Annotated in this window: 53 protein-coding genes (1 of these 53 cut by a window edge); 25 read left to right on the top strand and 28 right to left on the bottom strand. The window is 53.8% G+C overall.

All coding sequences use genetic code 11. The features are described 5' to 3' along the window. From ACT3T7_RS03045 to ACT3T7_RS03015, 7 genes are all read left to right on the top strand, one after another. On the top strand, positions 1–2,398 hold the 3' portion of the coding sequence (locus tag ACT3T7_RS03045; RefSeq protein ID WP_444630055.1) for a monovalent cation/H+ antiporter subunit A. The gene continues 434 nt to the left of window position 1, outside the view; the window shows 2,398 of its 2,832 coding nt (coding positions 435–2,832); its start codon lies beyond the left edge, outside the window; its stop codon occupies positions 2,396–2,398. After that, a complete protein-coding gene (locus ACT3T7_RS03040; RefSeq protein ID WP_087109531.1) occupies positions 2,398–2,730 on the top strand; it encodes a Na+/H+ antiporter subunit C in 333 nt (110 codons plus the stop codon). The genes ACT3T7_RS03045 and ACT3T7_RS03040 overlap by 1 nt, the downstream gene beginning before the upstream one ends. Beyond that, entirely contained in the window at positions 2,727–4,238 is a 1,512-nt protein-coding gene (locus ACT3T7_RS03035; RefSeq protein ID WP_192526296.1) for a monovalent cation/H+ antiporter subunit D, read from the top strand. Before ACT3T7_RS03040 ends, ACT3T7_RS03035 begins: the two co-directional genes overlap by 4 nt. After that, positions 4,235–4,732 carry a Na+/H+ antiporter subunit E gene (locus ACT3T7_RS03030; protein WP_172116262.1) on the top strand — a complete coding sequence of 166 codons (498 nt, stop codon included), beginning with the start codon at positions 4,235–4,237 and terminating at the stop codon, positions 4,730–4,732. Before ACT3T7_RS03035 ends, ACT3T7_RS03030 begins: the two co-directional genes overlap by 4 nt. Continuing rightward, the gene (locus ACT3T7_RS03025) at positions 4,726–4,995 is read left to right on the top strand and encodes a K+/H+ antiporter subunit F (RefSeq protein ID WP_087109537.1); all 270 of its coding nucleotides are present in this window, start codon (positions 4,726–4,728) and stop codon (positions 4,993–4,995) included. Before ACT3T7_RS03030 ends, ACT3T7_RS03025 begins: the two co-directional genes overlap by 7 nt. Positions 4,996–5,032: 37 nt before the next feature. Then, positions 5,033–5,419 carry a Na+/H+ antiporter subunit G gene (locus ACT3T7_RS03020; protein ID WP_192526295.1) on the top strand — a complete coding sequence of 129 codons (387 nt, stop codon included), beginning with the start codon at positions 5,033–5,035 and terminating at the stop codon, positions 5,417–5,419. Positions 5,420–5,591: 172 nt separating this feature from the next. Then, positions 5,592–6,425 carry a DUF6694 family lipoprotein gene (locus tag ACT3T7_RS03015; protein WP_444630054.1) on the top strand — a complete coding sequence of 278 codons (834 nt, stop codon included), beginning with the start codon at positions 5,592–5,594 and terminating at the stop codon, positions 6,423–6,425. A gap of 73 nt (positions 6,426–6,498) precedes the next feature. On the opposite strand, the gene serB is transcribed toward ACT3T7_RS03015, so the two are convergent. From serB to pgi, 4 genes are all read right to left on the bottom strand, one after another. Next, on the bottom strand, positions 6,499–7,704 hold the full coding sequence (serB, locus tag ACT3T7_RS03010; RefSeq protein WP_444630053.1) for a phosphoserine phosphatase SerB: 1,206 nt from the start codon (positions 7,702–7,704) through the stop codon (positions 6,499–6,501). Between the two features lie 3 nt (positions 7,705–7,707). After that, complete coding sequence (gene parC, locus ACT3T7_RS03005) at positions 7,708–9,960, bottom strand: DNA topoisomerase IV subunit A (RefSeq protein ID WP_172116259.1); 2,253 nt, start codon at positions 9,958–9,960, stop codon at positions 7,708–7,710. Positions 9,961–9,965: 5 nt separating this feature from the next. Continuing rightward, positions 9,966–11,861, bottom strand: coding sequence for a DNA topoisomerase IV subunit B (parE, locus tag ACT3T7_RS03000; RefSeq protein ID WP_444630052.1), 1,896 nt, complete (start codon positions 11,859–11,861; stop codon positions 9,966–9,968). A 157-nt stretch (positions 11,862–12,018) separates the two neighbouring features. Beyond that, a complete protein-coding gene (gene pgi / locus ACT3T7_RS02995) occupies positions 12,019–13,716 on the bottom strand; it encodes a glucose-6-phosphate isomerase (protein WP_444630051.1) in 1,698 nt (565 codons plus the stop codon). Between the two features lie 100 nt (positions 13,717–13,816). Here pgi and cmoA point away from each other — a divergent pair, with 100 nt between their 5' ends. After that, positions 13,817–14,560, top strand: coding sequence for a carboxy-S-adenosyl-L-methionine synthase CmoA (gene cmoA, locus ACT3T7_RS02990; protein WP_087109693.1), 744 nt, complete (start codon positions 13,817–13,819; stop codon positions 14,558–14,560). Continuing rightward, positions 14,561–15,553, top strand: coding sequence for a tRNA 5-methoxyuridine(34)/uridine 5-oxyacetic acid(34) synthase CmoB (gene cmoB / locus ACT3T7_RS02985; RefSeq protein ID WP_444630050.1), 993 nt, complete (start codon positions 14,561–14,563; stop codon positions 15,551–15,553). A gap of 42 nt (positions 15,554–15,595) precedes the next feature. Here cmoB and ACT3T7_RS02980 read toward each other — a convergent pair whose 3' ends face one another. From ACT3T7_RS02980 to ACT3T7_RS02940, 9 genes are all read right to left on the bottom strand, one after another. Further along, positions 15,596–16,270 (bottom strand): zinc metallopeptidase, encoded by a 675-nt coding sequence (locus ACT3T7_RS02980; RefSeq protein WP_087109551.1) that lies wholly within the window; start codon positions 16,268–16,270, stop codon positions 15,596–15,598. Positions 16,271–16,349: 79 nt separating this feature from the next. Continuing rightward, complete coding sequence (locus ACT3T7_RS02975; RefSeq protein ID WP_193053845.1) at positions 16,350–17,489, bottom strand: App1 family protein; 1,140 nt, start codon at positions 17,487–17,489, stop codon at positions 16,350–16,352. Next, on the bottom strand, positions 17,489–18,052 hold the full coding sequence (locus ACT3T7_RS02970) for a type 1 glutamine amidotransferase domain-containing protein (RefSeq protein ID WP_192526287.1): 564 nt from the start codon (positions 18,050–18,052) through the stop codon (positions 17,489–17,491). The genes ACT3T7_RS02975 and ACT3T7_RS02970 overlap by 1 nt, the downstream gene beginning before the upstream one ends. 193 nt (positions 18,053–18,245) lie before the next feature. Next, positions 18,246–19,673 (bottom strand): sulfate adenylyltransferase subunit CysN, encoded by a 1,428-nt coding sequence (cysN, locus tag ACT3T7_RS02965; RefSeq protein WP_193056265.1) that lies wholly within the window; start codon positions 19,671–19,673, stop codon positions 18,246–18,248. After that, positions 19,673–20,635: a sulfate adenylyltransferase subunit CysD gene (gene cysD, locus ACT3T7_RS02960; RefSeq protein WP_444630049.1), complete on the bottom strand. Its 963-nt coding sequence runs from the start codon at positions 20,633–20,635 to the stop codon at positions 19,673–19,675. The genes cysN and cysD overlap by 1 nt, the downstream gene beginning before the upstream one ends. A 174-nt stretch (positions 20,636–20,809) precedes the next feature. Beyond that, the gene (locus ACT3T7_RS02955) at positions 20,810–21,544 is read right to left on the bottom strand and encodes a metallophosphoesterase (RefSeq protein WP_444630048.1); all 735 of its coding nucleotides are present in this window, start codon (positions 21,542–21,544) and stop codon (positions 20,810–20,812) included. Then, complete coding sequence (locus tag ACT3T7_RS02950; RefSeq protein WP_444630047.1) at positions 21,544–21,990, bottom strand: DUF1249 domain-containing protein; 447 nt, start codon at positions 21,988–21,990, stop codon at positions 21,544–21,546. The genes ACT3T7_RS02955 and ACT3T7_RS02950 overlap by 1 nt, the downstream gene beginning before the upstream one ends. Positions 21,991–22,013: 23 nt before the next feature. After that, positions 22,014–22,667 carry an NUDIX domain-containing protein gene (locus ACT3T7_RS02945; protein ID WP_193053848.1) on the bottom strand — a complete coding sequence of 218 codons (654 nt, stop codon included), beginning with the start codon at positions 22,665–22,667 and terminating at the stop codon, positions 22,014–22,016. Positions 22,668–22,742: 75 nt separating this feature from the next. After that, on the bottom strand, positions 22,743–23,387 hold the full coding sequence (locus ACT3T7_RS02940) for a tetratricopeptide repeat protein (RefSeq protein ID WP_172116248.1): 645 nt from the start codon (positions 23,385–23,387) through the stop codon (positions 22,743–22,745). A 196-nt stretch (positions 23,388–23,583) separates the two neighbouring features. Between ACT3T7_RS02940 and greB the strand changes: the two genes are divergently transcribed. Beyond that, positions 23,584–24,117: a transcription elongation factor GreB gene (gene greB / locus ACT3T7_RS02935; RefSeq protein WP_172116247.1), complete on the top strand. Its 534-nt coding sequence runs from the start codon at positions 23,584–23,586 to the stop codon at positions 24,115–24,117. A 13-nt stretch (positions 24,118–24,130) separates the two neighbouring features. On the opposite strand, the gene ACT3T7_RS02930 is transcribed toward greB, so the two are convergent. The 9 genes from ACT3T7_RS02930 to ACT3T7_RS02890 form a co-directional block, all read right to left on the bottom strand. Next, positions 24,131–24,859 (bottom strand): SIMPL domain-containing protein, encoded by a 729-nt coding sequence (locus tag ACT3T7_RS02930; protein WP_444630046.1) that lies wholly within the window; start codon positions 24,857–24,859, stop codon positions 24,131–24,133. 157 nt (positions 24,860–25,016) lie between these two features. Then, positions 25,017–26,300 (bottom strand): TRAP transporter large permease, encoded by a 1,284-nt coding sequence (locus ACT3T7_RS02925; protein WP_444630045.1) that lies wholly within the window; start codon positions 26,298–26,300, stop codon positions 25,017–25,019. Positions 26,301–26,311: 11 nt separating this feature from the next. Continuing rightward, complete coding sequence (locus tag ACT3T7_RS02920) at positions 26,312–26,785, bottom strand: TRAP transporter small permease (protein ID WP_444630044.1); 474 nt, start codon at positions 26,783–26,785, stop codon at positions 26,312–26,314. A 58-nt stretch (positions 26,786–26,843) separates the two neighbouring features. After that, positions 26,844–27,830, bottom strand: a complete 987-nt coding sequence (locus ACT3T7_RS02915; RefSeq protein ID WP_444630043.1) for a C4-dicarboxylate TRAP transporter substrate-binding protein — start codon at positions 27,828–27,830, stop codon at positions 26,844–26,846. Positions 27,831–27,878: 48 nt separating this feature from the next. Beyond that, entirely contained in the window at positions 27,879–29,021 is a 1,143-nt protein-coding gene (locus ACT3T7_RS02910; protein ID WP_444630042.1) for a mannitol dehydrogenase, read from the bottom strand. Then, positions 29,018–30,655, bottom strand: coding sequence for a UxaA family hydrolase (locus tag ACT3T7_RS02905; RefSeq protein ID WP_444630041.1), 1,638 nt, complete (start codon positions 30,653–30,655; stop codon positions 29,018–29,020). The genes ACT3T7_RS02910 and ACT3T7_RS02905 overlap by 4 nt, the downstream gene beginning before the upstream one ends. Then, the gene (locus ACT3T7_RS02900) at positions 30,652–31,689 is read right to left on the bottom strand and encodes a zinc-binding alcohol dehydrogenase family protein (protein ID WP_444630040.1); all 1,038 of its coding nucleotides are present in this window, start codon (positions 31,687–31,689) and stop codon (positions 30,652–30,654) included. The genes ACT3T7_RS02905 and ACT3T7_RS02900 overlap by 4 nt, the downstream gene beginning before the upstream one ends. A 206-nt stretch (positions 31,690–31,895) precedes the next feature. Next, on the bottom strand, positions 31,896–32,738 hold the full coding sequence (locus tag ACT3T7_RS02895; protein WP_444630039.1) for a fumarylacetoacetate hydrolase family protein: 843 nt from the start codon (positions 32,736–32,738) through the stop codon (positions 31,896–31,898). Positions 32,739–32,760: 22 nt separating this feature from the next. Continuing rightward, positions 32,761–33,501, bottom strand: a complete 741-nt coding sequence (locus tag ACT3T7_RS02890; protein WP_444630038.1) for an SDR family oxidoreductase — start codon at positions 33,499–33,501, stop codon at positions 32,761–32,763. Between the two features lie 226 nt (positions 33,502–33,727). Between ACT3T7_RS02890 and ACT3T7_RS02885 the strand changes: the two genes are divergently transcribed. Then, positions 33,728–34,483: a FadR/GntR family transcriptional regulator gene (locus ACT3T7_RS02885; RefSeq protein ID WP_444630037.1), complete on the top strand. Its 756-nt coding sequence runs from the start codon at positions 33,728–33,730 to the stop codon at positions 34,481–34,483. Between the two features lie 21 nt (positions 34,484–34,504). Here the strand turns inward: ACT3T7_RS02885 and ACT3T7_RS02880 are convergent, their stop codons facing one another. Genes ACT3T7_RS02880 through ACT3T7_RS02870 form a run of 3 tightly spaced genes read right to left on the bottom strand, consistent with a single transcriptional unit; the run spans position 34,505 to position 37,868 of the window. Next, positions 34,505–35,509, bottom strand: a complete 1,005-nt coding sequence (locus tag ACT3T7_RS02880; RefSeq protein ID WP_444630036.1) for a methyltransferase — start codon at positions 35,507–35,509, stop codon at positions 34,505–34,507. Further along, positions 35,506–36,315 (bottom strand): methyltransferase domain-containing protein, encoded by an 810-nt coding sequence (locus ACT3T7_RS02875; protein WP_444630035.1) that lies wholly within the window; start codon positions 36,313–36,315, stop codon positions 35,506–35,508. The genes ACT3T7_RS02880 and ACT3T7_RS02875 overlap by 4 nt, the downstream gene beginning before the upstream one ends. 44 nt (positions 36,316–36,359) lie before the next feature. Beyond that, complete coding sequence (locus tag ACT3T7_RS02870) at positions 36,360–37,868, bottom strand: amidase (protein ID WP_444630034.1); 1,509 nt, start codon at positions 37,866–37,868, stop codon at positions 36,360–36,362. 182 nt (positions 37,869–38,050) lie between these two features. Between ACT3T7_RS02870 and ACT3T7_RS02865 the strand changes: the two genes are divergently transcribed. From ACT3T7_RS02865 to ACT3T7_RS02820, 10 genes are all read left to right on the top strand, one after another. Next, positions 38,051–39,061 carry a LacI family DNA-binding transcriptional regulator gene (locus ACT3T7_RS02865; protein WP_444630033.1) on the top strand — a complete coding sequence of 337 codons (1,011 nt, stop codon included), beginning with the start codon at positions 38,051–38,053 and terminating at the stop codon, positions 39,059–39,061. A gap of 36 nt (positions 39,062–39,097) precedes the next feature. After that, entirely contained in the window at positions 39,098–40,066 is a 969-nt protein-coding gene (locus ACT3T7_RS02860) for a sugar kinase (protein ID WP_444628243.1), read from the top strand. Positions 40,067–40,101: 35 nt separating this feature from the next. Next, entirely contained in the window at positions 40,102–41,076 is a 975-nt protein-coding gene (locus ACT3T7_RS02855; RefSeq protein WP_444630032.1) for a 2-hydroxyacid dehydrogenase, read from the top strand. After that, the gene (locus tag ACT3T7_RS02850; RefSeq protein ID WP_444630031.1) at positions 41,073–41,768 is read left to right on the top strand and encodes an HAD family hydrolase; all 696 of its coding nucleotides are present in this window, start codon (positions 41,073–41,075) and stop codon (positions 41,766–41,768) included. Before ACT3T7_RS02855 ends, ACT3T7_RS02850 begins: the two co-directional genes overlap by 4 nt. Positions 41,769–42,025: 257 nt before the next feature. Beyond that, the gene (locus ACT3T7_RS02845; protein ID WP_087109587.1) at positions 42,026–43,024 is read left to right on the top strand and encodes a TRAP transporter substrate-binding protein; all 999 of its coding nucleotides are present in this window, start codon (positions 42,026–42,028) and stop codon (positions 43,022–43,024) included. Next, on the top strand, positions 43,024–43,566 hold the full coding sequence (locus tag ACT3T7_RS02840; protein WP_444630030.1) for a TRAP transporter small permease: 543 nt from the start codon (positions 43,024–43,026) through the stop codon (positions 43,564–43,566). Before ACT3T7_RS02845 ends, ACT3T7_RS02840 begins: the two co-directional genes overlap by 1 nt. Then, entirely contained in the window at positions 43,563–44,837 is a 1,275-nt protein-coding gene (locus ACT3T7_RS02835) for a TRAP transporter large permease (protein WP_444630029.1), read from the top strand. Before ACT3T7_RS02840 ends, ACT3T7_RS02835 begins: the two co-directional genes overlap by 4 nt. 33 nt (positions 44,838–44,870) lie before the next feature. Continuing rightward, entirely contained in the window at positions 44,871–45,701 is an 831-nt protein-coding gene (kduI, locus tag ACT3T7_RS02830; RefSeq protein ID WP_444630028.1) for a 5-dehydro-4-deoxy-D-glucuronate isomerase, read from the top strand. A 24-nt stretch (positions 45,702–45,725) separates the two neighbouring features. Further along, positions 45,726–46,478 (top strand): 2-dehydro-3-deoxy-D-gluconate 5-dehydrogenase KduD, encoded by a 753-nt coding sequence (gene kduD, locus ACT3T7_RS02825; protein ID WP_444630027.1) that lies wholly within the window; start codon positions 45,726–45,728, stop codon positions 46,476–46,478. A gap of 65 nt (positions 46,479–46,543) precedes the next feature. After that, on the top strand, positions 46,544–47,338 hold the full coding sequence (locus tag ACT3T7_RS02820; RefSeq protein WP_444630026.1) for an IclR family transcriptional regulator: 795 nt from the start codon (positions 46,544–46,546) through the stop codon (positions 47,336–47,338). Positions 47,339–47,541: 203 nt separating this feature from the next. Here ACT3T7_RS02820 and uxuA read toward each other — a convergent pair whose 3' ends face one another. From uxuA to uxaC, 3 genes are read right to left on the bottom strand one after another with little or no spacing between them, the layout of a single operon-like run. Further along, positions 47,542–48,720, bottom strand: a complete 1,179-nt coding sequence (uxuA, locus tag ACT3T7_RS02815; protein ID WP_444630025.1) for a mannonate dehydratase — start codon at positions 48,718–48,720, stop codon at positions 47,542–47,544. A 10-nt stretch (positions 48,721–48,730) separates the two neighbouring features. Further along, entirely contained in the window at positions 48,731–50,197 is a 1,467-nt protein-coding gene (locus tag ACT3T7_RS02810; protein WP_444630150.1) for a mannitol dehydrogenase family protein, read from the bottom strand. Between the two features lie 30 nt (positions 50,198–50,227). Next, positions 50,228–51,637 carry a glucuronate isomerase gene (gene uxaC, locus ACT3T7_RS02805; RefSeq protein ID WP_444630024.1) on the bottom strand — a complete coding sequence of 470 codons (1,410 nt, stop codon included), beginning with the start codon at positions 51,635–51,637 and terminating at the stop codon, positions 50,228–50,230. Positions 51,638–51,828: 191 nt separating this feature from the next. Between uxaC and ACT3T7_RS02800 the strand changes: the two genes are divergently transcribed. Genes ACT3T7_RS02800 through ACT3T7_RS02785 form a run of 4 tightly spaced genes read left to right on the top strand, consistent with a single transcriptional unit; the run spans position 51,829 to position 57,127 of the window. Continuing rightward, positions 51,829–52,881, top strand: a complete 1,053-nt coding sequence (locus ACT3T7_RS02800) for a TRAP transporter substrate-binding protein (protein WP_444630023.1) — start codon at positions 51,829–51,831, stop codon at positions 52,879–52,881. 4 nt (positions 52,882–52,885) lie between these two features. Then, on the top strand, positions 52,886–53,386 hold the full coding sequence (locus ACT3T7_RS02795; RefSeq protein ID WP_444630022.1) for a TRAP transporter small permease: 501 nt from the start codon (positions 52,886–52,888) through the stop codon (positions 53,384–53,386). Positions 53,387–53,409: 23 nt separating this feature from the next. After that, the gene (locus ACT3T7_RS02790) at positions 53,410–54,708 is read left to right on the top strand and encodes a TRAP transporter large permease (protein WP_444630021.1); all 1,299 of its coding nucleotides are present in this window, start codon (positions 53,410–53,412) and stop codon (positions 54,706–54,708) included. 19 nt (positions 54,709–54,727) lie between these two features. After that, the gene (locus tag ACT3T7_RS02785; RefSeq protein WP_444630020.1) at positions 54,728–57,127 is read left to right on the top strand and encodes a TIM-barrel domain-containing protein; all 2,400 of its coding nucleotides are present in this window, start codon (positions 54,728–54,730) and stop codon (positions 57,125–57,127) included. The last annotated feature ends 57 nt before the right edge of the window (positions 57,128–57,184 follow it).

Genomic DNA, 57,184 nt, shown 5'->3' with positions numbered 1-57,184 from the left:
ATTGATCGGTTTTTGGTCTTATCGTAACGATGCGCGCAAAGGCGCACGTATGGCGCTAACCGTGACAGGTGCAGGTGGTCTTGCCCTATTAGCGGGGCTATTACTGCTCGGCGATATGGCCGGCAGCTTCAATATGAGTGATGTGCTGGTCAGTGGTGCCACCATTGTGGCGGACCCACGCTACCCCATCATGTTGGCACTCATCCTATTAGGCGCTTTCACCAAATCAGCGCAGTTCCCGTTCCATTTCTGGTTGCCGCATGCAATGGCGGCGCCTACCCCGGTTTCCGCTTATCTGCATTCGGCCACCATGGTTAAGGCGGGTATCTTTTTAATGGCCCGGCTGCATCCAGCGATTGCCGGTAGCGAGCTTTGGAGCGTGGTAGTACCGCTTATCGGTTCAATCACGCTGCTATATGGCGCCTGGTTTGCTCTGTTCAAGACGGACCTAAAAGGTATTTTGGCGTTTTCTACCATCAGTCACCTGGGCCTGATTACAGTGCTATTGGGCATCGGCACGCCTATGGCCGTTTTGGCGGCGCTGTTTCATATCGTTAACCACGCCACTTTCAAAGCAGCGCTTTTCATGACCGCAGGCATCATCGACCATGAAACCGGCACACGTGAGCTTAAGCAGCTGGGTGCGCTGCGCAAAACCATGCCCATTACTGCCCTGCTGACGACACTGGCCGCTGCGGCGATGGCAGGTGTGCCCTTCTTTAATGGGTTTCTCTCCAAGGAGATGTTCTTTACTGAAACATTAGCCACGCCCGTACTGGGCGGGTTAAGTTGGTTAATCCCTGCGCTGGCCGCCATAGGTGGTATTCTTTCCGTTGCCTACTCGGTACGCTTGGTGTATGCGGTGTTCTATGCGCCTGCGAAGGAAGCGTCACCCAAGGCGCCTCATGAGCCACCACACCTGATGCGTTTTCCGGTCGAACTGCTGGTAGTGCTCTGCATGCTGGTAGGTTTATTCCCCACGCTGATGGTTAATAACCTGCTTGAGCTGGCGACGCAAGCGGTGCTCGGTGAACCGCTGGACTTCCACTTGGCTATTTGGCACGGCGTGAACCTGCCACTCATCATGAGTATGGTGGCATTTGTTGTGGGTGTTGTCCTTTACTGGCGCCATGCTGATCTACGTCGTTTCGCCCAATCGTTTGCCAGCGTCGATGCAAGCCGTGTGTTTGAGCGCGCAATGATCAGCCTTGAGCAACGTGCAGAAGCCCTCGTGGCCGCCTGGGACGGTCATTCGCTGCAGCGCTTTGTGGGCTGGCTTTTGCTGTCCACGCTGATCATGGGCGTTATCGGCTTATCACAAATTACCGAGCTTACCGGCCCCAAAGGCAATCAACCCATTGATGGCGTGCTGCTGCTAGGCGCTGGCATGTTGATTTTTGGCGGTATTGCCACGGCCGCCACTCACCGCTACCGGCTAATTTCACTACTCATGCTGTCGGTGGTGGGACTTTTTGTAGCCCTTACGTTTGCACGCTTCTCTGCACCGGATCTAGCGCTGACGCAGCTTTCGGTGGAAGTGGTAACGATGATTTTGCTGATGCTGGCGCTTTTTTTCCTGCCTCAAAAGACGCCCCCCGAATCCAGCCCCAAGCGCAATCTGCGCGACATGCTGTTAGCGGGTTCATTGGGACTTGTCATCGCCAGCATTAACTATGCGGTGATGACGCGAGATACGCTGTCGATCTCTAACTTCTTTATGACCAATAGCGTTCCTGGCGGCGGCGGCCATAATGTGGTCAACGTCATTCTGGTCGATTTCCGTGGCTTCGATACCTTGGGCGAGATTACGGTGCTGGCCTTGGCGGGCTTGGCGATTTTCAAATTGCTCAACCGCTTACGCCTGTTTATCCCGCATAGCGACGGAGAAGGCCGCGTTTGGTCCCCTGATCGTTATCCGGCCATTCTGACCTCTATTTCACTAGCTCTATTGCCGTTGGCGCTGCTGGTATCGGCGTTTATTTTCTTGCGCGGCCACAATGAGCCCGGCGGCGGCTTTATCGCTGGCTTGATCACCGCGGTTGCGCTGATTCTTCTGTATATGGCACGTGGTGTGGAGTGGACGCAACAGCGTTTGGACTTCCCCTTCCAACCCGTTGCCATTGCGGGGGTTGCGGTGGCAACGCTAACCGGCTTGGGTAGCTGGTTGTTCGGCTACCCCTTCCTGACCTCTGCCTTCAGCTACTTTAGCCTGCCGGTAGTCGGTAAGTTTGAGCTAGCCACTGCTCTGCTGTTTGATCTCGGCGTTTATCTCGCCGTCGTCGGCGCCACGCTGATGATCCTGGCCAACCTGGGCAAAGTCACCACGACTCACCGGCCAGTGGTTAATGAGCCCAAAGGCGATGAGGTCACGCCGCCACCCGCCAAGGAGCAAAGCTGATGGAATTACTTTACGCAATCACCACCGGCGTACTTAGCACCTGTGGCCTCTATTTAACGCTTCGGGGGCGTACTTTTCCCGTAGTGGTAGGTCTAACGCTGCTTTCTTACGCCGTGAACCTGTTTTTATTTTCGATGGGTGGGCTAACCACTGACGGTGCGGCCATTGTTCATGGCGAAGGCGTTTATGCCGACCCGCTGCCTCAAGCGTTAGTGCTTACCGCCATCGTTATTGGCTTCGCAATGACCGCTTTCGTCGTGATTCTCGCCATGCGCGCCCGCAGTGAAGTGGGCAACGATCATGTAGACGGTAAGAAGGAAGACCGCGAATGATGCAACACCTGATTGTTTTTCCTATCGTCCTGCCGCTGATCGCCGGCATTATGCTGCTCTACCAGCGCCAGGGACTGGTTCGCTACAAACGTATCGTGAGCGTTGTGGCCACCGTTCTATTACTGGCCGTGGCGATAGGCCTGATTAGCCAAGCCATGCGTGGCGAGATTCTTTACTACGCATTGGGCAACTGGCAAGCGCCTTTCGGCATCGTACTGGTGCTCGACCGTCTATCTGCCTTGATGCTGTTGATCACAGCCCTGCTTGCAGTGGGTGCCGTTATATTTGCCTGTGCAGGGGATGATGAAAAAGGCAGCAATTTTCACGGCCTTTTTCAGTGGCAACTCCTGGGCATCAATGGCGCGTTTCTAACCGGCGACTTGTTCAATCTGTTCGTCTTTTTTGAAGTGCTGCTTCTCGCCTCTTACGCGCTGCTGCTACACGGTGGCGGCAAAGCACGCATCCAGGCGAGCGTGCATTACGTGGTACTCAACCTGGCAGGCTCTTCACTGTTCCTGATAGCGGTAGGTACGCTTTATGGCGCTACGGGAACGCTTAACATGGCGGATATGGCGCTGCGCGTAGCCGAACTGCCTGCTGAACGCCAAGGCTTGGTGACTGCCGGCGCGTTAATGTTATTGGTGGTATTTGGCTTGAAAGCCGCCATTTTGCCGCTCTATTTCTGGCTACCGCGCGCTTATTCCGCGGCGCCCGCCCCGGTGGCGGCTCTCTTTGCCATTATGACCAAGGTCGGTATCTACGCCATCCTGCGCGTTTATCTGCTGATTTTTGGCGAAAGCGCGGGCGCACTGACCGCACTGGAGCAGCCATGGGTATGGTGGCTCGGCTTGGCAACGCTCGTTGCCGCTGGGGTAGGCATTATGGCTGCCCGAGATCTGAAACTACTGGTCGCTTACCTGGTGCTGCTGTCGGTGGGCACGCTTTTGGTCGGTGTGGGCATGCGAACAGAGCAAGCGACTTCAGCGCTTCTTTACTATTTGGTTCATACCTCCTTGATTACGGGTGGTTTATTCCTGCTGGCTGAAATGATCGGATTACAGCGCGGCAAGGCAGGGACTCGGCTGGTGAAAAGCCGCCCCATGACCCAAGGCAAGGCGTTAGCGCTACTGTTTCTTGTAGGTGCTGTCGCCGTTGTGGGCGTTCCGCCACTTTCCGGCGCCTTGGGGAAAGCACTGGTGCTCAACGCCGCTGAAGGTGCTCAGCGATTATGGCTATGGCCTACTCTACTGCTGGTGAGTTTGGCAGCCTTGATCGCTCTGTCACGCGCAGGCTCCACGATCTTCTGGCGTAGCTATCGCGGTAGTTTAGGCGGCAATGCGTTGCCACGCCGCCAATGGTTTGCCGTCATCTGGCTGCTAAGCGCGGCCCCCTTAATGACCCTGTTTGCAGGGCCCATCAGCAGCTACACCCAGGCAACGGCCGAGCAGCTATCACAGCCACAAGTCTTGATCGACACGCTGCTACTTGATGCAGGAGATGCCCCATGATTACCCCGCGCTCCTGGCTGCCGACGCCAGTTTTATCGCTATTATTACTAGGCGTCTGGCTGCTGCTTGCACGCAGTTACGCCCCCGGGCAAATCGTACTGGGCGGCATACTGGCCATTATCATCCCACTGGTGACCTATCGGTTCTGGGACACGACTCTACGCATCAAAAAGCCCTGGGTGCTGCTGCGGTTTATCTTGAGGGTTTTAAAGGATATCGTCGTCGCCAATTTTGAGGTGGCTTATCTAGTGGCCAACCCTTGGCGCAGGCTAACGCCACATTTTATTGAATACCCTTTAATGCTGGAGGAGCGCTTCACCATTACGCTGCTGGCCAGCACCATTAGCCTGACGCCTGGCACGGTATCAGCCAACCTGCGCCTCGACGGTCAATCGCTATTAATCCATGCTCTGGATGTTGATGATGAAGAGGAACTGATCAGGCAGATCCGCGAGCGGTATGAGCGCCCTCTCAAGGAGATTTACGAATGCTAAGCATTGCTTTGTACATTACCCTAGCGCTTGTCGTCATGGCGCTGCTGATGAATCTCTTTAGGCTTACCGTGGGGCCAGACCTCCCGGACCGCGTACTGGCGCTGGATACCATGTACGTTAACTCCATCGCACTGATTGTTCTGCTGGGGCTATGGCTTAACAGCAAAACCTATTTCGAGTCGGCGCTGCTGATTGCCATGCTGGGCTTTATCAGCACCGTGGCCGTGTGCAAATACATTCTGCGCGGAGACATTATCGAATGAACGCACTTTCTGTCTCGTATCACCCGGAGGCGTCGCCATGTCGCTCTTTGTAGAAGCACTTATCTCCTTAATGCTTATCACCGGCGGCGTGTTCGTATTTATCGGCTCACTGGGGATGGCTCACCTGCGCGATTTTTATATGCGCCTGCATGGCCCTACCAAGGCCACTACGCTGGGTATTGGCTGCATGCTGATTGCCTCAATGGGTTATTTTTGGAGCGTCGATGGTCACATTGATATTCAGGAGCTGCTCATCACGCTATTTCTGTTTATTACCGCCCCTGTCAGCGCCCATTTGCTTGCCAAAACCGGCCTGCACTTGCGTTTGAGGCATGCCCAAAAAACGCAGGGCAAACCGATAGAGCTTCGCTCAGAGGAAGTCGGCGATAAACCCGTCCCTCATCCCGACAAAGGCCACGGTTAGCCGTCCGGCCATGGCCCTGTAGTGAGAAAAACAGTTTCTACACGGCCACGGCTTCCTAAATTTTCACAGCCCACAACCGATAAATAAAGTGCTTAACAATGACAGAGATAGTAGTGGTCGTTAGCGCTTTCCGGTAAGCTCCACAGCGTTTTTGACCATAATGAGGGAATGTATGTGGAGCCTCCTACGGCTGTCTGCCATTACGCTATCGCTATGTGTGTTAGCCGGTTGCTCAGACCCCAAAATAGATACCAGCTCCATGCCAGCGGCGGTTGTCTCAATTGAGAATGTACGTGAGGCGATGCCTGCTTATAAGCGTGATGAGTTTGATAAAGCGCTCGCTATCATGGCGATGCCAAACTTTGGCAGCATGGCCTTACTTAGCCCTAAACGAATGAATGCAGCCGAGATCGCTGAATCGGCCAACGTTCGCATGCATGGTCTAACGGGCGACCAGGTAATTAAACGCGCCGATGATATTCTACGTGAGAGGCGAGCCAGAGAACGTCAGCAAGCGCTCTCTACCCTTGCCCGGTTGACTGAAAAGCAAGCGCGGGCAGCTAAAGACCGCGAGCAACGGGAACGCTTTAGCATTGATAACGCACGCTATTATATAAGCCAAAGCCCATACGGCACGCCAGAACCGGCGCTGGATATTGAGGTGACCAATCATACGGAGCAGGCCGTCTCGCAAGTATTTTTAAGAGGTGTTGTGACCAGCGCTGACCGGTCCGCGCCCTGGATTGATGAAACGTTTTACTATGTGATTGCGGGCGGTCTTGAAGCAGGTGAAACGGCCATGTGGCGCTTGGCACCTAATCGTTTTAGCGCGTGGGGAAACACACAAATACCCAGCGATGTATCGCTCACGGTAACCGTCGAAGGCCTTGAAGATGCCCAAGGCAACCCGTTATGGGATTCGCCTGAACTTAGTAAGAGCGAGGTAGAAAGGCTTGAGCACTTGAACCACGAATATCAGGGCATCGCACTATCTACCACCCAGTAGTTGTCGGGTTTATAGAGCGCGTACTATTGAGTCGGTACGTTACGTACCGACTCAATAGCTGGCCGAAAAACACTTAATCCATTAGATCCGTTTGGCGATAACCAATCAGATACAGCACGGCATCAATGCCCAGTGTCGAGATCGCCTGACGCGCTTGAGCGCGCACTAACGGCTTGGCTCGAAACGCGATACCCAATCCCGCTTTAGCCAGCATTTTCAGGTCATTGGCGCCATCGCCCACCGCAATGGTCTGCTCCAACGTAAAGCCTTCGCGCAGCGCAATCTGCTCCAAAAGCTCTGCCTTTCGCTCAGCATCAACGATCGGCAACGTCACTTCACCAGTGACTTTACCGTTCTCGATCACCAGCTCATTAGCATGAATCTCATCAAAGCCGAGTTTTTCCTGTAAATGGCGGGCAAAATAGGTAAAGCCCCCGGATAGAATCACAGTGCGGTAACCGAAGCGCTTTAAATTAGCCATCAAACGCTCTACACCATCCATTAACGGCAGCTCTTCGGCAATCTTGATCAACACCGACTCATCCAGGCCTTTCAGCTTGCTCATGCGTTCGCGAAAGCTCTCCTGAAAATCCAGCTCGCCACGCATGGCCCGCTCGGTCACCTCGGCAACCTCATCACCCACCCCGTGGTGCCGGGCCAGCTCATCAATCACTTCAGCTTTGATCAGCGTGGAATCCATATCGAAGCACACAAGGCGGCGATGGCGCCGCCAGATTGAGTCTTCCTGAATGGCGATATCCACGCCATGTTCGCCCCCAAGTGCCAACGCCTTTTCGCGCAGCGCTTCGATATCCGCCTCGTCGCCACGTAACCAGCACTCAACGCAGGCACCGCCGGAAGGCGCGCTACCATCCAGCGATTCACGCCCAGAAAGCCGATGAATCAGCTCGACCGTTAACCCAAATTCTGCCGTTAAAATGCCAACTTCAGCCAATATGCCTGCCGGCAAATGCGGCGCCAGCAGCGTCAAAATAAGCCGAGGCTGACTTGCTTCGTTGCTCCAGCGCCGATAATCGTCGGCGTTAACCGTAATCACCTGCACATCCAACCCTAGCGCATCGCCCGCCTCGCTGAGCATCGCCTCCAACGCATTATCGTGTTCAAGCCCCACAAGGGCTTCCAGAGAGAGCATGCCAAACGTCACGCTTTGATTAATATCCAAAAGCTGGGCATTCGTGCGGGCCAACGCTTTCCCAAATCCCTCTAGCTGACCGGAGCGCGCCATACCGGTTGCACGAATTAAACAACGTTTTGTCATGAGTTACTCTCCCGCCTCTAACCGATCAACTTTTTGGAAGCCGCGTGGCAGCTTGCTGCCTCGTCGCCCTCTTTCGCCGCGATAATACGCTAAATCATCCGCTTTCAAGGTCAGCTTGCGCTTACCGGCGTGAACCAGCAGTGCGTCGCTTGCCGAGAGAACAGTAACGTCACGTACAAACTCCTCACGTCGGGCGGCTCTCGGGCCGGGAATATCGAGCATTTTGTTGCCTTTACCTTTGGTCATTTCAGGCAACTGCTCAAGCGGGAACAGCAGTAATCGGCCTTCGCTAGACACCGACGCCACCCACAGCTCTTCACCGTCAGGCACTTCGATGGGCGCCATCACGCTACAGCCTTTGGGTACGCTGAGTACCGCTTTGCCGGCTTTATTTTTACCGGTAAGCGCGTCCAAGCGGGCCATAAATCCATAACCACCGTCGCTTGCCAATACAAAGCGCCGTTCGGGTGGGGCAAGCATTAACCCGGCCATTTGTGCCCCTGCCGAGACATTAGCACGGCCGGTCACCGGTTCACCCTGGCCCCGTGCGCTGGGCAAGTTATGGGCGGCCAGGGTGTAAGCGCGTCCCGTGTCGTCCAGCAGCACCAGCGGCTGATTAGTCTTGCCCCGAGCGGCCAGATGAAAGCTATCACCGGCTTTATAGGACAGTCCTTCCGGATCAATATCGTGCCCTTTGGCAGCGCGAATCCAGCCTTTATCAGACAGCACTACGGTGACCGGATCAGCCCCCAGCAGCTCAACTTCTGAAAGTGCCTTGGCTTCACTGCGCTCTATCAACGGTGAGCGGCGCTCGTCGCCGTGCTCTTTGCCCGCCGCACGAATCTCTTTTTCGATCAGCGTGGTTAGTTTTGCTTCACTTCCCAGCAAGCCCGTAAGGTACTTACGCTCTTTTTCCAGCTCGTCCTGCTCGCCGCGAATTTTCATCTCTTCGAGCTTGGCAAGGTGACGCAGGCGCAGTTCGAGAATCGCTTCCGCTTGGCGTTCCGAGAGACTAAAAGTGGCGATTAGCGAGGCTTTCGGGTCATCTTCCTCACGAATAATCCGGATCACTTCGTCAAGATCCAGATAGGCTGTCAGCAAGCCTTCCAAAATGTGCAGGCGGTCTTCAACCTTGCCCAATCGGTGCTCCAACCGGCGGCGCACCGTGGTCCGGCGAAAGCGTAGCCACTCGCCCAGCATATCCGTTAGGGGCATGACCCGCGGGCGGCCGTCCAGGCCGATCACGTTCATATTTACCCGCACGTTCTTTTCCAGGTCCGTGGTGGCAAACAGGTGAGCCATCAGCGACTCGACATCCACGCGGCTGGAGCGCGGTTCAATCACTAGGCGCGTGGGTTCTTCATGAGTTGATTCATCACGAAGATCGGCCACCATGGGCAGTTTTTTCGCCTGCATCTGTGCGGCAATCTGCTCAAGTACCTTGGCACCGCTGACCTGGTACGGCACGGCGGTAATCACGATATTGGCGTCTTCGCGGGTATAGCGCGCACGCAGTTTTACCGAACCTCGGCCTGTCTCATAAAGCTTACGCAAGTCGGCTTGGGGCGTGATGATTTCCGCATCCGTTGGAAAATCAGGCGCAGGTACAAACGCCATCACGTCAGTTGTGGTCGCCTCAGGGTTACGCAACAGATGGCAGGTAGCCTCGACCACTTCGCTAACATTATGGGGCGGAATGTCGGTGGCCATGCCCACGGCAATTCCGGTACCGCCATTGAGCAGCACATGAGGCAACTTGGCAGGCAGCACAAGAGGCTCCTGCATGGTGCCGTCAAAGTTGGGTGCCCAGTCGACCGTGCCCTGGCCCAGTTCGCCCAGCAGCACTTCGGCAAACTTGGAGAGCTTGGCCTCGGTGTAGCGCATGGCGGCAAACGATTTGGGGTCATCCGGACTACCCCAGTTGCCTTGGCCATCCACCAGCGGGTAGCGATAGCTGAACGGCTGGGCCATCAGCACCATGGCTTCGTAACAGGCGCTGTCGCCGTGAGGGTGGAATTTACCCAGCACATCGCCCACGGTACGCGCTGATTTTTTGTACTTGGCATTGGCGTGTAGCGCCAATTCGCGCATGGCGTAAATAATCCGCCGCTGCACGGGCTTCATGCCATCGCCAATATTGGGCAGCGCACGGTCCAAGATGACGTACATCGAGTAGTCGAGGTACGCTTTTTCGGTATAGTCGCGCAAGGAGAGACGTTCGACGTCGCCTTCCGCTACCTGAATATCCATGGTCATCGGGGTTATACCTCAATGTCTGCGAGGTTGCCGTAATCTTCCAGCCATTTCTTGCGGTCGCTGGCGCGCTTCTTGGCGAGCAGCATATCCATCATTTCCATCGTGCCATCGCCCTCTTCCAGGGTGAGTTGCACTAGGCGACGGGTTTCGACCGCCATGGTGGTTTCACGCAGCTGTAAAGGACTCATTTCGCCCAGGCCCTTAAAGCGCTGTACGTTAGGTGTACCGCGTTTTTTCGCCAGTTGCTTGAGCACGGCGGCTTTTTCGCTCTCATCGAGGGCGTAGTGCACCTCTTTACCTAAATCGATGCGGTAAAGGGGCGGCATGGCGACAAATACATGGCCAGCATCGACCAGCGCCGGAAAATGGCGTACAAACAGCGCGCACAGCAGCGTGGCAATGTGCAAACCGTCGGAGTCGGCATCGGCGAGAATACATATTTTATGGTAACGCAGCTTTTCAAGGTCGGCGCTACCCGGGTCGGCACCAATCGCGACCGCAATATCATGAACTTCCTGAGAGCCGTAAATATCGTGCGTCTCGACTTCCCAGGTATTCAGAATCTTGCCGCGCAGGGGCAGGATTGCCTGAGTGTCGCGGTTACGCGCCTGCTTCGCACTGCCCCCGGCCGAGTCGCCCTCGACCAAGAACAGCTCGCTGAGTGACGGGTCCTGCCCAGAGCAGTCAGCAAGCTTGCCGGGAAGCGCCGGGCCTGATGTGACCTTTTTACGGGCGACCTTCTTGGCCTTTTTCTGGCGATGCTGAGCGGCGCTGATCACCAGCTCCGCCAACTGCTCGGCTTGATCAATATGATGATTGAGCCACAACGAGAAGGCATCCTTCACCACGCCGGAGACAAAGCCTGCGATGGTGCGTGATGACAGCCGCTCTTTGGTTTGCCCGGCAAACTGGGGGTCGAGCATTTTCACTGAAAGCACGAAAGAGGCGCGCTCCCAAAGATCCTCAGCGGTGAGTTTGATGCCGCGCGGCAGCAGGCTACGATATTCACAAAACTCGCGTAGTGCATCCAGCAGTCCTGATCGAAAACCGTTAACGTGAGTGCCGCCTTGCGGCGTGGGAATCAGGTTAACGTAACTTTCCAACAGCGACTCACCGCCTTCCGGTAGCCATTGAATGGCCCAATCCACACCGTGCTCGTCGTCACTGAAGTGGCCGACAAACGGTTCACCAGGCAGTACGTCATAGCCATCGGTAGCTTCGGCCAAATAGTCACGCAGACCATCAGCGTAGGCCCACTCTGTCGTCGTTCCGTCTGGCTCAATCAGGGTAACGGCAAGCCCCGGGCAGAGCACCGCTTTGGCGCGCAGTAGATGTTTAAGCTTTGAAACGGCCAATTTGGGGCTGTCGAAATAGCTTTCATCAGGCCAAAAACGCACCAGGGTTCCAGTAGCACGTTTAGCCGCCTTGCCGATTTCATGCAGGTTTTCGACTTTTTCGCCGTGCTCAAAGGCAATCGCATGGCGCGCACCGTCACGGGTCACTTCTACTTCCAGGCGCCGTGAAAGCGCGTTAACGACCGAGACGCCAACGCCGTGAAGGCCACCAGAAAACCGATAGCTTGAAGAGGAGAACTTACCGCCTGAGTGCAGTTTGGTAAGAATCAGCTCCACCCCTGAAACGCCGTGCTCGGGGTGAAGATCAATCGGCATACCTCGGCCGTCATCCTGAACCTCGATGCCCCCATCGCTGTGCAACGTGACACGAATAAAAGAGGCGTGGCCGGCCAGCGCTTCGTCGACGCTGTTATCAATCACTTCCTGGGCCAGGTGATTGGGCCGTGAGGTATCGGTGTACATACCGGGACGCTTACGTACCGGCTCGAGCCCTGACAGGACTTCGATAGAACTCGCGCCGTACTGAGAGGCATCAAACTGGGTCATGTAACGTCGGTTCCTGAAGGGTAAAGCTGGCAGCCGCCTGTAACTTGTATAGGCGGCCGACAAAGATCGCTAGAATAGCAAAAAGCTGTATATCCAGCCATATCTAATACATGGCAGGAAAACTGGGAGCACGCTTTTTCATAGACGCCCGAGGCAGTTATCCATCCTGCTCGGCGGCCCAAAACGCTTCAATCAAGCCGCGGCTAGAGGCATCCATGCGGGTAATGTCGCCCTGCCCATCGATGATGCCTTGGGTATCCGTGGCAATTTTTTTGCCCAGCTCCACCCCCCACTGATCGAACGGATTGATATCCCAGATAACGGCTTGAACAAACACCTTATGCTCATACAGGGCAATCAAAGCCCCCAGCGTAGCGGGCGTTAGTGTATCCAGCAGCACCGTGGTCGATGGCTGATTGCCGCGATAACGTTTGTGCTCTGGACGGGGGCCGTCATCGTCCAGCGCGTCATCGCCGAGCATCAGAACGCGGGACTGGGCAAAGCAGTTGGCAAGCGCTAGCCGGTGCTGCGCTTTGAGATGGCGGCGAGTATCCGGGTCTTCTACCTCATCATAACGCTTGAGCGGAGCGATAAAGTCACACACCACCGACTGAGTGCCCTGATGAAGCAGCTGATAAAACGCGTGCTGAGCATTGGGGCCCAACTGCCCCCACAGTACCGGGCAGGTCGAATAATTGACCGCCTGACCCTGGCGGGTAACCGATTTGCCGTTGGACTCCATTTCCAGCTGTTCAAGGTAGGCAGCAAAATATTCCAACCGGCCATCGTAAGGCAGGATTGAGTGGGCGCGGATATCCAGAAAATTAACGTTCCAGATACCGGCCAAGGCCAGCAGAACCGGCAGGTTATCTTCCATGGGCGCTTCACTGAAGTGGCGGTCCATGGCGTGGGCACCGGCCAGCAGCTCGCGAAAATGCGTCATGCCTACGGCCAGAGCAATCGGCAAACCAATCGTGCCCCATAGCGAATAGCGCCCGCCTACCCACTCCCAGAATTTAAGCTGGTGGTCGGGCGCAATGCCCCACTCGCTCATTTTCTCGGGACTGGCCGACACACCAATAAAGTGCTGGCGCACAATGAGTTCAGCGCTTACCGGTGGAGCACTGACAAAATCGCTATGCTGAGTTAAACGGCCCAACAGCCAGTCTCTGGCCGTATTGGCGTTGGAAAGAGTATCAATGGTGGTAAACGACTTGGAGGAGAGCACAAAGAGGGTCGTTTCCGGATTTAAGCGCCCTAAATAATCGGCCAGCTGCGAGCCATCCATGGTGGAGGCAAAATGCACCTCAACAGGATGAATATCATCAGGCCGATAATCGGCCAGTGCATGGGTCACCATCAACGGCCCTAAATCCGAGCCGCCGACGCCTAAATTCACCACATGGCGAATGGGCTTGCCCGTGGCTCCTCGCCACTGCCCAGCGTGCAAACGGCACACCAGACGCTCCATTTGCGCCAGGCTTTCCTGCACCCCGGCGACAATATCTTCCCCTTCAACGTTCAGCGTTGCCTCGGCCGGTAAACGCAGCGCTGTGTGCAAGGCTGGGCGGTTCTCACTAACGTTAACCCGCTTACCACTTAATAAAGCATCAATAGCGCTGGGCACACCCGCATCGTGCGCCAGCGCTAACAGATGCTCAAGCGTATCGTCGTCCCAGCGCTGCTTGGAAAGATCCAGCGTCAGACCTGCCTCATGGCGGGTAAAATGCGCCCATCGGCTGCTCTCCGAGCCAAATAGCGTTTTTAAATGGACGCCTTTGAGTTCATCGGCATGCTGTTTTAATGTCTGCCACGCGGGCAGTTTATCGGGGGTGGCGCGTGATGCTGAGGCCATTTGCCGTCTCCTGTGGCGTCGAACCATGCAGCTCGGGTCTGTTCTGGTCAAATCAGGGCGCGTAAACTACTCCCCCCTTTTGATGATTCCCGGCTTGCCAATGAGTAATGCATCTTACCGTGACGCTATCTTTTCGACACCCCTTGATCGAGTGGCGCGCTTCTCGTTCGATGAACAGGTAGTGGCTTGTTTTCCCGACATGGTCCGTCGCTCTATACCAGGCTACGGCCAAATCCTGGGCATGCTGAGCCTGATTGCCCAGCGTCATCTTCGTCATGGCGGCCACGTGTATGATCTGGGCTGCTCGCTCGGCGCCTCAGGCTTGGCACTTGCGGGCGCACTCGCCCCTGACGCGTTTCGCTATACCGGCGTCGATTTATCACCAGCGATGGTATCGCGTGCTCGCCAGACCTTCACCGAAGAGTGCCCTGAACATGCCATGAGCGTGGAAGAAGCCGACATTCGCACGCTCGAGTATGCGCCATCCGGCATGATCATTCTTAACTTTACGCTGCAGTTTTTGCCCCCCGCTGACCGGGATGCCCTGTTAAGGCGGCTATTTGACGCTCTCGAGCCTGGCGGCGTGCTGGTTTTATCGGAAAAAACCGTTGACGTCGATGAGCGGGATAATGCCTGGCGAGTAGAGCGCTATCATGACTTCAAACGCGCCAATGGTTACAGCGATATGGAAATCAGCCAAAAGCGCACCGCGCTTGAAAACGTGTTGGTGCCCGATACGCTGGATGCGCTGCATCAGCGCTTACAGCAGGCAGGCTTCCCACGTACGGTAACGTGGTTTCAATACCTGAACTTTGCCTCTGTCATTGCGTTTAAGGAGAGTTAAGTGGAACTCCCGGATGACCACCGCGCACTTTATCAGGCGTTTTTAGACCAAGGCTTAACGACCTGGCTAGCTCAATTACCCGAGCAGCTGGCCAGAGGGCTTGACCGCCAACGTCATGGCGACCTGCCCGCCTGGGAAAAGGCCGTTGCCAAACTGCCGGCCTTACCGGCCGAGCGCCACGTTCAACTGGACAGCGATACGCTAACGGTGGAGCTTGCGCTCAGCGATAGCCAGCAACGCCAATGCTTTAATCTACTGCGTAAGCTGGCTCCGTGGCGCAAAGGACCTTTTCAGCTGGGCGGCATTCATATCGACACCGAATGGCGCTCTGATTGGAAATGGCAGCGCGTAGCACCTCATTTAGCGCCCCTGAAATACCGCAAGGTGTTGGATGTAGGCGGCGGCAGCGGCTATCACGCCTGGCGGATGACGGGCGCCGGGGCTGCATTCGTGCTGGTGATTGACCCTTCACCACGCTTTTACTGGCAGTTCCAAGCAGTGCGCCACTTTGTGGGCGACGCAGACGGTGGGCGCACTCAGTTTCTACCGGTCGGAATCGAGGATGTACCGGAAAACCTCGGCTTTTTTGATACGGTGTTTTCAATGGGCGTGCTTTATCACCGTCCTTCGCCACTTGAACATCTTCAGCAGCTGAAAGCCGCGCTGGCGCCGGGTGGCGAGCTGGTACTGGAAACGCTGGTGGTGGAAGGCGACGAGCAAACGGTGTTTGTTCCCGGCGAGCGCTACGCTGCGATGCCCAACGTCTACTTCCTGCCCTCTTCTAAGGCGCTTTGCCACTGGCTTAGCCGTTGCGGCTTTACCAATATTCGCGTGGTCGACGAGGCAGTCACAACCCTGGACGAGCAGCGCTCCACCGAGTGGATGACCTATCAATCCTTGGCCGACTTTTTAGACCCCAATGATCGTACCCGCACCCTTGAAGGCTACCCGGCACCACGTCGTGCGGTGATTATTGCCAATAAGCCGGAATAGGCTGTAAAAACAGTGCTTTAAGCGAGCGCTAGTCGTTAGCGTTTAGCGGCGCAAGATCACCAGCCAGCGGCCCAGGTTGAGCATGCTGGCAAGTGAAGCCGCAACATAGGTGAACGCACAAGCGGTAAGCACATGCCGAGCGCCCGGCATGTCGTAGGGTGGCACGTACTCTTTTAAAAGCGGCAGTGCGCGGTTGAAGCTGGCATCAAACTCCACCGGCAGCGTGACCAGATGCACCAGGGCGGCGGTACCAAAGCTGATCACCGCCATGCCAATGACTAACGCCAAACCGCCCGGCACGCGCGTCAACAAGAATAAAAACGGCGCGGCCATCATTAGAATCGCGCCCATTTTTTCTGCCTTTTGGGCAACACCTACCAAGCGGCTGCGTGCCAGCAGTGGCGCATAGCCCTGGTGATGCTGCAACGCATGGCCTACTTCATGGGCGGCAACGGTGACCGCCGTTAACGAGCAGCCATCATAATGGTCAGGCGAAAGGCGCACACAGCGCGTCTCTGGGTCGTAATGATCGCCGAATTCGGTACGCTCAACGGGAACGTCTTTAATCCCCAGACGCCGTAGCAAATGCTCGGCAAGCTCAGCGCCGGTGCCAGGGTAGTCATTACGTCCTCGCATATGGCGCTTTAGCACCCACTTTGCCCATACATTGGGCAGTATAAATACCGCGAGTAACAGCACGACGAATAGAACGACCATGATGACTTAACACTCACTAGGAGAAAACAGGGAAAGGGTTCGTTTTATCATGGCCGGGCTAGCAACAACAGTGTTGAGGCTAGACTTCCCCTTGGGCTTCACGACGCTCTTCTTCGCGATGCGCTTTTACATCGCGCTCGACAGCTTCCAGGCCCCGCGCTGAAATATCCCCATTGGCGTGGGCGTGCTCAGCAATTAATACACTGTCGGGTGCGAGCACCAGGTCGCACTCGGAATTGACCAGTTCATCGCGAAGCCGTTGAATGGCCTTTTCGCGCTCAGGGTCTTTATCCACGCGGCGGATATAAATCGCCTTGATGCGCCCAGGATAGGCTTTCACGATCTCGGCATACACTTCCGGGTCGTGCTGTCCGCTATCGCCAATCAGGATGCACGGTAGCTCATCAAACAGCGTCAACATTCGATCAATTAACAAGCGCTTGTGAGCTTCGGCACGGCGCGGCCAGGGGTGACGCAGCGAAATTCCCCACTCGCGTAGAAACAGGATCGGACCTACCGGAATCCGGTTAAGCTGAAAGAACGTTTCGAGCATTTCGTAAATAGCCCATGGCCCGCGGGATACATACAAGATGGGTCGCTCGGCCTTCTCACTTTCGCCCCGGTGCAGCGCCTGATAAAGCGAGGCAACGCCTGGAAACGCCGTACGCCGATGGGGTTTACGCACAAACAGGCGGTAGAGCATCTTTAGCTTTTCGGCAACGCCGGTAAACATGACGGTGTCATCAATATCGCTGATAATCAGCAAGTCGGTTTCCGGTGGCGGTACGTATACCTCAACATTAGTACGTACAGGCGACTGGTTTTCCGCATGCACCCTAATATCCGCTCGATGCCAGGACACATCGATAGGCAGCGAATGGGTAATCGGAAGGTGCGCATCGAAATAGCCGTCCCGGTCGGTTGTCAAGGACAGTTCGTTTTCACCGATACGAATATCAACTTGGGCACCGGCCAAGCCCCGTCGAAAAATGCGGCGCGCTACATCAGCTGTGTCGCGCAGCATCCCTCGGCGTGGAATAGCGCGGCCAAGAGCGGCTTGGCGGAACACCCGCCCCATCAAAAACACTTCACTGGACGAACCGTAACCACGGTAAGGATGAACGACCATCCCCCCGCGGCCACGGTCTCGCTTCATCGGTTTTGCAACCGTGTGGACAAGCCTTTTAACAAAGCTTGCCCACGGGCTCAACCATGACATTAGGCGTGTTGACCTGAGTGGCGTCCTTCTTGCAGCTCTTCAAGGAGCTTGGCATTGAACGCATCCAGGTCTTTGGGGGTACGGCTAGTGACCAAACCATTATCCACCACGACGGCCTCATCGACCCATTCCGCGCCCGCATTGCGTAAATCCTGAGCCACGGTGGGCACCGACGTCATACGACGACCTTCTACCAAGCCAGCGTTAATTAAAATCCATGGCGCATGACAAATAGCGGCTACTGGCTTACCTGCGTGAAAAAATGCTTTTACAAAACTTAGCACGTCTTCTTTGACCCGCAGCGCGTCGGGATTGAACAGGCCGCCTGGCAGTACCAGGGCGTGATAATCAGATTCATTGACATCTGTCAGCGCTTTATCAGCCGAATATGTATCACCCCAATTAGTTTCTGCCCAGGCACGAATATCGTTGCCTTCAGGTGTCACGATATCAACATCAACACCGGCATTTTTGAGTGCGTCACGCGGTGAACTCAGCTCAGACTCCTCAAAGCCATCGGCCGCCACAATAGCGACGCGTTTACCCTTTAGTGTTTGGTTCATCATGCTCTCCTTTTCGTGATGAGGCGTGCGTGAAAAACGCTTTATCAGTGTGGCGTATCCTGGGAGAGCGTCAAGCGAACCGACCGCTAGATTAGAGATGTTTGATTTAAGTAGATATAAAAAAGCCCGCTTAATCAAAGCGGGCCAACCTGTTGATAAAGACTATTGGTAAAGACTATTGATAAAAAATGATTTAGCGTTTGAGCAATTGACTAATATCGTTGGCTTCCCAGTGCGGAAAGTGCCTGCGTACCAGCGCATTAAGGTCTTTCTCAAACGCTGACCAGTCCGTGGTGGGGGCTTCAGCAGCACCTGCTGAACCCGCTTCACGAATCATTCCCGCTCCCACCGTTACGTTGGTCAGCCGATCGACAATAATAAAGCTTCCCGTTTTAGGGCTAACCCGATAATTATCGATGGGTACGGTGGCGGTAAGCTCGATATCACAGCGAGCAATCGCATTGAGGTTTAACGCCTGCGCTGTGTGCTTCTCAAGCGTATTAACATCAATTTGATAGTCAATAGCGCTGACCTGCCCGGAAAGATCGCGGGTAGCGAGTTTAAAGTCGTAAAGCTTACCCAGGGTTAGTGGGTCTTCATGCATCCAGACCACATCAGCAGTAAACCGGTTGGAAAGCGGCACTTCCGCATCGGCACTGACTAGCCAGTCGCCACGAGAAATATCGATCTCGTCTTCAAGCGTCACGGTAATCGCTTGGCCGGGATAGGCTTCGCTTAAATCACCCTCAAAAGTGACAACTCTCGCCACGGTAGAGGTTTTACCCGAAGGCAGCGCTTTTACCGCTTGGCCGGGGCGTAAGATCCCGGCGGCCAGCGTCCCGCAGTAACCACGAAAATCCAGGTTCGGCCGATTGACATACTGTACGGGCAAACGCAGATCCGTCAGGTTGTCGTCTTGACTGATTTCGGTATTTTCGAGTAGTTCGATCAGCGTCTCGCCGCGATACCACGGCGTGTGCTCGCTACGGTTAACGACGTTATCGCCGTTGAGCGCCGACATGGGCACAAACTGGATATCGTCCACCTGCAAATTCGTTGCAAACGCACGGTACTCTGCCTTGATTTCCTCAAAGCGCTGTTCGGAAAAGCCCACTAAATCCATTTTGTTGACAGCAATGACCAAGTGCTGAATACCCAACAAGTCAGCAATAAAGCTATGCCGACGCGTTTGGGTTTGCACGCCATAGCGAGCGTCGATAAGGATAATCGCAAGGCTTGCCGTAGAAGCGCCGGTGGCCATATTACGTGTGTACTGCTCATGGCCTGGCGTATCGGCAATGATAAATTTGCGTTTATCCGTTGAGAAGAACCGATAGGCGACATCAATAGTAATGCCCTGCTCACGCTCGGACTGCAGTCCGTCTACCAATAGCGCCAAGTCAACCGTATCACCCGTGGTACCGCTGGTTTTGGACGCTTGAGTAATCGCTGCTAGTTGATCCTCAAAGATCATTTTGGAGTCGTGCAGCAAGCGACCAATCAAGGTCGATTTACCGTCGTCGACACTGCCGCAGGTAATAAAACGCAGCAGGTCTTTGTTTTCATGCTCGTGCAGGTACTGCTCGATGTTGTCAGCGATTAAGTTAGATTGATGAGACATTAGAAGTACCCCTCGCGCTTTTTCTTCTCCATCGAACCCACCTGGTCGCGATCAATGGCGCGACCACTGCGCTCACTGGTGCGGGTCAGCAGCATTTCCTGAATAATTTCCGGCAGCGTTGCCGCTTCGGACTCCACTGCGCCGGTTAGCGGGTAGCAGCCAAGCGTTCTGAAACGCACCGACTTCTCTTCAGGCACTTCACCTGGCGCTAGCGGCAAACGATCGTCGTCTACCATCACCTGCATGCCGTCGCGCTCAACCACTGGGCGCTTGGCTGCGAAGTACAGTGGCACAATCGGGATAGACTCCAGATAGATGTACTGCCAGATATCCAGCTCCGTCCAGTTGGAAAGCGGGAACACGCGAATCGACTCACCCTTGTTGACCTTGGCGTTATACATATTCCAGAGCTCAGGACGCTGGTTTTTGGGATCCCAACGGTGGTATTTATCGCGGAAGGAGTAGACCCGCTCCTTGGCCCGAGAGGCTTCCTCATCGCGCCGGGCACCGCCAAACGCAGCATCAAAACCATGCTTGTCCAGCGCCTGCTTGAGCGCTTGGGTCTTCATGATATCGGTATATTTGGCGCTGCCATGCTCGAACGGGTTGATATTCGCCTCCCGCCCCTCTTCGTTGGTGTGCACGATCAGTTTCATGCCCGCCTCGGAAGCCATGCGATCACGAAACTCGATCATTTCCCGGAATTTCCAAGTGGTATCCACGTGCATCAGCGGAAACGGCGGGGTACCGGGATAAAATGCCTTCCGCGCCAAGTGCAGCATCACCGAAGAGTCTTTGCCGATCGAATACATCATAACCGGGTTACTGAACTCAGCCGCCACTTCACGAATGATATGGATGGACTCGGCTTCAAGCTGTTTTAAATGAGTGAGACGCGCGGCGCTAAGTGCGCTGGGCACCTCACGCCGGGGCGTCGAAGAGAGCGGGGAGAACTGAGTCATGGTCTGCTACCTCACAAAACAAGCCAATTTTTATAAGCTTGCAGTACACGCTGAATTAAAACGTTATACGTTCGATTGTGGATAGAGTAACGCCGAGTCAATAATAACCCAAAAGAATTAATAACTATCTTTTTATTCTTTTATCGCCTAACGAACATAAAAAACATGATATCGCTATACGTCAACGCGCTCGACCCAGGTATCCCACTGCTCACCGCTAAGGTTTATCACTCGGTAACCAGGCCGTGAGGCTTCATCAATCGTAAATTCATCAGCGCCCGGCATAAACTGATCAGACATGGCTGGGCAGCCGTAAACACTCACTGAACCTACCGCTGTTTCAATGTGCTGCGCATACGCTTGGTGAGCGTGACCAAACAGCACGACTTTCACCTGAGGATAAGCGCTTAAAACCTGCCAAAACGCTTCACGATCCTGTAGGCCGATAGCATCCATCCAGTCAGCGCCAACATCCACCGGTGGGTGGTGCATGGCAATCAGCGTGGGGCGGTCATCCTCTTCCAAGCGTGTCGTTAATGCCATCAACTGCTCGCTGCCCAGCTCGCCGAAGGGTTGGCCCGGCACTTGGGTATTGAGCAGCAGCAGACGCCACTGCTGCAAATCTACCTCGTCAAGCAGCGGATGCTCGGCGCACATGAACTCTATCTGGTCGTGATTGCCCGGGAGCCAAAACCACGGGCAAGGAAGGCCAGCCAACGCCTCCTTGGCCAGTGTATAGGAAGCGGCCGTTTCATCCTGACTGATGTCTCCCGTCACAACGATAACGTCCGGACGTTCAGCCGCTGCCGCCGCGAGAACACGTTGAAAATGCAGCCAAGGAACCCCCGCACGCGAACGTGTAGTAACATCAGCATGCAAGTGAGCATCGGTAATCTGTACAAGGCGCATTAGCGCATCTCCGGTAAATCGCAGGTATGACCATGGGCTAGTCCATGCGCTAACCATTCGCCTAAAAAGCGGTTTAGCTGGAGCTTTTCGTCAGGCTGATGCATCTGCGCATTAGGATATCGATAGCGGCCACTAAAGTGGCGCTGACGCTGAAAGTCCGTCACCTCCGCCATACGCACGTCATGGTAAAGGTGCACGCGCATGCGCGGGCCGTCCATAACTGAATCCAACGGACCGCGTTGAGTGACCGCCACCATGGTGGTGTAAGGGGCATGTTCCAATACGGTAAGCTGCAAATCGCCAAAGTACTGCTCATCACTGCTTAAGGCGATCTCTCGGCGCTGGCCACTCTCCATATCGCCCACCAGGCGTAATAACCGCAGGTAGTTGGCGCTGCACTCCCCCTGGAGCGACTTTAAATCGGTGACATAGGCTGTTCTTGCCATGAACACTCCTCGTGGTTTTCACTTTACGTGAGCGCTCGTTGGGATGCCGCGCGCAACGAAGCACGCTGACCAGCTAGCCAGTGCAATCCAATCAAACACATGGCGTTGTCGAGTCTTCCCTGTATCAAGAGTTCCCACGCGGTCGGAAAAGACACCACGTGAACACGGATATCTTCATGCTCCTCGTCAAGGCCATGAATACCGCCCATACCTTGAGTATCAACCAGCCCACAAAAAAGCGTTACGCGTTCGTTGCACGCGCCAGGGCTTGGGTAGTACGTATGCATTAGCGTTAACGGGCCTACCACGCAGCCCGACTCTTCCAGCGCTTCGCGCCGGGCAACCTCTTCGAGTGATTCATCTTGTTCAACCAACCCTGCAACCAGCTCTAGCTTCCAAGGCGAAACGGGATCATCGAAAGCACCAGCACGAAACTGCTCCACCAGCACAAGCGCATCCCGTGCAGGGTCGTAAAGCAATACGCCTACCGCATCGCGACGGTGGTGCACTTCGCGATGCATGGGCTTGCTCCAACCACCTTCAAAAAGCCGGTGGCGTAGTTCCATCGCTTCCAAGCGAAAAAAGCCCTGATGAAGCGTTTTACGCTCAATCAGTTCTATATCGTCACGGCCAAAAGGCGGTGTTTCTAATGATGAAGTTTTAGCATTGAATGCCATGCGGCACTCCCAGTAATCACAATTACCCCATTATCAATGCTTGCTACCGGGAATGCCAACCTGGCCTGGGCGGGGTTACAGACGGTTTAGCATAGCTTGGGCATCGCGGCGTAGCGCTTCATCGGAGAGTTCACGCTGCGCTCGTGGAGTACCGTTCACCGCACGTTCAGCGTGCTCGCGGGCAGCGGCGGTGTCCCCTTCATCAAGCAGGAACGCGGCGTAATAGTAGTTGACGTCGATACCTTCAGGGCGAATCTCAACGGCACGCTGAAACATTTGCTGAGCTTTTTCACTGCTTCCAAAGCTAATTGGGCGCCCAGGCACGTTGTCGTAAAGTGCGCCCAGTGTGACGTAGGCAGAACCGTTTCCTCCTTGCGGATCAAGCGCAATGGCCTGTTCAAGCGCATCACGTGCATCACCAGCGATACCCAACGCGCCGAAACCACCACGTTCACGCGCATACGAAGCCAGAATAATGCCCTGCCAAATCAGAAGCTCCGGCTGATCCGGGTTTTCGCTGGCCAACGTCGTGACTTCATTGGACAAAACGTCCAACGTGCCTTCACGCTGGTTAGCTGGCAAGTCGCTCACCGTATGTTCCCAACGGTTCTTCAAGGAGAACAGTTCGTTTTCATAGGCCAAAGCCGTTAAGGGTAACAGCATTAGCGTGCTGCCAAGCGCTGCAGTCATTATCAAACGAGAAAACGGTCGTGTGCGCATTATTATCTCCTGAGTTGTTTTTATATCGACATATAGACGCTGCGTTGTTAAGCGCTAATCAGCCTATTCTCACAATGTAACGAACGTTTGATTGATTCGCTAGCCGCGAGTGATGTCACTGTGCTTTTGTTTACTTTCTCTTTACCCTACAGTCGTCTTTAACCAGCGCTATCTTTAACCAGATGAGAGTCCCTTAATGAAAGGTCGTAACATGACCCGCTGGCGCGATCCGGCAAAAGATCCGCGTCAGGCACCCAAAAGCAATTTGATTACCGCCGAGGGCGCCGCGCGTTTACGCGGAATTTTGGATCACTTATCCAGAGTCAAACGCCCCGCACTCTCAACAAAAGTAGGTGAAGCCGCTGCGCTTGGCGACCGTAGTGAAAACGCTGATTACACTTACAACAAGAAAGAGCTGAACCGTGTGATTGCGCGGATTCGCTATTTGACCCTACGTCTGGATGAGCTGCAGGTGGTTGATCGACTACCCGCAGACACCAACAAGATATTTTTTGGGGCATTTGTCGAGCTGGAGGATGAAGATGGCGAAGCGCTTAGCATACGGATTGTAGGACACGACGAAATCGATACCCAAAAGCGCTGGATCAGTATTGATGCGCCCATGGCCAAGGCACTTCTCGGCAAAGGGGTCGATGACGATGTAGAAGTACTTACTCCGAATGGGAAGGTGTTCTACACCGTTACTGCGATCCGCTATGCTTCGCTTTAGTGCATGGGGCTTCCTAGTCTTTTAAGGCATAGTCGATAGTCGTCACCACTCGGACACGCTTGATATGCGGGGTGTAGCTGTCCAAATCATCAATCGAGAAGTAGCCTTGGGTTGCCTGGCGGATCTGCCCTACCTGACTCCCGGAGTCTTCAGCAAACTGCTGGGCGGCATTACGCGCATCAGCCGTCGCCTCAGCAATCATCTCAGGCTTGATCGCCTCTAGGCCGGTAAATAGAAACTCGGTTTGGTACTCGTAACTTGGCGAGAGCAAAACCCCTTGACGTACCAGCGACGAGGTCCCTGGCATTGCCTGCATCACGCCCTCAACATCCGGCGAACGCAGCAGCAACGTGGCCTCAGCGCGGTAACGCTCATCAGGACGCTGTCCACCATAGAGATTACTAAACTGGTCGGTAATTCTGGGGGGTGTTGTGCTGATATGCCCGGGTTCAAATCCCTGAGACTCCAAAAAGCGACGAACCGCCTGGTCATTATTGGAAAGCTGCTGCTCCAGGTCGCTTAAGCTATTAGCGCTCACGCTGTAGTTAAACGGCCATAAGACCAGGTCGGCCGCCACCTCACGCTCGGCCAAACCACGCACGGTGACATTGCGCGAAGACTGCTGCCACACGTCGGCCGCCTGCTTGATATAGCTACCGCCTCCGACCAACCCCAGCGCCAGCAACCCACCTAGCACAACCGCACTACCCAATATCACGATGCTTCTACTGCTTTTAACCATCGTCTCTACCCCGCACAACGTTCATTAAAGTGCCCAATGCCTATCAGCATCATAGCCGTGAAATGGGAGTGCGTCGGTAGTTGAATATGGTTAGTGTGAGGAAATAGTGAGGTCGCCTTTTCCCCCTGACCACTCCTTTGTATAGAAACCACCGCAATTAGAAAACAAGCGTAGGCAACATCAATGAAAGCGCCGGGATGAAGGTTACCAATAGCAGAATACCTACCATTACCAGCCAGAAAGGCATCACAGCACGAATAAAGGATGAAACACTAATACCTGTGATACCGCAGGTCGTAAACATTACCGTGCCTAATGGGGGTGTAATCGTACCAATCGTGGCATTGATAATGAAAATGATGCCAAAGTGAACGGGGTCCACACCAAACTGAGCGGCTACCGGCGCCAGCAGCGGCGAAAGCACTATCAAAATGGCGTTGCCTTCCAAAAACATGCCCAAGACCAATAACAACACGTTAGCTAGCAATAGGAAGGCGATAGCACTGCCAACCTGGGTGGACAGCATCATAGCGATCTCCTGAGGAATTTGTTCCCAGGTAAGAAAGCGTGCAAAACCTGATGCGACGGCAATGATGAAAAGCACATTAACCGATGCCAAGAGCGATTCGTTGGTCGCCAGCGCTATCGTCTTAGGCGTCATCTGCTTATAAATGAAAACACCTACGATTAAAGCATAAAACACCGCAATAGCCCCTGCCTCTGTTGGCGTAAAAACGCCAATTCGGATACCGCCAATAACGACCAAGGGCAGCATCAAAGCGATAAGGCCGGCACGCGTCACGCTAATCCACTCCTTACGCGCTACTTTCGTTCGCTGGGGTGGCTGATAGCCGTAACGCCGACACAGGAAGGACACCAGCACCATTAGGCTGATTGCCATCAAAACGCCAGGAACCACACCGGCAAGAAAAAGCCGTCCAATGGAGACATTATTGACGTAGCCATACACGATCAAGGCGATGCCGGGCGGAATAGTCGAGGTAATGAGTGACGAAGCGGCAGTTACCGCACTAGAGAAAGGCACGGGATAGCCTTTAGCCGTCATGCTGGGTACCAAAAGCTTGGCATTCATGGCTGCGTCGGCAATATTAGAGCCAGACAGCCCGCCCATAAAAGTACTTAACAACACATTGGCTTGTGCTAATCCACCATGCATACGACGAGTCAGCAATTCAGCAAGCTTTAGCAACCGGTCGGTAATGCCAGAATGGTTCATGAACACACCCGCCATAATGAAAAATGGAATAGCGAGCAAAGAGACCGACTCCAGACCACCGGCTAGACGCTGAATAAGCAGCATCATGGGTTGGTCAGCCCCTACGATGAAATAGAGAAACGTCGAGAAAAAGAGTGCAAACGCGACGGGTGTACCTAACAGAAACAGTAAAAACAGTGCGCCAAGCGCAATACTGACAGCCATGTGGTTAGCTCCTAAGATGAATGTTGCCGAACCAACCGCACCACGCAGTGGTAAATCATTACCACCGCACTAACGGGGATCGCCACATGAATCCAGTAATAAGGAATTTGCAGCATCGGTGTACTGCGATACGCTGAATAGCTGAGTAGCTCAGTCCCCCAATAAAGCATTACTGCGGCACTCGCTAAAATGATGCCCACACTGAATATTTGCTCATTCCAATGCGCCAACCTTGGCGGCAGCTTATCGGTAACAAAACTGATAAACACATGCTCTCTACGGCGCACCAAGGCGCTAGCGCCCAGGAATGAGGCCCACACTAAAAGCATTTGAAGAATTTCTTCTGTCCAGGCTAAGGGACTGTTAAATAAATAGCGCATGAATATATTGCTAATAGCCACCAGGAAAAGTGCAAAAATGGCGGCGGTCGCGACGACTTCATCAAGACGCATGAATCGATCTATCCACGTGAATATACGCTTCATATCAGACACCTCAACGTGGTTCCCCGGCTAACCGGGGAACCACGCAATCACAGGCTGATTAGCCATTAATTATTTCGTAAACCTTGTCATACAGGCCATCGCTCCACTGAGGAAATGCGGATGGGATCTGTTGCGCAGCTCGCTCGCGGAAAGGCGTGATATCAACATCATGAATTTCTACGCCTTCACTACGTAAATGCTCTAGTGCCTGTTCGCTATTATCCGCTACCAGTTCAGAGAGATACTCTGCCATCTGCTGACCGGTATCCGTCAGAATTTGTTGCTGCTCTTCACTGAGTTGATCCCAAAAAGACTTCCCAGTAACGAAAGGCGCTACAGTATGCATATGAGACGTCAAGCTAAGATGCTTCACCACTTCGTGGAACTTGCCCCCGTAAAGTACCGCTGCTGGATTCTCGACGCCGTCTACTATTCCCTGCGCCAGCGCAGGATAGACGTCACCCAGTGACATCGGCGTAGGGGTTGCTCCCATGGCACGTATAGCTTCTACATACATTTGCGAGTTTTGAACGCGAATACGCATACCATCAAGATCGGCAGGGTTGCTGACCGGCTCATTTGATAGCAGGTGCCGTGCCCCATATACCGCATTTGGGATAACAATGTGGTAGCCAGACCCATTTACCTTTGCCATTTGTTCTGAAAACCATTCCGAATCAAAAACCTTAAGCTTCGACTCAAAGTCTTCACTCAGATAAGGCGCATCTAACACGGCAAGGTCGGGCACTGAATCGAGAAAATTACTGTAAGCCGAAATTGAAATAATGGGCGCACCAAAACGTGCCTGTTCCATTACCTCAGTTTCCGAACCTAGTTGGCTTGCAGGAAACGCTTTCAGTTCCAGCTCACCATTACTCGCCTCACTCACCCTCTCAGCCCACTGCTTAATGGCGACATCTACCGGCTCACCGGGCTGATTGCCGTACGCAACGCGGATTTCAGTGCTGGCATGAGCAGCCGTAACAGCCCCAAGCGTCGTTACAGTAGCAAGCGTAATTGCGATAGACAGTTTATTCAGGCGCATTGAGCACTCCTCTTTTTCTTGTGTTTAACCGTAGGTGTGGTGTCTGCTTTAAAGCAGTGTTGTTTTATCGTTAATGTTTGGAATGTTTTTCCGTTTAAGCGCATCACTCAGTCTTGGCGTCGGTACTGCGTGATTTTTCGCCATATCCACCATTGGCTGTATGCGACGGCTCAGTTTGTCATTGTGATACTGGGCAATATCTTTTAGACGATGATCTAAAAAAGGGTTATCAAAACGGTCCAGTGTGCACTGCCAGTAGGCGTTTAAATCCATATCCGGTAATTCAAGTGCCAAAACAGGTAGCACCTCTTGCTCCATAACCTCACTGAGTGCATTACGCAGCAGTGGGTCCCGCATGGCTTCTCTGACGTAGGTAACGGAACCGGTCAATTCAAGCTGGAGCCACTGATCAACCAAATAGGTATGCGCCAGATTAAGGATGTGAAGCTTGCGCAATTCATAGGGCTGTAACGAACTCACGACTTCAATAGCAGGATGCTCAAAAGGCATACTCAAACGTGGCGTTTGCTGAACGACCCAAAGCGCATAAGGCTCAGCGACCGCACCAACCGGCTCCAAGGGCGCCGAGACGATTCGGTCTACCAATGTATTGACCCAACAGCACTCGTCATTTAGCCATGCATCAAAACGGACACTGTCATAATCCTTACGTGCCAGTTCGGAGACGATATTTTGGAGCACTTGACCATTGCTGCTGATTAATTCGCAGGGAAGCAACGTAAGACCCGGCTGCCCTGCGTTAAAGCGTGCATAAAGCAGCTTAGTCAACTTGCCTGGAAAGCTGGCTGGAACAGCGGCAAGACTCGTATCACCGGCTACTTCGTAACCGCTATCCCCCGTATTGGAAACCACCCAACGAGCTGTCTGAATAAAGTGACGCTCTAGTGCCTCCCACTCTTCCTGTGCCACGAGGCAGCCAGCGATACTACTAATAGAGAGATGCTCCTCAATGGGTGCACCATTACGCAATCCCTTAATGTGTAGCGGATAACTATTCTGCTGAGCCAAGGCAGCTGCCTTGGCTTTGCCCTCGGGACGCGCCGATGTCTGCACCACAAGTACGGCTTCACGGCTGTTTCCCTCTGCCAACGCTGCGCCTGCAAAAGCAGCGACGTGGCCGAGTAAAAAACGGCTCGTACCGAACTGAACAATGCTCGCCTGAGAGATCACAATGACACCCCTCTCTTCCAAGGAATAAAGTCCAACTGTGCAAGACGTGCAGCCTTCGATATATAACGCCCAGACGCTGTTTCAATACAGAGCGTTAGCAATTCATCGGCCAATTGGGCAATGCTCGCTTCACCGCGGATGATCGGCCCAGCATCGAAGTCGATCACATCGCTCATACGGCTTGCGAGTTCGCTATTGCTTGAAATCTTAATCACAGGCGCCACGGGGTTGCCGGTCGGTGTTCCTAGACCTGTGGTAAATAGCACCAGATTAGCGCCGGACCCAACCAGACCAGTAGTGGACTCTACATCGTTACCTGGCGTACATAGCAGGTTAAGCCCCTTACGCGTCATGGGCTCGGTGTAATCGAGCACATCAACCACGGGACTGTCTCCGCCTTTTTTTGCAGCGCCCGCTGACTTCATGGCATCGGTAATCAGGCCGTCACGCACATTGCCAGGTGAAGGGTTCATGGAAAAATCCGCGCCCACCGCGTGGGCATGGCGCTGATAAGCGGCCATTAACGTGGTGAAGCGTTCAGCCACCTGCTGGTTACGACAGCGCGCCAACAACTCGTGCTCTACACCGCATAGCTCGGGGAACTCACTTAGAATACCGCTACCACCCAGCGCCACAAGTCGATCCACAACAGCGCCTACCACGGGGTTTGCGGAAAGTCCGGAAAAACCGTCCGAACCGCCACATTCAACGCCCAAGGTAAGCTCAGAAAGCGGCGCTGGCTGCCGAGTCACTTGATTGGCCTGCTTAAGTCCATCAAAAATCGCTGTCAATGCGTCGCGAATTAGCACCTCTTCGCTTTCAGACCGCTGCTGCTCGAAGTAGCTGACTGGCTTGTGGCCGCTTGGGTCACGTTTTGAAATGGCTTCTTGCAGCATGCTGATCTGTGCTTTCTGGCAACCCAGGCTAAGCACCGTTGCGCCAGCGACATTGGGATGACAGATGTAGCCTGCAAGCAGTTCACATAGCGCGTCAGCATCACCGTCTGTGCCACCGCAGCCCTGCTGATGAACCAAAAAGCGCACGCCATCAACATTAGGAAACAGATGCTCCCCGGCGGGAGCCGCTGACTCGGCAATGTCTTGCCCATGCAACAGTTGCCTGGCCATGCGCTTATAATCATAAAAGGGGTCGTCACCCAAGGCATCGGCGACACACTGGCGCAACACTTCGATATTGCGGTTTTCACAAAAAACCAAAGGCACCACTAGCCACACGTTGGCCGTTCCTACCTTGCCATCCGGGCGATGGTAGCCAGCAAATGTCGTCTTCTCGAACGCCGTTACCTCAGGTGGCTGCCACGCTTTTTGCCTAGTCTCCGTGGATAGCTCGTCCGTTGCATGCACCACGTTTTCGGTCGTAATCGTGCCACCCGCTGCAATGGGTTGTGTTGCTTTACCCACCCTTACGCCGTACATGGTGACAACATCGCCAACCGCCATATCGCTTAGCGCAAACTTATGCTTGTGGCGAACGAAGCCAGGCAGCGTGATGTTAACGCCTTGATCCTCGATCACTGCGCCTGCTGGCAAGTCGGTCAAAGCAACTCGAACATTATCCAGTGCGTGAACACGCAGCGTGAGATGGGGCGTTTGCGTTGTAATCAGATCACTCACGGATGCGCTTCCTCAGTATCGATGGAAATCATCGCCTTGATGACCTGATTGGCGGGGTCACACCACTGAGGCATTTTTAAAGGAACATCGGCAAGCGGCGCCCGGTGAGTAATCATCGCATCGGCGTTGATAGCACCACTCTCTATTAGTGACACCACACAATCAAAGTCTTCACGCGTGGCATTGCGGCTACCCATCAGCGTCAGTTCTTTTTTATGGAAGTCAGGATCGTTAAAGGTGATATCAGCTTTTACTACGCTAACCAACACATAGCGCCCACCATGGCCTGCAAGATCGAACCCCGCCTGCATGGCACGGGGATTACCGGTGGCATCAAACACCACATCCGCTAACGCTCCACCATTTAGTGTGCTGACCTGGGCCGTCACCTCAACTTCCTGTGGATTTACGACCGCATCAGCCCCCAACACATCACGGCAAAACGCTAATCGTGAGGCATTGGTGTCCACCATCAATGTGCGTGCACCTCGGCTTTTCGCCACCTGAAGAACACCCATGCCTATCGGGCCTGCTCCGACAATCACCGCCAACTCACCCGCTTGCAGTGCGCTACGTCTTACCGCATGGGCGCCAATCGCCATGCACTCTACTAATGCGAGCTGATCGATAGAGAGAGTTTCGGAAACTACCAAGTGTGTAGTGGGAACAGCCAGGTACTCCGCCATTCCGCCATCCTTATGTACACCAATAACCTGCATATTCTGGCAACAGTTTGTCTTACCCTGCTGGCAGGCGCGGCACTCGCCACAATGTAAATAAGGAATAACGTAAACCTGCTTGCCCAACAGATGCTGAGTTGGGCTATCCGCCACCTCAACAACCTCTCCTGCGAGCTCATGACCAAGCACGCGTGGGTATTCAAAATAGGGCTGATTACCCCCATAGGCATGGATATCCGTGCCGCAGATGCCAATGCGCCGAATGCGTACCAGGGCATGTCCTGCCGGACATTCAGGCTTAGCGTAGTGACGCAGTTCAAGGTGATGCGGCTTTGAACAAACAAGCGCTTGCATTAATGTGCTCCTTTCCGCCAAGCACAGGCCACTATCGAACCAGCCTGACAGGCGCTTTGGTCTATTGGTCAGTCCTTTGGAGGTATAAAAATCCTTCAAGGCCTGCCGCTCTCAGTAAATGAGGTATTAACGGCGAATAGAGCCGCCAATACCTATTTTCTTACTATGTGTATTTCCACTATCTATATTTCTACTATCTAAATTTTCTATGCCTGAACTACGCGCTGCGTCTGCTCGCCCAAGCCATCAATGCCTAAACGCATGCGCTGGCCGTCCCGAAGATATACCTGGGGCTGCTGGCCCATACCTACTCCCGGAGGTGTACCGGTTGAAATAACGTCGCCCGGCTGCAGGCTCATAAAGCGGCTTAGGTAACTGATTAAAAAAGGCACTTGGTACACCATGGTCTGGGTGCTACCATCCTGATAACGCTTACCATCCACTTCAAGCCACATGCCTAATTGGTGCGGGTTCGCCACTTCGTCACGGGTTACCAGCCAAGGGCCTAACGGGCCAAACGTATCGCAGCCTTTGCCTTTATCCCAGGTGCCACTGCGCTCAAGCTGGAACGCGCGCTCAGAGACATCATTCACGACACAGTAGCCCGCCACATGCGACATAGCGTCGGCCTCGTCGATGTAACGACCGCCCTTGCCAATGATGACGCCAAGCTCTACTTCCCAGTCGGTCTTTTCCGAGCCGCGGGGAATTTCCACATCATCGTTAGGACCGCAGATAGCGCTGGTCCATTTATTGAAAATGACCGGTTCGGGCGGCACTTCAGCACCGGTTTCAGCGGCGTGGTCAGAATAGTTGAGACCGATGCAGATAAACTTGCCTACGCGAGCCACACAGGGGCCCAAGCGAACATCATCAGCGACTTCCGGCAACGTTGTTAAATCCATATCGCGTAGCTGCTGCAACTTACTGTCGCTCAATACGTCGCCCGCGATATCATCAACGATAGAGGAAAGATCGCGTACCTTTCCTTGGCTATCCAGAATGCCTGGCTTTTCCTGACCCGATAGTCCAAAGCGTAATAATTTCATATTGTTATACCTCCTAAAGTAATCAGTTAGCCCAGCCGCCATCAATTAACTGTGCAGTACCGGTAATGAACTGCGATTCATCGCTGGCCAGAAAAGCGGCCAAAGCAGCCACTTCCTCTACCCGCCCTAACCTGCCCATCGGTTGACGCGCAATAAACGATGCCAGCACGTCAGACTCGCTGCGCCCTTCTCGGCGGGCCTGGTCTGCAATACGCTGTTTCAATGAGGGAGACTCGACGGTACCTGGGCAAATGGCATTGCAGCGAACACCCTGGGTCATAAAGTCGGCGGCTACCGACTTGGTAAGACCGATAACCGCCGCTTTGGAGACCCCGTAAGCACAGCGGTTGGCAACGCCTTTAACGCTTGATGCCAGAGACGCCATATTGATAATGCTGCCCCCACCGTTTAATAACATGCCGGGTAAAAAAGCCTGAAGGGTATAAAACATTGAAGTGACGTTCAGATCCATCGACCGCTGCCAAGTCGCCTCGTCGCACTCAAGCACCGTGCCACCCGCCACCATGCCCGCACAGTTAAACAGTATGTCCAAGTCTGGCAGCGAAGCGGCAAGTTCGTTGATTGCCTGACTATCCGTTACATCAAGGCGATAGGCTTCAACGCCCGGCATATCTTGCAAGGTAGAAATATCAATATCGGTGGCGAGTACACGTGCGCCTTCGGCAACAAATCGCTCGACGCTTGCACGCCCAATACCGTTCGCGGCGGCAGTGATTAATGCAGTTTTATTTTTGAGTCTCATGCGGTGTCACTTCCCTAATAGCGATGGCACGCCCCTGAAAATCGTGGGAACATACTAGGGTCAGGTCGTCCAGACATACAATGGCCTGACCAATGAATCGAGTATGAGCGAGAGATATTGATCTTTGCAATCCTCAAAAAGGCCAATCATGGGCTTTTGGGGATAAACTTTAGTCGCAGTTAATATTGATCGAGAATATTAAAGAAACGGATAGGAACGACCGCGAATGCCCATTCAAGCCATCCGCTCACAACGGCTTTATCGCCAGATCGCTGACCAGTTGCAGCAGTTGATCAATAATGGAGAGTTCCCCCCTGGAACCCTCCTTCCGCCCGAGCGCGAGCTTGCACAATCTCTAGGCGTCAGCCGAGCATCAGTAAGAGAAGCCTTGATTGCCTTGGAAGTGGTTGGTCAGGTTGCCGTGCGAGTCGGGCACGGTGTCGTTGTACTTGAGCCCCGTTCAATACCTTTGGAGCCAGTGATGCGTGCGGCGGCACGTACAGAACCGTGGGCACTGGATCCAGAATTCGAGAGTGAAATTGAGCTTAACCTGGACGAAGAAATCCCTCCGTTTTCCCTTCTTCAGACACGCCGCTATCTAGAGCCGGAAATTGCGGCATTAGCAGCCATGAATGCGACCGATGACGACATAAAATCGATTCGACTAGCTCTCGAACGCAATTTTTTTGATAACGCCAACGGTAGACGTAACTGCGTCGGGGACCGATTGCTGCATATCCGCATAGCAGAAGCATCAAGCAACGCTGCCTACGCACTTATCATCAAGCACCTACTTGGCCATCAATATGGCCCTATGTTCCGTCGTCTTCAGGATCTGTACATGGAAACAGATATGCCTCAGCGCTCCCAAGGCGATCATGAGCAGATCGTCAAGGCGATTGAAAATCGTGACCCGACCGCTGCCCGCCATGCAATGGAAGCCCACTTAGACCATGTTTTAAGTGTTTTCTTTGCCGAGTAAACCGTGATTCAAAAATAAACATTAACGGCCTAATCTACTCGCCACATAGACCCGAAACCGCCGATTATCAGCAAGCGTTTCAAAGCTGCCAAAAGCCTCGGTGAGAAGGTCCGGATAAGGCAAGAACACATTGGCGACCATGATGAGACGCCCACGGTTAGCAAGATGCTTAGGCGCTTGGCGAATCAAGCGTTGGCTGGGCCCGTAGCTTACGTCTCGCTCTTGATGAAACGGCGGGTTACTAATAATAAAATCGTAGGTTTCGCTTTCCAATGCGCTATACACATCGCTTTGCAAAGCGTGCCCATTAACCTGATTAGCCTCTAGCGTGCGATGCGTTGCCTCTACAGCAAAAGCGCTGACATCCACGGCGGTTACCGCATGACCCCGCTTGGCAAGCCAGGCGCTAATAATGCCATCGCCACAGCCCATATCGAGAATACGTTGAGGCGCTTTAGGCAGCTCTTTTTCCAGACTGTCCAATAGTAGCAGCGTGCCTTCATCTACCTTGCCATGACCAAAAACGCCGGGATGGCTAACCAGCGTTAAGCCCAAAGCATCAAAGCGCTGCCAAGCGTCTTCCAGGGTATTCTCAAGCGCGATGGTGCGTGTGGCAAAGAGGGAACAGCGCCGCGCGTTATCGCGCTTGTCACACATCATCCCCCGCTCTGCGAGTACGTTAGGCACACGTTTCACGCCACCACTGTGCTCACCGACAATCTCAATGGCCGTGCCCATGGGTAGCACGCTGCATAGCCACTCAAGCCACCAAATGCCTAGCTGATGCGCTTTAGGCCAGAACAACACTATCTCGCCGTGGGTAACGGCATTTTCAGGCAGCGCGAAGGGGCTAAACGCTCCCTTATCGGCAGCTTGCCACTCGCTTAGCACACCAAGATCCCCACTGATAACGCCTGCGGATTGCGCGATTAACCAGGCATCAACCGGTGGCGCTACGACCATAAGTGCCGTGTACTCATCCTGTTGACGTTCCAGCAGCTGGCAGGCAGGTGATTGGGCACTCATTGGGAAGTCTCCGGTTTAATCAACGTGTAGAGTAAATAACGACCCAGCCGCCAGTGCGGGTCTTGTTGGCAGTACTTCTTTTCGAGCGCCAGCAGCGTTTCACGCTCTTTGTCGCTGGCGGGTGGCAGGCGTAGGTAATCCTGAAACACACGGATACCCGCAACGCTTGCCACTTCAAGACTGTTTTCCGCCCCCCACTCAACTACCTCAGCATGGGTGACCGGCGAAATAGGCGTTAAGCGCTGCCGCTTGCCCATGCCTTCCAAACGATCACTTAGCGCCTTTTCCAGATTGCCTTTCACCGCGTTGGAAAAGCGCAGCGCATCGCGGTTAAACACCATCAGGCTCAACTGCCCGCCGGGCGCGAGCAGGCTTGCCAGGCTAGCCATCGCTGAGCGCGGGTCGCCCAACCACTCAAGCACCGCATGGCAGGTAATCAATGGCCAAGGGCCCGGCGCTTGCTGGCGTAAATCCTGAAGCGGGGCATGCACGTAGGCCATCGCCTCGCTAGGCAGCCGTTTAGCTTCACTGTGCCAATGCTTGGCATACGTAAGCATATCCAGCGAGGGCTCGGCCATAGTGACCGGGTGCTGGCGTTCGGCAAACCACGCCGCCTGCTGACCTAACCCGCCGCCGACATCCAGTACGGGCTGCTGAGTTAGTTCAAGCATTTGCGGCAGCAAGTAATCCAGCATCGCCAAGCGCAGCTCGCCGCGAGGCGCCTGGTAAAGCGAGCGTGAAAACTTGTCGACCAGACCGTCAAAGTAGCGGTCTCCAGCGTCGTTTAATTCATAGGTTGGATGCATGCATAAGGCCAAGCGGCATAGTAAAGCCGCGTAGTTTACCCTGCCTAAGAGCGGAACGCTTGCAGCGGTAATTGATGCTGCCAGGCATCGTGCCGTTCCAATGCCGCAGCTAGCTGTAAGAGCTGTTTATCTTCACCAAACCGCCCGACTATTTGCACGCCTACCGGTAGACCATTGACGGCCATATGCAAAGGCACTGACATGGCGGGCTGGCCGGTCAGATTGGCTAATTGGGTGAACGGCGTGCGGCCAAGGGCATCCACCGCCAGCCTCTTTAACAAGCCTGCCTTTAGCGCCAGCGATGATGCCCCAGGAATGGCCAGCACAGACATTAAGCGTTCACGTGTCGCGGATGGATAGAGCTCGCCAATTTCAGGGGCGGTATCTGCGGTGACCGGCATCACCAGCGCATCAAAGCGTTGATGAAAACGGCTCATCTGTTCAGCGGCAACGTGCCAATGGCGTTTCGCCAGCTCGTAATCCTGTGCTAATAGTTTGCTTCCTAATCGGCCGATGGCACGTGTAGAGGGTTCAATCGCCAAGCGATGAGTGGGCACACCGGTTTGCTGGCTAATCCAGCGAAGGTCCGCTGCCAAGTGGCCAAGGTAAAGTGTTAAGTAGCTATCTGCCAGGGCTTCACCATCCACCGGCGGATCGCACCACTCCACCTCATGGCCCATTTCCGTTAGCGCAGCGGCGGCTTTATTAACCGCTGTTTTTACTTCCGAGCTTAACTGCGTGCCCAAGCCACGGCTTAAAGGCTCGCCCAGCGATACCGCAATACGTAATCGCTTAGGCGAGGACGCTAATGCCGTTACGAAGCCGGTTTCAGAGCGCACCGGGTACGGGCCGGAAGGTGCCATACCGTTCACCTTCTCCAACAGCGCCGCACTATCTCGTACGCTGCGCGTCAACGCATGCTCAATGACCGCCCCCTGCCACACTTCCCCATGGCTTGGGTCAAGCGGCATCCGCCCACGCGTGGGTTTAAAGCCAAAAAGTCCACAGTAGCTGGCAGGAATACGGATGGAGCCACCACCGTCCCCGGCCAACGCCAACGGCACAATTCCGCTAGCCACTGCCACGGCTGCACCGCCGCTGGAGCCACCGGGTGAATACCCCTTCCGCCACGGGTTAACAGGGTGCGGAAAGGCTTTAGGCTCGGTAATTCCCATCAATCCCAATTCAGGCGTGGCTGTTTGCCCAATAACGACCAAGCCCGCCGCTTTTGAGCGGTGGATAATCGGAGAGTCCTCTTTAGGTCGCCACTGAGATAACGCTGCACATCCGGAGGCCAAGGGTTCACCGGCCAACCCCATCAACAGATCTTTACTCAAGGTGGGCACTCCACCAAAGAGCGCGTCATCGGCGATCTCCTCGCTCTCACGCCGGGCTTTCTCAAATCGCGTTCTAACGACCGCTTTTAGGGCAGGATTTAGTGCTTCAATCGCCTTAAAGGCAGCCTCCAGAACGTCTGCGCGGCTCACCTCCCGGCGGCGGATCAGTTCGGCAAGGCCGGTGGCATCATATTGCTGGTACTCGTGGGACTGCATTACGTTCGCCTATTATGCTTTTCTCTACATCCTAGCAGAGGCCGTCTGCTTAATTTTTCTTAACTATATGTTTTCGCCGACTCTTCTACTGAGCCTTAAGGCGTATTGCCTTTAAACCCAAAACTCACTATGTTGGAGCCAATTGGGAACGTTCCCATTTTACTGTTTAATGGATAGCCAACATGCCCCCTGCCTCTGTGCGCGCCACACTTATTGAAGTCGCTAAGCTGGCGGGCACGTCTAAAACCAGCGTATCGCGCTTTTTCGGCCCGGAGCGCGAACGGCTAACGCCCAGCCTTCAAGCGCGCATTGCCAACGCCGCCACGACGCTGGGCTACCAGCCTAATTTAATGGCACGCGGTCTCAAGGGAGGCGGCTCGCGCCTACTGGGCGTACTGGTGGCCGATATCCGCAATCCGTTCTCAGTGGCAGTTGTCCACGGCATAGAGCAAGCGGCTCGGACTCACGGTTATTCATTAATCGTCTGCAATACCGATAACGACCCAGAACGAGAACAGCAGCACCTGCGCCTGCTGACGTCGTATCAGGTAGAAGGCTTGATGATTAATGCTGCCGGGCAGCCTGAAGCGCAGTTACAGGCACTCATGCATAGCGGCGTCCCCCTCGTGCTACTTGACCGCGAAGTTCATCAACTTGACGTTGATGTGATCGGGCTTGATAACGCGCTAGCGATTGATATGGCACTGGGTCACCTTGTGCAACAAGGGTATCGTTCCCTTCTCTATGTCAGTGAGTCGCCTGCACATGCCAGTACCCGCCAGGAACGGCTACAGCGCTTTAACCAGCAAGCAGAGAGCTTAGGGATCAAAAGTCAGACGCTAATACTGGACAATGCAGCACCTCACATTGAAACGTTAGCCAACTTTAACCAGCACACTGCCTCATCACCAGGCGCTGTTTTATGCGCTAACGGTAACGTCACGCTCGCTATGACACGCAGTTTTCAACAGTTGGGCATCCCTTTGGGCCCTACCGGTTTAATGGGAATTGACGAACTGGATTGGTGTGAGCTGATAACGCCAGGCATCACCACCCTGGCCCAGCCTACCGATGATATCGGCCATGCTGCCGTCAGTTGCCTGCTCAACCAGCTTAACGGCTCAGCGCAGGCATCGCCCGTACGCTACCGCCATGCGCCGCGTTTACAGATCCGCGGCAGTACAACGCTTTAGCCAAATCCTTAACACCCTTAAAAAGAGAATATCCTGATGGCAAATACAACGTTCTCCTCCCCACGGATACTGACTTTTGGCGAAGCCATGGCCATGCTGGTGGCGAATACACCGGGTGATCTAGCAGAAGTCGAAAGCTTTCATCGCCGTTTAGCAGGCGCCGACAATAACGTCGCCATTGGCCTTTCGCGCCTGGGTTTTCACGTTGGCTGGTTGAGCCGAGTGGGCACCGACAGCCAGGGCAGGTTTATTCAGCAGTCTTTAAAAGCTGAAGGAGTTGACGACCGGTATATTCAGCTTGATGAACACCACCCCACCGGGCTGATGTTCAAAGAGCGCGCAGAAAACGGTGCCGACCCACGGGTTGAGTACTTCAGGCGCGGCAGTGCCGCCAGCCACTTAAGCATTGAAGATGCCGCTTCCATCGATTTTCAGTCGCTCACTCATCTGCATGCTACCGGCATTACCCCTGCGCTTTCTAAAAGCGCCCTGGAATTAACCCGCCACTTGATGCAGCAGGCACGCCAAAGCGGCGCCAGCATTTCCTTCGACCCCAATTTACGCCCGTCACTTTGGCCCAGCGAAGCTGTCATGCGTGATACCTTAAATGAGCTGGCAAGTCTGGCTGACTGGGTACTACCGGGACTTTCCGAAGGGCGGCTTTTGACCGGCTGCGAATCGCCCGAAGCGATTGCCGATTTCTACCTTGAGCGCGGTGCCAAGGCCGTTATCATCAAGCTGGGGCCAGAGGGCAGCTATTATCGCGGCACGCTGGGAGGCTCTTTGGAAAGCATCAACGTGCCCGGCCAGCCGGTCGCCAACGTTGTTGATACCGTAGGGGCTGGCGATGGCTTCGCGGTCGGTGCGATCAGCGCACTGCTGGATGGCCTAACTGCTCGTGATGCGCTTAAACGTGGCAATCTGGTAGGCGCCCAGGCCGTACAAGTCGTCGGTGATATGGAAGGTTTGCCCACCAGGGACAAGCTGGAACAACTTGAGCACTAAGGTCACATGTAACAATCACAACACGAGGAGATAGCATGAAAAAAAGTATCATTGTGACAGGACGACTTGGCGATCCACTAAAAGAAACGCTAGCGCAACACTTTGAGCTTATTGAGCACTCAGGGCCACTTGATCCCACTCAGCAAGATGTGCTCGACATGCTATCGAAGGCACACGGCATTATCGGCTCAGGACTGCCCATTACACCTGAATTACTGGATGCGGCGCCCGCGCTTGAAGTTATTTCGACAATTTCGGTGGGTTACGACAGCATCCCCGTGGATGAGTTAACCAAGCGTGGCATTCTGCTGTGCAACACGCCTGATGTGCTCACTGAAACGACCGCTGATACCGGTTTTGCGCTGGTGATGGCCTCAGCACGCCGGGTAACAGAGCTTGCCGAATGGGTAAAAGCGGGCAACTGGAAAGCTAGCCTTGGCCCTGATCACTTTGGTAACGACGTACACGGAAAAACGCTGGGCATGATAGGTTTTGGACGCATCGGCCAAGCGGTTGCCCAGCGCGGTGCGCTCGGCTTTGGCATGTCAATCCTCTACTCCAACGCGTCTCCCAAACCTGAACGCGAAGCAGAGCTAGGTGCCAAGCGCTGTGAGCTTAACGAACTGTTGGAAAAATCAGACTTTGTCTGTGTGACCGTCCCGCTAACCGCAGAGACCAAGCACCTAATCGGTGCCGACGAGTTTGCACGCATGAAGTCCTCAGGTATTTTCATCAACATTGCTCGCGGTAAAGTCGTCGATGAATCAGCGCTAATTGACGCACTTGAGAAAGGCACCATTAAAGCAGCGGGTCTGGATGTCTTCGAGCAGGAACCGCTGCCAGCCACCTCCCCTCTACTTAACATGACCAACGTCGTCGCCCTGCCCCATATTGGGTCCGCAACACATGAGACTCGCCAGGCAATGGCTCAGCGCGCCGTGGATAATATTCGCTTGGCCCTACAGGGCAAGCCTCCCATTAACCTGGTTAACGAGGACGTACGCCAATGAGTCCTGCTATGCCCAGAGCAACGCCCAGCGCAACGACCGCCGATTACTGCCTACTGTTTGACAGCGATGGCACGCTGGTAGACAGCGAAGTACTCCTTGCAGAGGTAATGGGCGACATTCTTCCGGAGTTCGGCCTACCGTTCTCTGCGCGTCAGTATATGGAAGAGTTTCGTGGAGTACGCTTTCACACGATAGTCAATACGTTAGAAGCGCGCTTTCAGCCCCTCACAGAAGACCAAGCGGCGACGCTTGAAGCCGGTATGCGGACACGCATGGAAGCCCGCATGCGGGCAGAGCTTGAACCCATCGCTGGCATTCCAGATGCGCTTGATCAATTAAGCAGCTACGCCAAAGCCGTGGTATCTAACGGCCCCGAGCGCAAGATCCGCTGTGCCATGGAAAGCACTGGTTTAGGCCACCATTTTAAAGGGAATTTATTCAGTGCTTATACTCTGAATGTCTGGAAACCCGACCCCGAGCTTTACCGCAAGGCGGCGGCGGCAATGGGCTACGCACCCGAGCAGTGCATTGTGATCGACGATGCGGCCGTAGGCGTAGAAGCCGGGTTGGCTGCAGGTATGCACGTTATCCATATTAACCACTTTCCCGATGAAGAGAGCACGCCCGAAGGCGCCATTGGCATTCAGCATGCCAATGAACTGCCAGCAGCTATCGCGCGCTTAAATCTTTAATGGAAGTAGCATAGCCCCCTCCTTTCCCATCATTCATGCTACCGCTAGGCATATTTACTCTGCCTAGCGGCGCGATTACCTGTCTACTTACTTAATCCTCTTTTTTATATCAAGACCATGGTCGCATAGCTCAAACATTGACCTGTGCAGGAATGGCGCTAAGCTTGGTCATAACTCAAATATAAAAATCTATTTTATACTTGAGCTATAACGATTATGGCATAAAAAAAACATCAAAATACAACGGAGAGCCTTCCATGCGCCTAACCCACCTGATGATGGCCAGCCTTGCTATCGGCTTCACGACATCTCTGCAAGCTGCTGACTTCACATTCAAATACGCTCATTCTCAAACCGATGATGCCCCGCGATCTGAGTCCATGCGTTACTTCAAAGAAGCACTTGAAGAGCGCAGTGATGGGCGTATCGCGGTAGAACTCTATTTCAATGGCACGCTAGGGAAAGAGGAAGACGTACTTCAACAAGTCCAGATGGGGCTTATTCAAGGCTATCGCGGTGGCTTGTTTGCTCAAGCTAACCCCGCCTACCTGATCTATACCATGCCGTTTCTGTTCACCACGCCGGAACAGGCCATTGACGTTATGGAAGGCGAGCTGGGCCAAGCCATTAATGAAGGCGCACATGCAAATCAGCTGCATATACCGGTGACCGGAGTTGCAGGCGGCATGCGCCAGTTAACCAACAACGTTCGCGCCGTTAATCAAGTTGATGACCTCCGTGGTTTGAAAATTCGTACCCCGCCGCTGGCTCCCACGTTGCTGGCGTTTGAAGCGTTAGGAGCTTCCCCACAGCAAGTGCCTTATACCGAAACCTATATGGCAATGCGCACAGGCGTAGTCGATGGTCAGGAAAATCCGCCCTCCAATATCGCTGATATGAAATTCCATGAAGCTCAGGAGTACATGTCATTACTGAACTGGCAAATCCATCCTGACCCCTTCTTTATCAGCGCTCAGTGGTACGACCAGTTACCGGAAGACCTGCAGTCAATCGTTGACGACGTGGCTCAGGAGACGATGACGCGCTCCAACGAAATTTGGCTAGCCTCCGAAGCCAACTACCTCGACACACTTGGCGAGCACATGAGCATTAATGATATCGCCGACGAACACCGCCAAGGTTTTGTGGATGCCGTCGTTCCTGTTTGGGAGCACTTTGTTGAACGTGGTGACTTTAGCCAGGAGCAGTTAGAGCAAGTACTCACGCTGACCGATCAAGCCGAGGTATTGGAGTAATGAACCCTCCTCCACTGGCGCAACCGATGGCGGAAGATACCGTTTTGATGCGGGTAATGCGCCGCTTCGCTAGCCTATTGGAAAATCTTATTGCCGCATTAATTGCGGCGGTTTTCCTGCTCTGCTTGACACTGGTGATATTACGCTACGTATTCAGCATTGGCTTTGCCGGTGCTGAAGAGGTGATGCGCTTTCTATTTGTGTATTCCACCGCAATGGGGGCATCGGTCGCCATTTTGCGCGGCGAGCATATCCGTATCAGCGTGCTTGTGGATGCGCTGCCTACGTCAATAGCCGTCTGGCTCAACCGCTTACGCCATATACTCGTGATGGTATTCAATGGCTATTTGGCATGGCTCAGCATTAGCTGGATTGGGCAAGTGGGTCGCTTCCGCTCCGCCGTACTGGATGTGCCCAATTGGGTAGTGCAAATCAGCGTCCCTATTGGCGCGCTACTGGTCATCCTATTTTCTTTGGCGGTGCTAATGGGTGGAGAACGGCCCTCCGCTCAACGAGAAGACGCGCAGGAGAGCCAAGCATGATCTTACTGCTAGTTAGCCTAATAGTGCTTCTACTGATAGGAGTGCCCATCGCCTATTCGCTGGGGCTTTCGGGGTTGGTCTATTTTTTGATCATGCAACCAGGCTTGATTGGCGTGCTGCCCCAGCGGGTGCTGTCCGGAATGGATTTGTACACCATGATTGCCCTGCCGTTGTTTATTTTGATGGGATTGGTGATGAACGCTTCAGGCATTACCTCTCGCTTAATCGACTTCTGTTTGATGTTGGTAGGTCGTTTCCCTGGTGGTTTGGGGCACGTCAATATCTCAACATCGATGATTTTTGGGGGCATATCAGGCTCTTCTGTGTCTGATACGGCCTCGGTAGGTTCCTCCATGATTCCGGAGATGGCACGTAAAGGATATAGCGTCGAAACCGCCAGCGGTATTACCGTGGCCTCCTCCACCATGGGAATGATCATTCCACCCAGTGTACCCATGGTAATTTTCGCCGTTACCGCTCAGCAGTCTATCGGCACCATGTTTATGGCGAGCCTTGTACCTGGTTTACTGATTGGCTTGCTGATGATGGGCATTATTGCGCTAATGGCCGGTCGCCAAGGCTACCCTCGTGCCCACACAGGATTAACCTCTCAACAGCGCCGTCAGGTAATTCAACGTGCGGTACTCGCCCTATTAATTCCCCTGTTTGTCGTGGGTGCGGTGGTCGGTGGTGTCGCGACAGCCACTGAATCTGCCGCGTTAGGCGTGGGCTATGCGCTTTTTCTAGCATTGGTAGTCTTTAAAAGCCTCAAGCTGCGTGAACTGCCTGCACTATTTCGCTCTGCCGTCATGACCAGCGCCACAGTGATGATCATTATCGCCATGAGCCAGCTATACGTGTGGATTCTCTCGATGGAGCAGATTCCCCAACTATTGGCAGGCTTTTTAGGCGGGCTGGATCTTACCCCGATTTTACTCCTGCTGGTCATTGCTGCTGCCGTGCTACTGATCGGTACCTTTATTGATGTAACCCCTGCGATTTTGCTGATTACCCCAGTGGTGCTGCCGGTACTTGCCCTGGCCAATATTTCCCCCGTGCAGTTTGGCGTATTGCTGATTAGTGGCTTGGCTATTGGCTTGGTCACGCCACCGGTAGGCATGTGTCTGAACGTATGTTCATCCATTACCGGCCTCTCGATTGGACGTATTTTCCGTGGCGCTTTGCCGTTTCTCCTCGCAAACCTTCTGGTGATGCTGCTGGTAATAGCTTTTCCGATCATCACCCTTTGGCCGCTCACACTATTCTCGTGAGCCCATTTACTTTCATCATTTAAGGAAACTCATATGGATATTCGCCAAGCACTTCATAGCGATCATTTTAAAACCCTCGATACTCAGGAATTGCGTGACAAAATGCTGGTTACCGAGATTATGGTACCTGGCCAAATGTCACTAACCTATAGCCATGTTGACCGCATTATTGTTGGTGGCGCAGTACCCACTGATTCGCCGCTTACCCTGAGCGGTGGCAAAGAACTTGGCGTTGACTATTTTCTAGAGCGGCGGGAAATGGGCGTTATTAACATTGGCGCGCCCGGACGCATTACTGTCGACGGTGAAACGGTTGAGCTCGGCACCCACCACGGCCTGTATATTCCCAAAGAGAGCCGTGAGGTCAGTTTCGAGAGCCTTGATGCGAGCAAGCCTGCGCGCTTTTATATCAACTCAACGCCTGCCCATGTACGTTACCAGCTACGCCATATCCGCCCGGAAGATGCCTCGCCCACCACCCTTGGCGACCCTGAAACCGGCAATGTGCGTACCATTAATAAGTACCTGCATACCGATGTGCTGGATACCTGCCAGCTATCCATGGGGCTAACCCAGTTAGAGCCCGGCAGTATGTGGAACACCATGCCCTGCCATACTCACGAACGGCGCATGGAAGTGTATTTCTACTTTGACTTGAGTGAAGACGATGTGGTGTTCCACCTGTGCGGCGAACCCCAAGAGACCCGGCATATCGTGGTTGCCAACGAACAGGCCGTGATTCACCCCAGTTGGTCGATTCACTGCGGCTTTGGCACTCGCCGCTACACCTTCATTTGGGGTATGTGCGGTGAAAACCTGACCTACGATGATATGGATTTTATCGCTTCTAAAGAGCTGCGCTAAACCACTACTCAGGGAGAGTGACCAATGACGCTATTTTCACTGAACGGCCAGGTTGCCATGGTGACTGGTTGCAACAAAGGGCTGGGGCAGGGAATTGCCATTGCACTGGCACAGGCGGGTGCCGATATTGTGGGGGTCAACCGCAGTCCTGCTGATGACACCCGCCAGCAGGTCGAGGCCCTAGGGCGCCAGTTTTACGACATTACCGCTGAGCTGGGCAGCCAATCGCCTAGCGAGATTGTCTCACAGGCGATCACACAAGCGGGCAAGGTAGATATCCTGGTCAACAATGCGGGAATTATTCGCCGAGCGGCAGCCGTTGAGTTTTCAGAGCAAGACTGGGATGACGTCATTGACGTTAATTTGAAAGCCGCTTTTTTTCTCGCGCAACAGGTGGCCAAACATCTTATCGAGCGTAAAACGCCGGGCAAGATCGTCAATATCGCTTCATTACTATCGTTTCAGGGCGGCATTCGTGTGCCCTCCTACACCGCCAGCAAAAGCGGTATTCTTGGTCTAACACGTCTACTCGCTAATGAGTGGGCGGGTCATGACATCAACGTGAATGCCATCGCCCCTGGCTATATGGCTACCGACAACACCCAAGCATTGCGCGACGACCCCCAGCGCCACGCTGAAATTCTTGGCCGAATCCCCGCTGGACGCTGGGGCACGCCCGAAGACTTAGCAGGCGCTGTGATATTCTTATGCTCCGATGCCGCCCGCTATGTACATGGGCATACCCTGGCAGTAGACGGCGGTTGGCTGGCACGCTAACCAAGCATTTTGGTTAATTAACATTACCATCAACGAGCGATTGGCAATTACGTAAGGAAGCTTGAATGAAGGAGAAGGCTGAAACGCAGTACCACGCCCCTGCCTTAGAGAAAGGGTTGGATATTTTGGAGCTGCTTGCTCAGTCTTCCCAGCCGTTAAGCACCCAAGCGATCGCCGAGCAGATCGGCCGTAAAACCAATGAGATGTACCGCATGCTGATGGTGCTGCGGGATCGCGGCTACGTCAGCATGGATGATAGCGGTAGCCGCTATCAGCTAACCCTAAAGATATTCGAAATGGCCCACCGCTTCCCTCCCACCAAGCGGTTAGTGCAGGCTGCGCTGCCACGCATGGAGGAGCTGTGCCATGAAATTTCCCAGTCATGTCATCTTAGTGTTGCACGCCCTGGCCATCTATTGGTTGTGGCTCAGTATGAAAACCCCGACAAGATGGGTTTTGGTCTCCGTTTAGGAGCCAAAATAGATATTTGCGGCTCCGGTTCAGGAGCCGTTATGCTGGCCTTTCTGGATGAGCCACGGCGGGCACGGGTACTGGCTACCAGCGATGCCACGGTAGAAGAAGTGGTTAGAACACGTGCTCTATTTGACCCGATCCGTCAGCAGGGTTACCACATTGGCCCCAGCCCTCAGGTTCAAGGGCTAACCAACATCAGCTTTCCTGTCTTTGGTGTTCATGAGGTGATTGAAGCCGTTATCACCATCCCTTACCTCACGCTGATTCCAGAAGCGATGCACCGGGAAGTTCCCAGCATCGACCGCTGCCGTGAACAGTTAGGAGAACTAGCAAACGTCCTGACAATGGCTATTGGCGGGCGCCTACCAAAAGATACAACGAGCTAAAAGCAGGTAGTCAAATGCTCTTTAACGTTTAAGTCATTATCGACTAACACATGCCGCTAGGGTTGGGGCTACTACTATTGGTAGCGGGCCTTTCCGCCACTATGTCGAGCGCCATGCTGGGTCGTTACAAAAAAGCCCCGCTGCCCCATTAAGTCAGCGGGGCTTTTTTGTCCTTATAACGATTTTGTGCTGATGGCGATGGCTTATCCGGCAGTTAGCTGGCGCACGGCGAGCTCCACGCCGCGTAGCTCAGCGAGCCCGCGCATACGGCCATAAAGCGGGTAGCCCGGTGCGGTTTTACGCTGCTGATCGTCAAGAATATGGTGGCCATGGTCGGGGCGTAATGGCAAACGCGCTCCGCCCTCTTTTTCACGGCGACGCTCCTCTTCGACCAATGCCTGAATAACACCGACCATATCAACGTTACCTTCCAGGTGCGGTGCTTCGTGGAACGAACGTGGGTCCGCCTCGCGCTTTGTGGCACGCAGGTGGATAAAGTGAATATGCGGGGCAAAGTGGCGAGCCATAGCAACCAGGTCGTTGTCTTCACGAACACCATAAGAGCCGGTGCAAAACGTTAAGCCATTGGCCGGGCTGGGCACATGATCCACCACCCACTGCGCATCCTGATGCGTTGAAACTACCCGTGGCAAACCGAGAAGCGATCGGGGCGGATCATCCGGGTGAATCGCCATTCGGATACCGACTTCTTCAGCCACTGGAATAATCGCTTGTAAAAAGTAGCCAAGATTTTCGCGCAGCTTTTGCGCATCAATCTCGGCATACTCCGCCAGTACATCCCGAAACTGTTCCAGCGTATAGTGCTCTTCCGCCCCAGGCAGCCCGGCGATCAGTGTCGTCACCAGCTTGTCGCGGGCGGTCTGATCAAGCGTCTCAAGGTAGCGTTGGGCCATACGCTTATCCGCTTCGCTATACTCAGCCTCGGCCCCTGGCCGCTTAAGAATATAGAGATCAAACGCCGCAAACGCGGTGTGATCAAAGCGCAGCGCCAGCGCACCATCCGGCAGTGCATGGACGAGATCGGTTCGCGTCCAGTCGAGCACCGGCATAAAGTTGTAACAAACGGTGTCGATACCGCAAGCTGCCAAATTACGTAGCGTTTGGCAGTACGTAGCAATCAACGCATCGCGCTCGGGCAGGCCCTGCTTTATCGCTTCATGGACCGGCACACTCTCAACCACCGACCAGCGAAGCCCGGCGGTCTCAATCAGGTTCTTGCGCGCTTGAATAGCCTCGACCGGCCACACTTGGTGATTAGGTATTTCATGCAGTGCCGTCACAATGCCGGTCGCACCGGCCTGGCGAATTTCTTCAAGACGTATCGCATCGTTAGGGCCGAACCAGCGCCAGGTATGCTCCATAAATAACTCCCTATCCTTCGATGCCTAGCGCTGCTAACGCGGCATTTAACCCATCTTGCGTTAAGGCGCGATAGGCCGCTACTACGTCGTCGACAAACGGCTGATGTGTTGCCAACGCGGGCGGTACCACTTCGTCCATGGCTAAAAATGCGTTTACCAACGCGACCGGCTGGCCACCGTGAGTCTGATGTAGCTCAGCAAACTGCTTTGCCATGGGATCATCAACGGTATAAAGCTTGCCGTTTAGCTCTTGGCCATCGGTATAACGAATCCACCCAGCCATTCCTAATGCAGTGCAAGGCGATGCCTGACCCGCTTGAATACGCTCAAGAGCGCCGCTCAGCCAGCGCTGGGGCAGCTTCTGGCTGCCGTCCATGGCGATCTGCTGCAAACGGTGGCGCAAGCTGTCATTGGTAAAGCGTGAAAGTAGCGAATCAGCGTACGCCGCAAGGTCAGTGCCTTCGGGCATATTAAGCGTCGGTGCGGCTTCTTCCAGCATGTAGCGGCGCAGCAGCGCGCGCAGTGCCGGTTGGTTGATGCCGTCATACACCGTTTCAACACCTTCCAAAGCACCCAGATAGGCCAGCAGAGAATGGCTACCGTTCAACATTCGCAGCTTCATGGTTTCAAACGGGGCAACATCGGCGACCATTTCTACGCCGTCGGCCTCCCAGCTTGGCCGCCCGGTGGGGAAGTTGTCCTCTACCACCCACTGCGAGAATGCCTCACCCACCACGGCATTAGGATCAGCAACACCCAAGGCAGCCAAGCGCTCAAAGTCAGCGTCGGTCATCGCAGGCACAATGCGGTCGACCATGGAGCTTGGAAACGCCACTTCAGCATCAATCCACTCGGCAAGTTCGGCGCTGCGCTGCTGGGCAAGCTTAACCACGGCTTTACGAGTACGCTGACCGTTGTGTGGCATGTTATCGCACGAAAGCACGGTAAACGGTGCCACGCCCGCGGCGTGCCGCCGAGCCAGCGCTTCAACCAGTAAGCCAGGAGCGGTCCGCGGCTCGCTAGGTGAGGCGATATCGCCCGCTACCATGGGGTCATCCAGGCGCAGCTCACCGCTGGCCGGGTTCAGGAAATACCCTTTTTCCGTCACGGTCAGCGTGACAATACGCGTCGCTGGCGCCGCCAGCCGCTCAAGCAGCGCGTCTCTATCCCGCCCCCAGTTGCCCGACGCATCGCGGCCGGAAAACAGCGTTTCTTCAATCACGCCGATCTCGCGTAGCGTCAGCGTCTGGCTGTCGGCATATTCCGCCACCTGATAGTGGTAACCCGCCTTGCGCAGGCTATCTACCAGGTCAACACTCGAGCGTAAATTGGCGCTACATACGCCCCACTCGCCATCGCCTGTGCGCTGGCGATAGCGCTCAAGATAAACCGCTTGGTGAGCACGGTGAAACGCGCCCAAGCCAAGATGGACAATGCTGATATGGCCGCTGGATTGGCTAGCTTCGATGGTTTGCATGTTCAATGCAGTATTCTCCTTGGCGAGTTATTACACGTCGACATCAAAATAGCGCCGTGCATTATAGAAGCTGATATTGCTAACCAATTCGCCCAGCCAACGCTCATCGCTGGGAAGCTGTCCATCTTCCACCCAACGCCCTAACATACGGCACAAAAGACGCCTAAAGTATTCGTGGCGAGTAAAGGAGAGGAAACTTCGTGAATCCGTCAACATGCCCACAAAGTGGCTTAAAAGCCCAAGCTGGGAAAGCTGGGTCATTTGCCGCTCCATACCATCCAACTGGTCGTTGAACCACCAGCCAGAACCGAATTGAACTTTACCGGGAATGCCGCTGCCCTGAAAATTACCAGCGGTAGTGGCCAGCACTTCATTAAACAGAGGGTTCACGCAATAAAGAATCGTTTTGGGCAATTGATCATTGCGATCCAAGGCATCCAAAAGCTGATTAAGCGGCGCGGCTATGGGTCTGTCATCCATGGAGTCGAAGCCCGCATCCGCGCCTATCTCCCGCCAACCGCGAGTACTGTTATTGCGTAACGGGCCCATATGGTACTGCTGTACCCAACCACGCCGATGGTATTCGCGGCCCAGAAAGACCAGCACTGCCGTCATGAATTGCGCCTGCTCGTGCTCATCAGGCAGCGTGCCATCCAGGCGGCGCTTAAGTATGCCATTTAATTCCGCATCGGTAGCCAAGGCAAACTGGACACGCTCCAAACCATGGTCGGCAATTTTGCACCCATGCGCAGTGAAGTGGTCCATCCGCTGTTCTAAAGCGCTATAGAGTGAGTTGATATCACTTATCTCTATCCCCGCTGCCTTGCCTAATTTCTCAAGATAGGCGGGATAATCAACCGCAGCCGGCTTAAATGCACGGTCAGGCCTGAAGCTTGGCAGCACTTTGACACTGAAACTTGTATCAGAGGCTATTTGCGCGTGATGGCCAAGGTCGTCAGCGGGGTCGTCCGTGGTACCCACCATGCGGACATTCATCTGCTGAAGGATACCGCGAGCGGAGAACTCAGGCTTGGACAGTAGTGAATTGCCCCGCTCCCAAATGGCGTCGGCGGTGGTAGGGGACAGAAGCTGATCGGTTATTCCAAAGGGGCGTCTAAGCTCAAGGTGCGTCCAGTGGTAAAGCGGATTACCCAAGGTATTAGGAACGGTAGCGGCCCATGCTTGAAATTTTTCGTAGTCACTGGCATCGCCGGTGCAAAAACGCTCATCCACACCGTTCCAGCGCATGGCACGCCACTTATAGTGGTCACCTTTCAGCCAGATTTCGGTCAGGTTCTCGAAACGGCGGTCCAAGGCAATATCTTGAGGAGACAGATGGCAGTGGTAATCAAAAATGGGCTCTTTGCTTGCATAGCCGTGGTACAGACGCTTTGCCATTTCGCTATCAAGAAGAAAATCCTCGCCAAGGAATGCTGCCATGAAAACCTCCACTGCCATCGTTACGCCTTAGGGTAGAAAGAAACGAAGCTAGCCACCCCTCGAATTGGTTAGGCCAAAGAGTCGACCCAGACGCACGTATTGTCAACCTTTCGCCCGCCAACTACGACGAAAGACTCATTTAACAATCATATTGGTTAGTCCAATTTAGCAGGCTGTTCTTATCTGGCCCAATGACTACAACGCACAAGTACTCTTTTAAGCAGGTTTTCAGGAGATGGGGCAACATGCATAAAGGCATAATTTCAGTCTTATCGGGCGTTCTATTCGCGCTTTCGGGCTGCTCAATGCCCTCAGAGGTGTCTTCGGGCGTTACTCAAATGAGGCTCGCTCACAACATGAGCGAGAGCCACCCTGTTCATAAATCCTTGGCATATTTCACCGAACGGGTCCGTGAAAAAAGCGGCGGAGAACTGTCGTTCCAGATTTACGCCAATGGTCAGCTTGGCTCTGAACGTGAAGTCATTGAGTTAGTTCAAACCGGCGCCGTGGATGTTACAAAAGTGAGCGCCACCGCGCTTGAGAGCTTTTCTAACATCTACTCTCTGTTCAGCATTCCTTACCTCTTTGCCAACCCTGATCACTACTATCGCGTCATGGATAGCGATATTGCCACCGATATCTATCAGCAAACCGCCGACAATGGCTTTTTTGGTCTGACCTATTACGACTCGGGCATTCGTAATGTTTATACCATTGATACGCCCGTACGGACTCCGGCCGATATGCGTGGTTTAAAGTTGCGCGTTCAGCCCAGTCAAACTGCGCTGGAAATGACCCGTTTAATGGGCGGCGCACCAACGCCCATGGCATACGGAGAAGTATACACGGCGTTACAGCAAGGGGTGATTGACGGCACCGAGAATAACGAAACAGCCTTGACGTCATCCAACCATGGAGAGGTAGCCAAGGAGTACTCCTATACCGCCCATGCCATCGTGCCCGACCTGTTGATTTTCAGCCAACACCGCTGGGAGAGTTTCACGCCACAGCAACAAACATGGCTTAGAGAAGCGGCAATTGAATCCACCGAGTTTCATAAGGAACTCTGGGCTAAAGAGATCGAACAAGCGGTCACAAAAGCGCAGGAAATGGGCGTTAACTTCCATCACGACGTGGATGTGGAAGCCTTCCGTGAATCGGTTGCCCCCATGCACGAAAGAGTTATGGAAAATCCGGTTCTGGCACCTCTTTACAAGCGTATACAAGAACTAACGGAGTCTTGAAGCCATGGTAAACACGATTAATCGCTGGCTGAGCAAAGTCATCACGGTGCTTACATCAGCAATGCTAGTTATCATGGTGCTGGTTGCACTATGGCAGGTGGTGAGCCGCTATTTGCTGAATGATCCCAGCACGTTTTCGCAGGAGTTCCTGCGCTATTCGCTTATCTGGATCACGATGATCGGAGGCGCGCTCGCCTTTCACACTAAAAAGCACATTGCGGTAGAAATGGTGACTAACCGGTTTTCTCCTGGCCTGCAGAAAGCCGCTCGGATTGGCGTACTCGCCTTCCTGATCCTCTTTTCTATTATCGTCATGATTTATGGGGGTGTCTGGCTGGTCTCTTTAACCATGTCCCAGCAGACCGTCTCTCTTGGCATACCGATGGGATATATCTATCTCTCCCTACCCATCTCGGGCGTTCTAATCCTTTGGTTTTGTATTTCAGAGCTTATTAATGCCAGCGCCGGAATCCCCCACGATTTCGATCAAACCTTAGACGTTTAATACACAATTAAGGCATTTGAGCCATGACAATTATTGCAGGTTTCAGTCTACTCATTTCTTTCTTTATCCTTCTTTTTATCGGGGTACCAATCGCCATCAGTATGGCGGGTGCTTCCATCGTAACAATGCTACTGATCGCTCCGTTTGATGTTGCGGTATTTACCTCAGCACAAAAAATGGTGACCGGCATTGATAGCTTCACGCTACTCGCCGTTCCTTTCTTTTTGCTTACCGGCATCATTATGAACCAGGGGGGGATCGCACTTCGCTTGGTCAATGTGGCCAAGCTCTTCACGGGGCGCTTACCCGGCTCTCTTGCGCACACTAATATTGTCGGCAATATGCTGTTTGGCTCACTTGCAGGCTCTTCTGTGGCCTCTGCGGCGGCGATCGGTAAAGTCATGCAGCCACTGCAAGAGAAGGAAGGTTATGACCGTAAGTTCTCTGCCGCGGTTAATATTGCCTCAGCCCCCACGGGGTTAATTATCCCACCCACCGGGCTTTTCATTATTTACTCCCTGGTTAGCGGTGGCACCTCAGTGGCTGCGCTATTTTTAGCAGGCTACATCCCAGGCATACTCTGGGGAATGGCGACCATGGCGGTGGCCTACATCATTGCCAAGCAAAGAGGCTATACCACGCCACATAAAGTTCCCTTGCGCGCTGCCATGAAAGTACTGTGGGACGCCGTACCCAGCCTGTTTTTAATCATCATTATTATCGGCGGTATTACAGGTGGCATATTTACCGCCACCGAGGCGTCGGCAGTGGCCGTGCTGTATGCGTTACTGCTCTCTTTCGCCTATCGCAGCTTATCGATTAAGCAACTGCCCGGCATACTCAAGGAAACAGCAGAGCTTACCGTTGTCATCATGTTCCTTATCGGCACATCCGCCATGCTGGCGCTAGTGATGGCTTTCACGGGGATTCCAGCGGCTATCAGTGAAGGTATTTTGTCGCTTACCGATAACCCCATTCTGATTCTCATAATGATCAATATTATCTTGCTATTGATTGGCACGTTTATGGATGTCACGCCGGCCATATTGATCTTTACTCCGATCTTTTTACCCGTGGTGTCGGAATTTGGCATGAGCCCTGTGCACTTTGGTGTCGTGCTCATCGTAAACTTGTGTATCGGCAACATCACGCCTCCCGGCGGCAGCGCGCTGTACGTTGGCAGCAAGGTAGGCAAAGTCAAAATGGAAGAAGTGATCAGGCCTCTTTTACCGTTTTATGCGGCGGTCATCGCGGTCCTCATGCTGATAACGCTACTGCCGATTCTCAGCGAATGGCTTCCGCGCCTAGCCGGCCTCATGTAATTTTGAAGGATTGACCTCGATGAATATTCAAGAGCGCTATTGCTTTCACTTAGCCAAGACTCAGCAAAACCACCTCATCTTTGCATCAAGGGATGAAGACGTGAAGGCCCACTTCTTTATCCTTGAGGAGGGCATATTTCGCGTACTTTTTGAAAAACAAACAGGACTTGAGGTTGGTAAGACCTGGAGTATTGCGCCAGGCCAAGACGATCTTCCTCATCGTGGCCGAGACAGGTTCAGTACCGAGCACTTTAGTTTGCCGAGCTACACGCTATCTGAGGATGAACAGAGCTTTGCAATCCAAACTCGCCAGCTAAAAGCCGTCATTCAAAAGGAAGGTTTTCGAATTGACTGGTATCACACCACTCACGGCCAGTGGCAGCTGTTCGCTCAGGATAGACAGACCCAAGCGTATAACTTCAATGGCGAATTAGGCCAAGAACTCAAGCACTACCTGAAAAGAGATATTCAGGAGCAGTATTACGGTTTGGGTGAGCGAACCGGGCACCTAAACCATCATCACCGCCGCTATCGTAATATTACGATTGATGCGATGGGTTATGATGCCGAACATTCGGATCCGCTGTATAAACACATTCCTTTTTATATTACCCGCAAGCCGGAACAAGCGTTCTCCTACGGTCTTTTCTATGACAACTTAGCGCCTGGCTACTTTGATATGGGCCGTGAGCTTGATAACTATCATGGCCTTTATCGTTACTTTGAAGCCGAATCCGGTGACCTGGATTACTACATGATCGCCGGCCCTCATATACGCGATGTAGTGACCAGTTATACCTGGATGACGGGTAATACGGCCCTGCCACCCAAATGGAGCATCGGTTACTCCGGCTCAACCATGAGCTACACCGATGCTCCCAATGCACAAGAGCAGGTGTGGGAGTTTATTGAGCAGTGTGAAAAGCACGATATTCTCTGCGATTCATTTCAGCTCTCATCGGGTTATACCTCCATCGATGGCAAACGCTACGTCTTCAACTGGAATACGCAGAAATTTCCCGATGCTAAAAAGCTCTCGGCAGACTTCAAGCGCAAAGGTATCCGCCTTGCCGCCAATATAAAACCGGCGCTTCTCACGGACCATCCGCAGTACGCAAAACTGGAGTCGCTTGGCTATTTTCTAAAAGATGAAAGCGGTAATACAGAGCTTGCGCAGTTCTGGGATGGTGGGGGCGCACATGTCGACTTCACCAATGAGGGCGCCTATGCCTGGTGGAAAGAGGAAGTAACCCGGCAGTTGCTTGAGTATGGTATCGAGACGACCTGGAACGACAACAACGAGTATGAGATTTGGAGTAAAGGCACTCAAGCAGACGGCTTCGGCACTCGCCTTCCCTTTACACGCATTCGTGCGCTCTTCCCACTATTAATGATGAAGGCCTCTTTCGAAGCACAAACAACCTACGCTTCTGAAAAACGTCCTTTCCTCATTTCGCGCTCGGGCGCACCAGGCATGCATCGTTACGTGCAAACCTGGACCGGTGACAATCGCACCGAATGGAAAACCATCAAGTTTAATAACAAGACAGGTATTGGCTTGAGCCTTTCGGGCGTTTATAACTTCGGCCACGATGTAGGAGGCTTTGCTGGCCCTAAACCGGATTCAGAGCTTTTTATCCGCTGGGTGCAAAATGGCATCTTCCACCCTCGTTTTACCATTCACTCCTGGAACGAAGACGCAACGGTCAACGAGCCGTGGATGTATGACGAGTCCGTCGCCCCTATTCGTGAGCTGATAAAGCTACGCTCACGACTAACGCCCTATTGGTATAGCGCGTTTTACAAGGCCCATGTACATCACGAACCAATCCTCAAACCCACCTTCTTCGATTTTGAAGAGGACACGCGCACCTGGCTTGAGAACGACGACTTTTTAGTGGGCGAATCGTTGCTCGTTGCAAGCGTTGTTGAGCCCGGCGTCTCGACTCGTGATGTCTACGCGCCTGAACACCCAGGTGGCTGGTTCGATTTTTATACGGGCAGGTTCATCGCAGGCGGCACACAAGCCACGCTCGACGCACCTCATCATCAAACACCTCTTCTCGTTAAAGCGGGCGCCATTATCCCCACCAACGAGGCTTCACGCACATTTGCCAATAAAGATGAGGACCAGCGCGGCTTTTTACTGTTCCCGCCGCGGGGAGCAAATGGCATATCTCGGTACACCCATTATGAGGATGACGGCGAAACGAGCCATTGGCGCACCGCTCATGCCTTGGTAGAACTTCAAATGCATACTAGCGAGGATGCGATCCATGTAACGACAGACGTCATTTCTAATGGCTATCGCCTCCCCTACGAATCAGCGATCTTCATACTGGCTACCGGCGACACCCGCACGCTGTACATAAACGGTGAAGAGAAGCCGAAAAGCAACGAAGTCACTGCCTCCCTATAGCAGGAGTTAAACGCTGGGATAAGAAGCAGGCTCTAAGAGAGTAAGTGCTCTTGAAAA

The sequence above is a fragment of the Halomonas sp. 111 genome, assembly GCF_052379685.1.
Classification (GTDB): domain Bacteria; phylum Pseudomonadota; class Gammaproteobacteria; order Pseudomonadales; family Halomonadaceae; genus Vreelandella; species Vreelandella citrativorans.
Note: the sequence above shows the minus strand (reverse complement) of the source record. Positions and strands in the feature narration are given on the sequence as shown.

What these genes read in the sequence shown, in the direction of transcription:
- ACT3T7_RS03020 (WP_192526295.1), top strand. Translation starts at nt 5,033, where the DNA reads ATGTCGCTCTTTGTAGAAGCACTTATCTCCTTAATGCTTATCACCGGC.
- ACT3T7_RS02875 (WP_444630035.1), bottom strand. Translation starts at nt 36,315, where the DNA reads ATGCATCCAACCTATGAATTAAACGACGCTGGAGACCGCTACTTTGAC.
- ACT3T7_RS02890 (WP_444630038.1), bottom strand. Translation starts at nt 33,501, where the DNA reads ATGAGACTCAAAAATAAAACTGCATTAATCACTGCCGCCGCGAACGGT.
- ACT3T7_RS02870 (WP_444630034.1), bottom strand. Translation starts at nt 37,868, where the DNA reads ATGCAGTCCCACGAGTACCAGCAATATGATGCCACCGGCCTTGCCGAA.
- ACT3T7_RS02930 (WP_444630046.1), bottom strand. Translation starts at nt 24,859, where the DNA reads ATGGTTAAAAGCAGTAGAAGCATCGTGATATTGGGTAGTGCGGTTGTG.
- ACT3T7_RS02850 (WP_444630031.1), top strand. Translation starts at nt 41,073, where the DNA reads ATGAGTCCTGCTATGCCCAGAGCAACGCCCAGCGCAACGACCGCCGAT.
- serB (WP_444630053.1), bottom strand. Translation starts at nt 7,704, where the DNA reads ATGACAAAACGTTGTTTAATTCGTGCAACCGGTATGGCGCGCTCCGGT.
- ACT3T7_RS02880 (WP_444630036.1), bottom strand. Translation starts at nt 35,509, where the DNA reads ATGAGTGCCCAATCACCTGCCTGCCAGCTGCTGGAACGTCAACAGGAT.
- parC (WP_172116259.1), bottom strand. Translation starts at nt 9,960, where the DNA reads ATGACCATGGATATTCAGGTAGCGGAAGGCGACGTCGAACGTCTCTCC.
- ACT3T7_RS02845 (WP_087109587.1), top strand. Translation starts at nt 42,026, where the DNA reads ATGCGCCTAACCCACCTGATGATGGCCAGCCTTGCTATCGGCTTCACG.
- ACT3T7_RS02790 (WP_444630021.1), top strand. Translation starts at nt 53,410, where the DNA reads ATGACAATTATTGCAGGTTTCAGTCTACTCATTTCTTTCTTTATCCTT.
- ACT3T7_RS02920 (WP_444630044.1), bottom strand. Translation starts at nt 26,785, where the DNA reads ATGAAGCGTATATTCACGTGGATAGATCGATTCATGCGTCTTGATGAA.
- ACT3T7_RS02820 (WP_444630026.1), top strand. Translation starts at nt 46,544, where the DNA reads ATGAAGGAGAAGGCTGAAACGCAGTACCACGCCCCTGCCTTAGAGAAA.
- ACT3T7_RS03030 (WP_172116262.1), top strand. Translation starts at nt 4,235, where the DNA reads ATGATTACCCCGCGCTCCTGGCTGCCGACGCCAGTTTTATCGCTATTA.
- ACT3T7_RS02835 (WP_444630029.1), top strand. Translation starts at nt 43,563, where the DNA reads ATGATCTTACTGCTAGTTAGCCTAATAGTGCTTCTACTGATAGGAGTG.
- ACT3T7_RS02795 (WP_444630022.1), top strand. Translation starts at nt 52,886, where the DNA reads ATGGTAAACACGATTAATCGCTGGCTGAGCAAAGTCATCACGGTGCTT.
- ACT3T7_RS02885 (WP_444630037.1), top strand. Translation starts at nt 33,728, where the DNA reads ATGCCCATTCAAGCCATCCGCTCACAACGGCTTTATCGCCAGATCGCT.
- ACT3T7_RS02940 (WP_172116248.1), bottom strand. Translation starts at nt 23,387, where the DNA reads ATGCGCACACGACCGTTTTCTCGTTTGATAATGACTGCAGCGCTTGGC.
- ACT3T7_RS02980 (WP_087109551.1), bottom strand. Translation starts at nt 16,270, where the DNA reads ATGGTCGTTCTATTCGTCGTGCTGTTACTCGCGGTATTTATACTGCCC.
- ACT3T7_RS02855 (WP_444630032.1), top strand. Translation starts at nt 40,102, where the DNA reads ATGAAAAAAAGTATCATTGTGACAGGACGACTTGGCGATCCACTAAAA.
- ACT3T7_RS02955 (WP_444630048.1), bottom strand. Translation starts at nt 21,544, where the DNA reads ATGCGCCTTGTACAGATTACCGATGCTCACTTGCATGCTGATGTTACT.
- ACT3T7_RS02865 (WP_444630033.1), top strand. Translation starts at nt 38,051, where the DNA reads ATGCCCCCTGCCTCTGTGCGCGCCACACTTATTGAAGTCGCTAAGCTG.
- ACT3T7_RS02945 (WP_193053848.1), bottom strand. Translation starts at nt 22,667, where the DNA reads ATGGCATTCAATGCTAAAACTTCATCATTAGAAACACCGCCTTTTGGC.
- ACT3T7_RS02785 (WP_444630020.1), top strand. Translation starts at nt 54,728, where the DNA reads ATGAATATTCAAGAGCGCTATTGCTTTCACTTAGCCAAGACTCAGCAA.
- ACT3T7_RS02975 (WP_193053845.1), bottom strand. Translation starts at nt 17,489, where the DNA reads ATGTCATGGTTGAGCCCGTGGGCAAGCTTTGTTAAAAGGCTTGTCCAC.
- ACT3T7_RS03040 (WP_087109531.1), top strand. Translation starts at nt 2,398, where the DNA reads ATGGAATTACTTTACGCAATCACCACCGGCGTACTTAGCACCTGTGGC.
- ACT3T7_RS02915 (WP_444630043.1), bottom strand. Translation starts at nt 27,830, where the DNA reads ATGCGCCTGAATAAACTGTCTATCGCAATTACGCTTGCTACTGTAACG.
- ACT3T7_RS02925 (WP_444630045.1), bottom strand. Translation starts at nt 26,300, where the DNA reads ATGGCTGTCAGTATTGCGCTTGGCGCACTGTTTTTACTGTTTCTGTTA.
- ACT3T7_RS03025 (WP_087109537.1), top strand. Translation starts at nt 4,726, where the DNA reads ATGCTAAGCATTGCTTTGTACATTACCCTAGCGCTTGTCGTCATGGCG.
- uxuA (WP_444630025.1), bottom strand. Translation starts at nt 48,720, where the DNA reads ATGGAGCATACCTGGCGCTGGTTCGGCCCTAACGATGCGATACGTCTT.
- ACT3T7_RS02900 (WP_444630040.1), bottom strand. Translation starts at nt 31,689, where the DNA reads ATGCAAGCGCTTGTTTGTTCAAAGCCGCATCACCTTGAACTGCGTCAC.
- kduI (WP_444630028.1), top strand. Translation starts at nt 44,871, where the DNA reads ATGGATATTCGCCAAGCACTTCATAGCGATCATTTTAAAACCCTCGAT.
- pgi (WP_444630051.1), bottom strand. Translation starts at nt 13,716, where the DNA reads ATGGCCTCAGCATCACGCGCCACCCCCGATAAACTGCCCGCGTGGCAG.
- ACT3T7_RS03035 (WP_192526296.1), top strand. Translation starts at nt 2,727, where the DNA reads ATGATGCAACACCTGATTGTTTTTCCTATCGTCCTGCCGCTGATCGCC.
- cysN (WP_193056265.1), bottom strand. Translation starts at nt 19,673, where the DNA reads ATGTCTCATCAATCTAACTTAATCGCTGACAACATCGAGCAGTACCTG.
- ACT3T7_RS02970 (WP_192526287.1), bottom strand. Translation starts at nt 18,052, where the DNA reads ATGAACCAAACACTAAAGGGTAAACGCGTCGCTATTGTGGCGGCCGAT.
- ACT3T7_RS03015 (WP_444630054.1), top strand. Translation starts at nt 5,592, where the DNA reads ATGTGGAGCCTCCTACGGCTGTCTGCCATTACGCTATCGCTATGTGTG.
- parE (WP_444630052.1), bottom strand. Translation starts at nt 11,861, where the DNA reads ATGACCCAGTTTGATGCCTCTCAGTACGGCGCGAGTTCTATCGAAGTC.
- ACT3T7_RS02810 (WP_444630150.1), bottom strand. Translation starts at nt 50,197, where the DNA reads ATGCAAACCATCGAAGCTAGCCAATCCAGCGGCCATATCAGCATTGTC.
- ACT3T7_RS02860 (WP_444628243.1), top strand. Translation starts at nt 39,098, where the DNA reads ATGGCAAATACAACGTTCTCCTCCCCACGGATACTGACTTTTGGCGAA.
- cysD (WP_444630049.1), bottom strand. Translation starts at nt 20,635, where the DNA reads ATGACTCAGTTCTCCCCGCTCTCTTCGACGCCCCGGCGTGAGGTGCCC.
- greB (WP_172116247.1), top strand. Translation starts at nt 23,584, where the DNA reads ATGAAAGGTCGTAACATGACCCGCTGGCGCGATCCGGCAAAAGATCCG.
- ACT3T7_RS02895 (WP_444630039.1), bottom strand. Translation starts at nt 32,738, where the DNA reads ATGAAATTATTACGCTTTGGACTATCGGGTCAGGAAAAGCCAGGCATT.
- ACT3T7_RS02800 (WP_444630023.1), top strand. Translation starts at nt 51,829, where the DNA reads ATGACTACAACGCACAAGTACTCTTTTAAGCAGGTTTTCAGGAGATGG.
- cmoA (WP_087109693.1), top strand. Translation starts at nt 13,817, where the DNA reads ATGAGTAATGCATCTTACCGTGACGCTATCTTTTCGACACCCCTTGAT.
- uxaC (WP_444630024.1), bottom strand. Translation starts at nt 51,637, where the DNA reads ATGGCAGCATTCCTTGGCGAGGATTTTCTTCTTGATAGCGAAATGGCA.
- kduD (WP_444630027.1), top strand. Translation starts at nt 45,726, where the DNA reads ATGACGCTATTTTCACTGAACGGCCAGGTTGCCATGGTGACTGGTTGC.
- ACT3T7_RS02950 (WP_444630047.1), bottom strand. Translation starts at nt 21,990, where the DNA reads ATGGCAAGAACAGCCTATGTCACCGATTTAAAGTCGCTCCAGGGGGAG.
- ACT3T7_RS02840 (WP_444630030.1), top strand. Translation starts at nt 43,024, where the DNA reads ATGAACCCTCCTCCACTGGCGCAACCGATGGCGGAAGATACCGTTTTG.